Here is a 57,204-nt window from a genome sequence, read left to right as displayed (position 1 = left end):
CGTCGCGAATTCCTCTTCTGGTTTATCCCCGCCGCGCCAGCCTGCCTCATAGTCATCGCTCACCATCAAAAGGATTGAGCATGACTACGGTAAAGAAGGAGAGCCTCGCCTTTCTCGAAGCCAAGCGGAAGCGCAATGAAGAGGCAAGGCAGACGGCGGCACTTTTTCTTCTCGGAGGACTGGATCTCGAGAAGGTGCAGCAAAGCTCAGGTCCAGAGCGCAACAACATACTTCGTCGCCTGCGGCGGTTGATTGAGAGAGAGCGCCTGAAAGGGGTCAGGAACCATTGGAGTTACGACCTCAACCGACACATCGCCCTCAGTCAGGCGTTCAAGCGGTTGTCCATCACTACGCGCTCCAGTCTTTCTTGCTGCCCTATGAATAACCGCCCCCCTGCGGGTACAGGCTGACGACTGTCGAGCTCACAAAAAAAGCGGCGCACGAAGCGCCGCTTGAACACAGGAACATAGCGTTGGCGCCATGCGCCAGGCTAAACTATTTTTCCTTGCGTTTGCGTCCTAAACCCATTTGCTTTGCCAGTTTCGAACGCGCCACGGCATAGCTGGGGGCCACCATCGGGTAGTTGGCGTCCAGTCCCCACTTTTCCCGATACTGTTCCGGCGTCATGCCGTAATGCGTCATCAGGTGCCGCTTAAGCGACTTGAACTTCTTTCCGTCCTCAAGACAGATAATGTAGTCGTCATGCACGGAGCGCTTCGGGTTCACAGCCGGTTTCTGCTTTTCAGCAGGTGGTGCTTCTGGAGAGCCGCATACACGGCCGAGCGCTGCATGAACGTCTGAAATCAGGTTAGAAAGTTCGGATGCAGGAACAGGATTGTTGCTGACGTAAGCAGCGACAACGTCTGCGGTCAGTTCAATAAGAGTATCGTCGTTTTTTACAGAATCTTCGTTCATTTCGTTACCTTGCCCCAACGTCTATTCAAATCCACCACCTCATGCCGCCAGTGATGAGGTGTCTATAGGAATCCCTATTCTGCAGGCTTTTTTTTGTCGATTCCCGAGAAGGCAGCAATCATATCGTTTTTTTTGTTCGACCGGTCAACTCACAATCTCAAATTAATACTACCAGAAACCTGAGACTGATTGTTTATCACATCTCAAAAAATCGTATTTCATTCCAAAAATCAGATCTGCTTAAATTTAAACTCACCAATTAAGCAAATCGACCTTATCGATTTTCATCCTCGTGGCTTTCGCACCCACAAAAGGACGAATGCTTACGCATTTCCGCCAATGCAGCTGCTACAAGGGATTACCATCGATCCCTCGCCCTATCGAACAATACACACCGAACATTGAATTATACGAAGTATATAAGAAGAACTTATCTTTGATCTTCTTTGATACTTTCATCGTCGAGCGATACCGCTGCCTCACTCGCAGGCGATGCCATGTCATCGTGCACGGAACGCCCCCAGAGTTTATAGCCGGCAGCATAGGCCGCCTTTGCCAGAAGATGAGCAGAAATCGGAGCGGTGAGGAGAAAGAAGACCACTGCCGCCAGCGCTCTCGTTACGATCGCCTGATCCTGTGCGAATATCGCCAAGGCGACAAGCATGAGCCCGGACCCGAGCGTCCCTGCCTTCGAGGCAGCATGCATGCGCGTATAAAGATCAGGAAGTCGCAAAATACCGACCGCCGCGATCAGGGTGAACGCCGCGCCAATGATAATGAGAAGGCCCGTGAGTATGTTGAACAGGTCGTCCATCATTGCTCCTTGTCGCCGTAGATGCCGAGCGTATCGCGCCTCACAAACTCCTGCTCATAACGTCGACTGAGAACGAAGCGGGCAAACGCAACCGTTGCAAGAAAGCCGACAAGCCCCAGGGCGATGGCAATATCGAGATAAAGCGTGAAGCCTGTGCGGATGCCTATGACGGCGATGAAGCCGATCGCGATCGTGACCAACATGTCGAGAGCAAGAACCCGATCGGGCAGGCTTGGCCCCACGAGGACACGCACCACAGTAAGCAGGAAAGACAGGCTCAACAGGGCGAGCGCTATGAACTCGGCAAAGACGAGAAATTCTCCACTGGCGTTCATCGAAACGCCTCCATAATCTTTCGTTCAAAACCTTCGGCGATGTCGCGCTGCAGTTCCTCCGGATCAGAACAGTCAATGGCGTGGACATAGAGAAAGCGGCGATCTTCCGAAACGTCGACAGAGAGGGTCCCTGGCGTCAACGTGATGAGATTTGCCAAAAGCGTGATCTCGAAATCCCGGTCCACCTTGAGCGGATAGGCGAAAATCCCAGGCTTCAGGTCCATCTTCGGGGAAAGAACGAGAAGCGCGACCCGCCAGGCCGAAAGCACCAGTTCGTAGAGGAACAGAAGCGCGAGCGAAGTTACCCGCACGGCGCGGGCAAAATATCCCAAGGACCCCACCTGTTCGCGGATCAGGTAAAGTGCCGCCGCCCCAAGGAGAAAACCGAAAATGAAGTTCGGCAGTGTGAAGGAGCCGCTGACCGCGGTCCAGATCAGCGCCAGGATGATATTGATCAGGGACAGTCTCATTGCGCCGCCTCCGCAGGAAAGACCGCACCAATATAAGCTGAGGCGTCCAGAAGCCCGCTTGCAGCGGCTTCAGCCACCCGGATAAATGGCTCAGGGTAAATGCCGAGCAATATGATCGGGACACACAGCAAGGCCATTGAACCGTAGCCATATCCGGGAGCACCCGTGGCAGCATCGGAAGGAGCTTGGCCCGGCCTGTTCCGCCAGATCGCAAGTATATACATCCGCCCAAGCGCGATCGTGGTGAGAAGTCCAGTCAACAAGATGGCGAAGGAAAGCCAGGGCCAACCTGCGTCAAGCGAAGCCCGCACGAGCATAATTTTCGGCCACAATCCGGATGCCGGCGGCAGTCCCGCCACGGCAAGCATCAGAACCAGCGCAAAGGCCCCCATTGCCGGATAGGCCCGATAGAGCCCGCCCAGCTCATGCAGCGAATAGCTTCCGCCAAGCTCCTTGATCACCCCTGCCAGCAGGTAAAGCGCCGTCATCGCGAGAACGGAATGGAACGCGTAGAGGATCGTACCCGTCAACCCGGTCTCGGTACCCAGCGCAAGCCCAGCAAGCATCACCCCCACACCGGATATCACCACGAAGCCAAGGATGCGGCGAATATCGGACTGTGCGATAGCGCCCATGATCCCGAGCACCATCGTGCCAGCGGCCACCCAGGCAATGACACCTGAAAGCTCTGACCGCTCAACAGGAAACAGCATCACCAGAACGCGCAGCAGCGCATAAACGCCGACCTTGGTCAGCACACCGCCAAACAGCGCCGCCGTGACGATGCGCGGCGTGTGATATGAGGCCGGCAGCCAGAAATTGACGGGAAACGCAGCTGCTTTCATGCCGAAAGCCAGCAGATAAAGCACGGTCAGCGTCATCAACGGGCCGGTCTCGCGCATGGCGTCCGCCTTGCGCGCGATGTCGGCCATGTTCAGCGTCCCGAACGTGCCGTAAAGATAGGCGGTCGCGGTCAGAAACAACGTCGTGCCGACCAGATTCAGAATGGCGTATTTCGTTGCACCGTCGAGCTGGCGATCAGTCGACCCTAGGATCAGAAGACCGAAGGACGAAATCAGGAACACCTCGAACCAGACATACAGGTTGAAAATGTCGCCGGTCAGAAACGAGCCTCCCACGCCCGCCATCAAAAGCATCAGGAAGGGATAAAAGCCATAACGACGGCCCGTCGCACCAATGTCTTTCATCGCGTAGAGAGCACAGACACTAGCAACCAGCGTCGCCACAAAGGCAAGCGATGCTCCAAGCGCATCCGCGGTAAAGGATATGCCGAAGGGCGGCAGCCAGCGCCCCATGGTCATCACCTGCGGACCGTCTGCCAGCACCTGCAGAAGAAGCGCGGCATTGGCGCCAAGGGTCAGAAGAAGCCCCGCAATGGCAATGCCCGCGTGTAGCCGGGTTTCATGGCGCACCATCAGCAGGACCGCACCAAAAAGGATCGGCAACCCGACCGGCGCCACCAGCATCCAGTCACCCAGCGCCGTGGGCGCTGTCAGCATTGCGTTGGAAATATCAATCGTTTCAGCGGCCATCGGTGTCTCAGTATCCAAGCGGGGGCATCGGTTCGCCCTCGGGTTCGGCAACGCGCATTCCATCCGTGTCGTCGGTTCCCAATTCCTGATAGGCGCGGAACGCCAACACCAGGAGGAAAGCGAAGAGCGAGAACGAGATCACGATGGCCGTCAGTACGAGCGCCTGCGGCAGAGGATTTGCGGTCGCCACCTCCGGTGTCGGCAAGGCCTCGGGGATGATCGGCGGAACCTCGCGCATCAGTCTGCCGGCCGTGAAGATCGACAGATTCACCGCATTCCCGAAGATCGAAACCCCCAGAAGAATACGAATGATGTGCTTCGACAGCATCAGATAGATTGCGACAGCGAAGAACACGCTGACCACAAAGGAGAGAGCGACTTCCATTACCCGTGCTCCCTTTCTTCAAGGGCAAGTGCGACCGAGGTGATCGACCCGAGAACGACAAGATAGACGCCTATGTCAAAGAACAGCACGGTCGACAGGTCCACGGGAACACCGAGCACGCTGACCTTGGTCCACAGGCCCGTCATGAACGGCACGTTGAAGGCCAGGGACAGCCAGCCCGAAATCGCCGACACCAGAAGCCCGAACCCCGAAATCGCCATCGGATGAAAATAGAGGGCGCGGCGCACCGGCGAAACACCACAGGCAATGCCGTAAATCGCGAAGGCGGAAGCGGCAATCAGTCCGCCGATGAAGCCACCGCCCGGTTCGTTGTGGCCGCGCAAAAGCACAAAGATGGAAAACAGGATCATCAGGCTCGTGAGATAGGGCGCGACCGTGCGGAAGATCAATGTGCGCATATCACCCCTCCTCTTTGTTTTCTGCGAGCGGCTTGACGCTGCGGATCCGGACCAACGCCAAGATGGCCAGCCCGGCGATCATTACCACAGCAATTTCACCCAACGTATCTGTTCCGCGGAAATCGACGAGGATCACGTTCACGATGTTCCGGCCATGCGCGATCACGCGGGAATATTGGGAGAAGAATTCGCTGAGTTCCGTGTTGAACGGCACCTGTGTCACCCGCAGCAGCATGAGGCCCAGCGCGGCACCGCAGGTTCCGGCCACGGCAACGTCAAGCACCTTTTCGCCTGTCGGGCGGTGATCCGTCGGCGAGAGCCGAAGCCGCGTCATGACAAGGGCCAGGATCACCACAGACAATGTCTCGACCATGAACTGGGTGAAAGAGAGATCCGGTGCACCGAGCAGCATGAATATCAGCGCGACGGCAAATCCCTGAATACCGAGGGAAACAATCGCCGTCAGCCGGTCGCGCGCATAGATCACTGCACCAAGGCCGATCAGGCCAATGAGCAGCACGGTCCATTCATAGAAGGGCATTCGCGGAAACTGAGGGACTGTGGGCCATTCGTCATAAAGGCCCATCGGAATCAACACGGCGGCTGCGACAGCGACGAAAGTTGCTGTCATGTAGTAATCGAGGCGACCATTCTGAATGACATTGGTCACCCGGAACGAAAGCCTTGTCAGACCACGCATAACCTGGTCGAAGCCCTGATCCGGTCCCCAGCCGATGGCGGTTAGAATGCCGGCCATGGCGGTACGCCCGCGTTCCAGCATGGCGAACACCAGGATACCCAACGCGACCGTCACCACCGAGAGAACGAGCGGCATGCCGATATGCGGCACAGTCGAAATCGTCACCGTTACAGGCTTGCCAAGCACTGCACTCGACATCGGGCTGCTAACCAGTTGATGGCTGAGGCCTGAAACCAGCGCAGACACGAGCCCGAGACCGCCAAGAACGAGCGGCCCAAGCCAAAGCAGGATCGGCCCTTCATGAGCATGTTTGGGGGTTTCCACCTTCGCGCCGAGGAAGGGTTTAAGCGCGACAGCAAAACCGATCGCGAACATCAATCCGTTGCCGATAAGCGCAACCAGCGTCAAAAACGCGGTCCAGCCACCGGCAAACCCAAGACCGGCGTAGATCTCTTCTTTCGCAAGAAAACCGAAAAACAGAGGGACACCACCCATCGACGCGGCTGCCAGAACCGCCGCCACGAAGGTGATGGGCATAGCCTTGCGCAAGCCCCCCAGTCTGGTGACGTCGCGTGTGCCGGCTTCGTGATCCACCAGTCCTGCGACCATAAAGAGCGCGCCCTTGAACATGGAGTGCGCCACCAGATAGAGCACTGCTGCCTCAACAGCCTTCTCCGAGCCCACGCCCGTCAGCATAACGAGCAGTCCAAGCGAAGCCACCGTCGTGTAGGCGAGCATCAGCTTCAGATCCGTCTGACGCACAGCCAAAAGCGTACCGACAAGCAGCGTTGCACCGCCAAAGAGGGGCAGGATCGTCTCCCATGCCACCGTATCACCCAGCACGGGATTAAGCCGCATCAAAAGGTAGACACCAGCCTTCACCATCGTCGCAGAGTGCAGATAGGCCGAAACAGGAGTGGGAGCTTCCATCGCGTTCGGCAGCCAGAAATGAAAGGGAAACTGCGCCGATTTCGTAAACGCCCCGCCAAGGATCAACAGCAGTGCGGCCATGTAGAGCGGCGCATCGCGCAGCGCGCTTTCACTTGCAAGCAGCGCCGACATGGAGGTCACGCCCGTCGCGCTCCAGATTACCAGAAGGCCGGCGAGAAGCGAAAGCCCGCCAAGCCCGGTCACGACCAGCGCCTGCAGCGCCGCACGGCGCGAGGCTTCCCGTGAATGATCGAAACCGATCAGCAGGAACGATGTGATCGAGGTCAATTCCCAGAAAACAAAAAGGGTCAGGAAGGAATCAGCCACCACCAATCCCAGCATGGAGCCCATGAACATCAGGATGAAGGAGAAAAAGCGCCCTTGGTGTTCATGTCCCTTCAGATACCCGCCCGCATAGAGCACGATCAGCGTGCCGATGCCGGTAATCAAAAGCGCGAAAGTGACGGACAGGCCATCGAGAAACCAGGAAAAGTCGACCGATAGGCTCGGAATCCAGACATATCCGGCCGAAAGTGTTTCTCCTTCGGAGATGCTTCCGACGAAACCGCTGAAATGAAGAAAGATCAGGGCAGGAGCCAGAGCCAGAAGCCACGCCGCATTGTGTTTCAGCGCTTTTGTCAGCACTGGTGCTATGGCGGCGGCTGCAAACGGCAGCAACAGAGCGAGAAATGTCAGCCACTGGCCGTCTGCTGTCATGAACTCTCCCCACTTGAAATCGTGTTTCAGGCCACATTTTTAAATCTTACGGTGACATAAACACTCGCCTCAGGCACCACAAGGCGTAAACCGACCTGCAAAGCGCGATGAAACGCCGCCATTCACAGAAGATTACGCAGCTTAAACCACGGGACTGCTCAGATGCAAAATCCGCTCTTCGGTGAGCTTTGAACCCAGGAAGCGCCGGAAAAAACACTATAGGCCATTGCCATGCCCCATTCGCTCGGGACATGAAGGAAACAACTCCGGCGGCCCACCGCACTCGCCCCTAGCAGACATTCACAAGGTAGCCTCATGACATCCAAACCGTTCGCCATGGACGCAAAAGCCCCCTCGCCGCGTGCTCATCCCGTGAAGGACACGCGCCACGGCATCGAGCGCACGGATGAATATGCCTGGATGCGCGCTGAAAACTGGCAGGAAGTCCTGCGCGACCCCAGCCTTCTCGCAGACGACATCCGCGCCCATCTCGAAGCCGAGAATGCCTATCAGGCAGCACTCATGGCCGATACGGAAGAGTTGCAGAAGACACTCGTTGCCGAAATGCGTGGCCGCATCAAGGAAGATGAAACGTCTGTGCCTTCCAGAGACGGCCCCTATGCCTATGCGGCCGGCTTCCGAACCGGCGGCGAATATCCCCGCTTCTTCCGCCTGCCCAGCGGTGGCGGAGCGGAAGAGACCTTGCTGGATGGCGACCGGGAAGCCGAGGGCAAGAGCTATTTCCGCGTCGGCGGGGTCGATCATTCACCCGATCACAAGCGTCTTCTATGGGGCCACGACGACAAGGGATCTGAACTCTACACGATCAGCGTTCGCGATCTCATGACCGGCGAAGACCTGCCCGACATCGTAGCTGAAACAGGTGGCGGTGGCGTGTGGGATGCGGCAAGCGACGGTTTTTTCTACACACGCCTTGATGAGAACCATCGTCCTTCGAAAGTCTTCTTCCACCGTGTTGGCGCAGACCCCGCCTCCGATCGTCTCGTCTATGAAGAAGCCGATGCAGGGTTTTTCGTCGGCGTGTCCGGTAGCCGCACGCAGGAGTGGATTTATATTTCCGCCCACGATCACGAAACGTCGGAATGCCACATCCTGCCGGCCAACGATCCGGATGCCGCGCCACGCCTGGTCGCGCCACGCGAAACAGGCCTTCAATACGAACTCGAGGAAGGCGGCGATATCTTCTTCATTCTGACCAATGCGGATGGCGCCAAGGATTTCAAGATTGTCACCGCGCCGGCCAGCAACCCCGCGCGCGAAAACTGGCGGGATCTCGTCCCCCATGAGCCCGGCCGCCTGATTCTCGCGATCATGGCCTTTGCCGATTACCTCGTACGCCTCGAACGCAAGGATGGTCTGCCGCGCCTTGTTATTCGCGATCGCCACGACGGGTCCGAGCACACCATCGCCTTCGATGAGGAAGCCTATTCGCTCGGGCTTCAGGGCTCCTACGAATACGCCACCGACACGCTGCGGTTTTCCTATTCCTCGATGACCACCCCGGAGCAGGTGTTTGACTACGACATGCGGACCCGCACCCGTACACTTCTAAAAATGCAGGAGGTCCCCTCCGGGCACAATCCGGACGACTATGTGACCCGTCGTCTGATGGCGCCTGCGCCCGATGGCGAACTGGTGCCGGTGTCTCTCGTCTATCGCAAGGGCATCGCGCTCGACGGCTCCGCCCCCTGCCTGCTCTACGGTTACGGGGCCTACGGCATGGCCATGCCCGCGTCCTTCAATACGAACTGCCTGTCGCTGGTCGATCGCGGCTTCGTCTACGCCATCGCCCATATCCGCGGCGGCAAGGAAAAGGGTTATGCCTGGTACGAGGAGGGAAAACGCGAGAAGAAGGTCAACACCTTCACCGATTTCATCGCCGCGGCCCGTCACCTCGTGGCCGAGGGATACACCAGCCACGACCGCATCGTTGCGGAAGGCGGGTCGGCCGGTGGCTTGTTGATGGGCGCGGTTGCCAACATGGCGCCGGAAGCTTTTGGTGGCATCGTCGCCGCCGTGCCTTTCGTCGATGTGCTCAACACAATGCTCGACGACACATTGCCTCTCACCCCGCCCGAATGGCCGGAATGGGGCAATCCCATCGTCTCGCGTGAGGATTACGACACCATTGCGGCCTATTCGCCATACGACAATGTGGATGCGAAGGAGTACCCACCCATCCTGGCCCTTGCCGGCCTCACGGACCCGCGCGTTACCTATTGGGAACCCGCGAAATGGGTGGCCCGGCTGCGCGATCGGAAAAAGGGCGGCAATCCGGTTCTCCTGAAAACCAATCTCGATGCCGGTCACGCAGGAGCCTCCGGCCGTTTTTCACGGCTGGAGGAAAAGGCGCTGACCTATGCCTTCGTCCTGAAAGTCACCGGGAAGATGGATAGCCGTTAGCTCTGGCAGGCACCGACTTGAGATAGGCGGCAATCGCTTCTCGGTCTTCCTTGGAAAGGTGGGCCATGTTCTTCTGAACGGAAACCATGGCCCCTCCCACCGAATCGAACTCCGGCGTGAAGCCGCTCTCCAGATAGTAGGCGATATCGCCCGCCGACCAGGAATCGATGCCGCCTTCCCCGGAGGTGATGTTGGGTACGATCCCCTCGCCTTCGGCTGATACGGCTCCTGCAAGCCATTGATCGTAGAGCTGCCCTCCGGCAAAATTCCGCGGCGTGTGGCATTCGCCGCAATGGCCAGGCCCTTCAACGAGATACCGCCCTCGCTTCTCCGCCTCAGAGGCAGCTGGAGCCAACGGGATGACGGGCTCGTCACGCATGAAGGCCAGCTTCCAGAGACCGACACCACGGCGCATCGTGAACGGGAATGAAAGCTGGTGTTCTCCCGCCTGGCCCTCCACTTCCGGCAGCGTTTTCAGGAAGGCAAAAAGATCGCTTACATCCTGTGCCGTCATCCGCGCATAGGAAGGGTACGGAAACGCGGGATAATAGTGCTCCCCTTGCGGAGAAACGCCGTACAGCATCGCATTGGCGAAATCTGTCTCGCTCCAGTCGCCAATACCGTCCTTGGGATGAGGGGAAATGTTGGGGGCGACGAAGGTGCCGAAATCGGATTTCAGCTCGACGCCTCCCGCAAGCTCCAGCCGCGCATCGCCGTCAGCCCCGGGGCGCGCGTGGCAAGAAGCACAGCCCCCAGCCCAAAACACATGTTCGCCACGTTCTGCACTTGGCTCTTCCAGAGCACCCAGGGCCCCGGCCTCGAGCGAAGTCGGAGCACTGAGCAACCAGAACGCCGCTCCACCGCCCGCAATGATCACGAAGGCCGAAGCAAGCAACGTCTTTTTCATGAGAGTCCCGAAGATCCCGGGTTAATTGTTCTGCACACGGAAGTTTTCATGGCAGCTTTTGCAGTTTCCGAAAACAGGGCCGATCGCCGCCTGGAATGCCGCAAGATCGGCAGGACCATCCTTGCCGGAAGCCTCGACGGCAGCTGCCGTATCAGACATATATTTGTCGAGAGCGGCCTGAAAGCCCTCGGCGTCATCCCAGATTGCGGGAGCTGCCGTCGTATCACCATCTCCCGAACCTTCAGGGAAGAATTCACCGAATGATTTCGCACTCGCGCTCAAGGTCAGGATAGCGGCCTTGGCGATCGCGGGATTGTACTCCAACTCCCCCTTCATCATCGCGCCCGCGAGCCCCGCGGAGGCGGCATTCGCCTGCATGATCGCCTTGCGCACGGCAATGGGATCGTCAGCAGCGGCAACGCCGGAGATGGATAAACAAAGTGCTGTCACGGCAAGCGCAATTTTTTTCATGAGAACCCTCCGTTGATTTGTCCAAACAATACCCCGATCAACGCCCGGGACCCGCATTTATTCCGGAAAGTGCGCTCACGGTTTCGTGATGGCCCAACAGAATCAAAAAAGGCCCGGCGTTTTGACCGGGCCTTTGATACAGTCCGAAACTGTATTGATTGTGAAATCGCCAAACGCTGTTACGAGGCCTGCTCGTAAAGCTCCAGCACGTAATCCCAGTTGATCAGGCTATCGACGAACGCTTCGAGATATTTCGGGCGCGCATTGCGATAGTCGATGTAGTAGGAGTGCTCCCAAACATCCACACCCAGGATTGGCTTGGCGTCATGGATGAGCGGGTTTTCACCGTTCGGGGTCTTCATGATCTCAAGCTTGCCGTTCTTGACGGCGAGCCATGCCCAGCCGGAACCAAACTGCGTCGTGCCGGCGTTGATGAAATCAGCGCGAAACTTGTCATAGCCGCCAAGATCGCTGTCGATCGCCTTGGAAAGCGCGCCTGGCAGGTTCGTGCCGCCGCCGCCCTTTTTCATCCATTTCCAGAAATGGACATGGTTGTAGTGCTGGGCTGCATTGTTGAAGAGCCCGGCATTCTTGCCGTGAGACTGCTTGACGACCTCTTCGAGGGAAAGGCCGTCCATGCCTGCTTCTGCCGCAAGCTTGTTACCATTGTCGACATAGGCCTTGTGGTGCTTGTCGTGGTGGTATTCCAGCGTCTCCTTCGACATGAAGGGCTGCAGCGCCTCGTAATCATAAGGCAGATCCGGCAGTTCAAAAGCCATGGTGGTAAACTCCCTCGTACAGGTGGTTGAATTCTGCAGGACGCAGATGGGGTTGCGCCTCTGATGACACAATACCCATCGCTCCCGATTGTTCCCGGTGTATCAGACGGGCAACCCGGAATGGGCCCATTCCCAATAGAGCTCACGCGCCTTTTTGGCCACAGGGCCAGCCTGATAATTCTGGTCTTCGACCTTGCTGACCGGCACGATCTTTGAATGATTGCCCGACGAAAACACCTCGTCCGCGTCCAGAAAATCCTTCACCGACAATGTTTTCTCGACCACCTCGACGCCAGCTTCCCGCAGAAGCGTGATGACACGACTACGAGTGATACCTGAAAGGAAAGTGCCGTTCGGTGCCGGTGTGAAAACCACCCCGTCCTTCACCATGAAGATGTTGGAGCTCCCGGTTTCGGCCACATTGCCGAGCATGTCGAGAACCAGGGCATTGTCATAACCGCGGCTGCGCGCCTCCATGATTGCCCGGCCATTGTTGGGATAGAGGCATCCGGCCTTTGCATTTGTCGGCGCGGTTTCGAAGGTCGGACGGCGGAACGGTGAGACGGTCACCGAGAATCCGGTCGGCTCCAGCATCGGAGCTTCATAAAGACAGAGGCAGAAGCGGCTCGAATCCGGGTCAGCGGGAACGCCCATATAGCCCCCGTGTTCGCCCCAATACATGGGCCGGATATAAACGGCCGTTTTGCCGTCGAACTTTTTCAGACCATCCTTTGCCAATCCGATGATCTCATCGGCCGAAACCTTGGGTGTGAGACCAAGATTGGCCGCCGACGCGTTGACACGCTTGGCGTGAAGATCAAGATCGGGGGCGACATTCTCGAACCAGCGGGCGCCATCGAACACGGTGGAGCCCAGCCACATGGCATGACTGCGCGGGCCGATGAGCGGTACGTTTCCCTCATGCCAATCGCCGTCAACATAGGTCCAGGTCGTCGATTGGACTTCGCTCACCACGGTCATGCTGTGTTTCCCTTCCTGTGATTTCTTGCGTATCTCGGCAGAGATGCAATTCTTCAATTCTTTATGCCACGCATCGAAATGGCTTTGTCGGATTTCGTCAATCGTTCCTGCATCGCTATCGATAAGGCCAGAGGGCGTTTCTTGACCGCCGTCTGCTGGTGCGGTCAAGTGGACGATACAAACAAGGAGTTTTCATGCGGCACGCAGCTTTCGTCTTCGATGCATATGGTACGCTGTTCGATGTGCATGCGGCTGTGCGCCGTCACGCCGGCGAGATCGGGCCCGAAGGACAGCGTTTTTCGGAATTATGGCGGGCAAAGCAGCTTGAGTATTCCTGGGTATTCACACTTATGGACCAGTATCAGGATTTCTGGACCATGACAGAGCGGGCGCTCGATTATGCGTTCGCAAAGATTCCCTCGGTCGATCGGCGACTGCGGCAGGACCTGCTCGACGCCTACTGGCAACTGGATTGCTACGAGGAAGTGCCAGCCGTGCTTAAGGCGCTCAAGGCAGGTGGGGCACGGCTCGCCATTCTGTCAAACGGTTCCCCGGCGATGCTCGAATCGGCCATCCGTTCGTCAGCCCTCGATTCCGTTCTGGATGAAGTCTTCTCGGTGGAGTCCGTTCGCCGTTTCAAGACCGATCAAAGCGTTTATGAGATGGTGACCAACGCCTGGCGGCTTTACCCGGAAACCGTATCCTTTCAATCCTCGAACCGTTGGGATATCGCCGGAGCGCGGCAATTCGGGTTTCGCACCGTTTGGCTCAACCGTACCGACCAGCCCGACGAATATGAAGACTTCCCGCCCGATCTCATTCTACCCTCACTTGAGGGGCTGATCGCATAGCGGCTGGGCGCGCCTGACACCTGACGATTATGATGCATCTATAACACACATTCACGATAACTTGTGTGGGTGCGGCATTTTTCGCCTTCAAGTCGAGTGTACTCGGTCTATCAAGCACACTCCGATATTTTTTCGGAACCCAGGGAGGGAAGCTTGGGGTTACCCCCCAAAAGGGAGGCAAGCATCCATCACGGATGTTCGCACTCACCGGTCCTGACGAAACGCGAGTATACGAAGAAACCATGTCCAATTCTCCCATTGCCGCACGATCTCTCAACCGGCGCCGCTTTTTGTCCATCAGCGCCGCTGGTGCCGCGTCGCTAGGTCTGTCCGCATGTGTCAGCAGCTCCGGCGATACGCCCACCATAGCGCCTCGCCCCGAGCCTGAACCCGGTCCGATGCAGTACAGCTCCATTTACGGGGCGGTCACGGACGCCGGATACGACATTCCCGCTGTGCCGATCGAAAAGATCAATCCGCGCTACTATCGTCAGGAAGTCGCCGACCCGACGGGTGAGCGTCCCGGCACCATCGTGGTCGATACGGCCAATCATTTTCTCTATCTCGTGCGTGAGCGCGGTCGCGCCATGCGCTATGGCGTTGGTCTTGGCCGCGCCGGCTTCGAATGGGCAGGCCGCGCGGAAATCAAGTACAAACAGCAATGGCCACGCTGGTTCCCGCCGGCGGAAATGATCGATCGTCGTCCCGAGCTCGAAAAATATCGCTCGGAATACGACAAGGCCAACGACAAATGGGTCGGCGGCATGCAGCCGGGCGTTGCCAATCCGTTAGGCGCGCGCGCACTCTATATTTTCGAGAATGGCAAGGACACGCTCTATCGTGTCCACGGTTCGCCGGAATGGTGGACGATCGGCAAATCTGTTTCTTCGGGTTGCGTTCGCATGATCAATCAGGACGTGATTGATCTCTATAATCGCGTTCCGGACGGTTCGCCGATCCTCGTGACCTCCGGTCTGCGCAGCGTCTAGACCTGCGTTTCCGTCAGGATCAAAAGTGAAAAAGGGGCGCTTTCAGCGCCCCTTTTTCAAACTCCCCAGAATGCCGCGCACCAAGGCCCGGCCGAGCGATGTCCCTACAGACCGTACCACGGATTTCAGCGCAGCTTCGCTGACCGATTGCCGGTTGGATGTGCGCCGCCTTGTGGTGGTTTTGCGTTTCGTGGTGGTGGTGGCTCCACCGCTGCCGAAATCGGGAAGCGACCAGCGAGAGCGCTCTTCCGCCGCCCCTGCCTCTTCCGCCTCCTGCGCCTCGGCTTCGGCCTTGGCCTCTGCCTTTTTTTGCAGGATTTCGAAGGCTGATTCGCGATCGACGCTCTCATCATACTGCCCGAACACCGGGCTGGCTTTCAGCAGCTGGTCGCGTTCAGCATCGGTAATTGGGCCCAGTCTGGATGCCGGTGGACGAATCAGCGTCCGCTGCACCATCGCCGGAACACCTTTTGCCTCCAGCGTGGACACCAGCGCCTCGCCTACCCCGAGCTTGGTAATTGCTTCAAAGCAGTCGAATTCGGGATTGGGCCTGAACGTGTCAGCGGCTGTCTTCACCGCCTTCTGTTCGCGCGGCGTATAGGCGCGCAGCGCGTGCTGGATACGATTGCCAAGCTGGCTCAACACGGTTTCAGGCACATCCAGAGGGTTCTGCGTGACGAAGTACACGCCGACACCCTTTGATCGAATGAGCCGCACCACCTGCTCCACGCGGTCGACCAGGATTTTCGGCGCTTCGTCGAAAAGCAGATGCGCCTCATCGAAGAAGAACACGAGCCGTGGGCGGTCCGGATCGCCCACTTCCGGCAATTCTTCAAAAAGCTCTGACAGCAGCCACAGCAGGAAGGTGGCATAAAGGCGCGGGTTCATCATCAGCTTGTCGGCAGCCAGCACATTGATGGCACCGCGACCATCCGGGGTGGTGCGCATGATGTCACTGATCTTCAAGGCCGGCTCGCCGAAGAAGAAGTTTGCGCCCTGCTGTTCCAGCACCAGCAATGTCCGCTGGATTGCCCCCACCGACTGTTTTGACACATTGCCGTAACGCGCGCCGATCTCGTCGGCGCGGTCGGCGACATGAACGAGAAGCGCCTGCAGATCCTTCATGTCCAGAAGCAGAAGACCTTCCTCGTCTGCAATCCGGAAAGCGATGTTCAAGACGCCTTCCTGCGCATCGGTCAAATTCATCAACCGTGACAGAAGCAGAGGCCCCATCTCCGAAATCGTGGTGCGGATCGGGTGTCCCTTCTCCCCGAAAAGGTCCCAGAAGATGACCGGGAACTCCTGAAACTCATAGGGATCGAGCTTGATCGTATCGGCGCGCTTGGTGAGGAAATCCTTTTCCTCACCCATCATCGCAATGCCGGAGAGATCCCCCTTCACATCCGCGCAGAAGACCGGAACGCCCGCATTGGAGAAGCCTTCCGTTAAAATCTGGAGGGTGACCGTCTTGCCGGTGCCGGTCGCGCCGGTAACGAGGCCATGCCGGTTGGCATATTTCAGCAGCAGGCTTTCGGCCTTCTGATAGCTGTCGTCGGGATGCCGGCTGGCCCCCAGAAAAATGCTGTCTTCCGCCATTTGCAGTCTGCCTCGCTCGCCGGTCCCGCTGAATTTTGTGGTTCTCCGGTATAGTCAGCCTAGCAAAAAGTCTCAACGCCGTTGTGTGCGTGAAGTAAAGCGCGGCTTTCCTGCAACGCTAGCCGGCTATTCGGCCTATTGTGCATTGCGGCGTCTCGTATGGCGTCCTAAACTTCCCTGGCAATGACAGGTTGGTTGCCCTTGAGGTCTGTTGCCGGCTGTGCGGACAGATTTCCGGGCCAACGGCGAAGCGGGAGGCATGATGGATCGCGCGATCCTGAAAAAGGTGAAATTTCCTCAGATCGACCAGGAGCGCTGGCGCGATCTCGTGATCGAGTCCCTGAAAGGTGAAGCCGGTCCCGAGGCGCTTTCCTGGCAGACGGATGACAACATTTCCATGCGCGCACTTTATGAGCGCATGCAAGATGCCAAGCCACTCGCCCGGGGGCGCGATAAGTCCGGTTGGGCAGCGGTCCAGCGCATGGACGATCCCGATCCGGTGCGTGCAAACCGTCAGGCAAAGGAAGACATTGCTCAGGGTGCCACAGGCCTCGCTCTCGTTTTCGAAGGCGCACCCAACGCATTCGGCTATGGCCTTCCAGCTACGCCCGAGGCGGTCGCCAAAGCGCTCGAAGGCATCGACCTGCAGGGGCTCTACCTGCGCATGGATGCCAATCCCAGCAGCCGCGCCGTCGTCGATTGGCTGACCCAGATCTTCACCGAGCGCCGCATCAACCCGGCCGCCATGACACTGTCCTTCGGCATTTCGCCGGCCGCCACCTTCGCCGGCACCGGCAAGCTGCGCATGTCGATCGAGGCGCTCGAAGCGTCCATGCCGCAGTCCTTTGCAGGCTTCTTCGCCATGGACCTGCCCGGCATCCTGCTTGAGGGCGATGGCCGTGTGTTCCACAATGCGGGCGCATCGGAGGCGCAGGAGCTTGGCATCATGCTGGCTTCCGCCGTCTCGCATCTGCGCATGTTCGAACAGGCCCGCCAGCCGCTGGTCTATGCCGCGCCGCATATCGGCTTCTCGCTCTGCGTCGATCAGGACCAGTTCCTGTCGATTGCCAAGATCAGGGCCTTGCGCCGGCTGTGGGCGCGGGTTCAGGAGACCTGCTCCATCGAGCCGTCTCTGGCCACGATCCACGCCGAAACCTCCTATCGGATGATGACGGCAAAGGACCCCGAAACCAACACGCTGCGCACAACCATCGCAGCCTTCGCTGCCGCCGTCGGCGGAGCCGATTCGCTGTCCGTCCTGCCGCACACCATCGTTCACGGTCTGCCGGATGAAGATGCAAGGCGGCTTGCCCGCAACACGCAGCTCATCCTGTCGGGCGAGAGCCATCTCGACCTGATCATAGATCCAGCCGCCGGCGCCGGCGGCATGGAAACGCTCACTGCGGCCCTTTGCGAGAAGGCGTGGGACGAGTTCCGCCGCATCGAGAGCGAAGGCGGCGTGCTGCGCAGCCTGATGAACGGCCACATTCAGGAACGTGTTTTGGAAATGCGCGAGCGCCGCGAACAACGCATTAACGATGGCAAGAAACCCATTGTCGGCACCACGATCTATCCAGCGGCCGAAGAGCGCCCGGTGAAGACACTGGATGCGCAATCGCCCGACTTCTCGGGAGAAACGGCAGCCGTGCGCTGCCAGCCGCTTTTGGCCCAGCGGCACGATGAGACCGGAGGAGGCATCGCATGATTCCGGATTTTGCCAGCATTGACTGGTCGGATCCGGAAACGTCGCCTCTCCCGCCTCAGGCTCCCCCCACGGCCACGCCTGAGGGCATCGAGATAAAGTCCTTCTATTCGCAGGACGATCTGAAGGGGCTGCGCTTTCTCGACACCTATCCGGGCGCCGCGCCCTTCATTCGTGGCCCCTACCCCACCATGTATGCGCGCCGCCCCTGGACGATCCGCCAATATGCGGGCTTCTCAACGGCGGAGGAATCCAACGCCTTCTACCGGCGCAATCTGGCAGCCGGGCAGAAAGGCCTCTCGGTCGCCTTCGACCTTGCCACCCATCGCGGTTATGACAGCGACCACCCGCGCGTGGCCGGCGATGTGGGCATGGCCGGTGTGGCCATCGATTCCATCCTCGACATGCGCCAGCTCTTCGACGGCATCCCGCTCGATAAAATGAGCGTGTCGATGACCATGAATGGCGCTGTTCTGCCCATCATGGCGCTCTATATCGTCGCGGCGGAAGAACAGGGTGTCGCTCAGAAAGACCTTTCGGGCACCATTCAGAACGACATTCTGAAGGAGTTCATGGTCCGCAACACCTATATCTACCCGCCCAAACCATCCATGCGGATCATTTCGGACATTTTCTCCTATACGGCGGAGAACATGCCGAAATTCAACTCCATCTCGATTTCCGGCTACCACATGCAGGAAGCCGGTGCGACGGCGGATCTGGAGCTTGCCTACACAATCGCCGACGGCATCGAATATGCCCGTGCCGGCATCGCCGCCGGGCTCGACATCGACCGTTTCGCGCCGCGCCTGTCCTTCTTCTGGGCCATCGGCATGAACTTCTTCATGGAAGTGGCCAAGATGCGCGCCGCGCGCCTTCTCTGGGCGACACTTCTTCAGGAGAACTTTGCGCCGAAAAAGGAGCGTTCGCTCTCCCTGCGCACCCATTGCCAGACCTCCGGCTGGTCGCTGACGGCACAGGACCCCTACAACAACATCGTGCGGACCATGGTCGAGGCCATGGCCGCCACCCAGGGCCACACCCAGTCGCTCCACACCAACGCCTTTGATGAGGCGCTGGCGCTGCCGACAGACCATTCCGCGCGCATTGCCCGCAACACGCAGCTCATCCTGCAGCTTGAATCAGGCACGACCCGCATGATCGACCCATGGGGCGGCTCCCATTTCGTCGAACACCTCACCCACGACCTCGCCCATCGTGCGCTCAAGCACATCGAGGAGGTGGAAAGCCTCGGCGGGATGGCGGCAGCCATCGAAAACGGCGTGCCGAAAATGCGCATAGAGGAAGCCGCAGCCCGCACCCAGGCACGTATCGATTCCGGCGAACAGACAGTGGTGGGCGTCAACCGCTTCCAGCCTGAGCGCGACACCAAGGTGGACGTGCTCAAGGTGGACAACGCCGAAGTGCGTGCCCGCCAGCTCGCCAAGCTGCAGCAGCTCAAGGGCACACGCGACGTGGCCGAAACCGAAAGCGCGCTGGAAGCTCTGACCAATGCGGCCGCCGGGAACGGAAACCTTCTCGAATTCGCCGTTCGCGCCGCCCGCGCCAACGCGACGGTGGGTGAAATCTCCTCCGCCCTCGAAAAGGCCTTTGGCCGTCATGTCGCGGAAATCCGCACCATTTCCGGCGTCTACCGCAAGGAGGTGGGCGACCTCACCGCTTTTGAACAGGCGCAGCAGAAGGTGGAAAAATTCCGCAAGAAGACCGGATCCGCCCCGCGCATCTTAATTGCCAAGATCGGTCAGGACGGGCACGATCGCGGCCAGAAGGTCATCGCCACCGCCTTTGGCGATCTCGGTTTCGAGGTCACGGTCGGTGCCATGTTCCAGACACCGGAGGAAGTGGCCGAGCTTGCCATTGCCAACGACGTGCAGATCGTCGGCGCCTCCTCGCTTGCCGCCGGTCACCTGACCCTTATTCCTGAACTTAAGGAAGCGCTTGAAAAACGCGGCCATGGCGACATTCTCCTGGTGGCCGGCGGCGTCATCCCGCCCGACGATTTCGAAGCCGTGCGCGAGGCCGGTGCTGCCGAAATTTTCCCGCCCGGAACGGTCATTCCCGAAGCCGCCGAAAAACTGCTCGACCGCCTGCTGAAAGCAGGCTGACGCCCTGATCTTGAAATGGACGGCGCCATGTTATACCTTAAGTTATAACAGACGGAGCCAAAGCCATGAACGTGACCATTCGCAAGATCGGCAATTCGGAAGGTGTCATCCTGCCGAAGGAGGTGCTTGAGCGGAAAGGCTTGAAGTCGGGAGACCAACTGGTGCTCACCGAGACTGACAATGGCGTCTCTCTCGCCGCGACCGACGATCAGTTCGAACGTCAGATGGAAGCGGCGCGGAAGTTCATGGATCAATATAAGGTCGCGTTGCAAAAGCTCGCCGAATGAGTTGGACATTCCTCTCCCGGCTTGCCGTAGAAGCAGTGCATGAAGAGCAATTGCGCAGGCACGGCGGCGCGCGCGGCGTCCGCGATGAAAACGCCCTTGAATCCGCTCTCGCAAGAGCAGAGAACAAGGCCCTGTATGAAACGCCGGACGTCCACGCGCTCGCCGCCGCCTACGCATTCGGTCTTGCACGAAACCACGCCTTTGTGGATGGCAACAAACGCACGGCAATCGTTGCAGCGGGTACGTTTCTCCTGCTTCACGGCTACCGCATGACCGCCAATGACGGATTGCTTTACACTTTCGTGATGGACCTCGCCGCCGGTGAGATCGACGAAGAAGGCGCGGCCCGTTTCTTCCGCGACCATACCGTCCCGCTAGACACCTGACGCTGCGGCACAAAACCTGCATTTAACAGCCGGCAACAGCAGACCAAGTCGGAGTTGTACCAATATGAACCGCCGCCGCCTGTTGAAAGCCACCGCAGGATTTGCCGTCCTCGGCCTTGCCATGCCGCGTGCGGCCTTCGCTGACGCCGCACTGCGACGCGCTGCAACGGGTGCCGCAAACGCAGCCGAATTCGGGCTCACACCCAACGCAGCCCAAAACCAGACCTCTGCCCTCCAGGCCCTGCTTGAACGCGCAAGCGCGGAAGCCATTCCCGTATTCCTGCCGCCGGGTCGTTATCGTCTTTCAAGTCTCGTTCTGCCCCGCCAAGCTCGCCTTGTCGGTGTTCCCGGCGCCACCCTTCTGGAACAGGATGATCTGGGGTCGCTGCTGACTGGGCGGGAGGGCAATCATCTTACGCTTTCCGGCCTCGCATTCGACGGCAGGCTCATGCCGCCTTCCGGTTCAGGCGGCGGCCTGCTCGACATTGACGGTACACTGCACCTTTCCATCGAAGCCTGCACCTTCGCCAACAGCGGCGGCAATGGCCTCTCGCTCCGCCGCACACAGGGAAAAATCCGCGATTGCGCCATCACCGACATTGCGGACTACGCACTCTACGCACTCGATTCGAGCGGCCTTGATGTCATCGAAAACACCGTCTCCGATTGCGGAAATGGCGGCATTCTCATTCACCGCAGCGCTCCAGGCGCGGACGGCAGCCGTGTTTCTGGAAACCGCATCAGCCGCATCCGCGCCGACAGGGGCGGCACCGGCCAGTATGGCAATGGCATAAACGCCTATCGCGCCGAAAATATCCGTGTGTCAGAAAATGAAATTGCGGACTGCGCCTTCTCAGCCATACGCGGCAACAGCGCCGGCAATCTCCAGATATCCGGCAACACCTGCCTGCGCTCGGGTGAAACCGCGCTATACGCAGAGTTCGCCTTTCAGGGCGCGGTCATCTCGGGCAATCTCGTGGATGGTGCCGCCCACGGCATCTCCATGGCCAATTTCGACAAGGGCGGGCGGCTCTGCGCCTGCACGGGCAACATCATCCGCAATCTTTCGGCAGATGGCCCCTACCCCTCGCCCATGGCCGGTTTTGGCATCGGCATCAACGTGGAGGCCGACAGCACGGTCACCGGCAACATCATCGAAAACGCGCCGCTTGCGGGCATCCGCATGGGCTGGGGCCCCTTCCTGCGCAACGTCACCGCTTCGGGCAACGTCATCCGGAAGGCGAAAACAGGCATCATCGTTTCCGTCGTCGAAGGTTCGGGAAAAGCCGTCATTTCCGGCAATGTTTTCGAGGATACACCCAATGGCGCGGTCGTCGGCCATCGCTGGGCAGAGCCCGCCACCGGCGATCTGCTGAAATCCGGCATCGAAGCCATCTCGCATCTGACGCTTGCAGGCAATCGGGCTGATTAGGACATTGCGGAAGTTTGCCGCGATCCTCTTCGCCGCGCAGGGCACGCAATGATTGCGTGGCCAAGGGCGGTGCGTGGTTCGACAAGCTCACCATGAGGGAGGGCTTTGTTCAACATGAAGGAAGTGGTCGCTGCCACAAAGGCTAGCGGAACGGCGGCGCAACGGTGTGAAACCGCTTCCTTCCCTCATGGTGAGCCTGTCGAACCACGCACCAAGTCAACGCAGACCGATGCCGTTCACCGTGGGTCCTGTTTTCACCGGGTACGCTCTAAACGCCCTATCCGACCAGCGCTTCCGAGGGCCGAAGCCCTCCCACCTCGAACCCGCGTCGATTGGTCAGAACCGGCCGCGCCATCTCACGCAGCGTCTCGGCCAATGCATCACCATCCAGAAGCTGCGCCAGCACTTCGGCGACCATCACTTCTGCGGCACGCGTGGCCCCATCATCGCATTTGAGCGCGATGCCGATACCCTTTTCCGGAATTGCGGCACAAAACACGCCTTCGGCACCCGTCTTGGTGAAGATGCGCCCCTTGCCCGCTTCCATCATCAGCGTATCGGCGCGCCCGCTGCCTGCCACATAAAACGGTTCAGCCATACAGGCGGCAAATATGCGCTTTGCGGCTTTCGCACGTTCGGCCGCGAACCCGGTCCCCGTCGCCATGCGCGCAAACCCGTGCGCCAGCGCCTTCAGCGGCACGGCATAGGTGGGAATGGAGCAGCCGTCCGTGCCGCAGAGATCGGTCTCGTGCGCTGCACCCGTCACCGCCTCCATTGCAGCCTTCACGGAGTCCTGCACCGGGTGTCCAAGCGCCACATAGCCCTGCGGATCATGGCCGAGATGCGCGCAGGTGCACAGGAAACCCGCGTGTTTTCCCGAGCAATTGTTGTGCGCCGCCGTCGGCTCCACGAGATCGCGCGCCTGCGCGATCAGTACATGCTGCTCTGATGACCAATGCGCCCCGCATTCGAACGCATCGCTTCCAAGCCCTGCCCGCTCAAGCATGGAGATCGCCAGCGCCGCATGCTCCGGCTCGCCTGAATGCGATGCGCAGGCAAGCGCAATTTCCCGATTGCCGAAGCCGAACGCATCCGCCGTCCCGCTTTCCACGAAAGGCAGCGCCTGAATGGCTTTCACGGCAGAACGTGGAAACACGGGCCGATCGACGTCGCCAAGGCTCATCACCTTTCCGCCATCCGCATCAAACACGGCTATGGCGCCACGGTGCCTGCTCTCGACAACGTTACCGCGCAGCACTTCGACCAGAACCGGATTGCCCATGTTTTCACCGTATTTTGCGGGATTCACTTTCAAATCAAGCCGACCGCAATAGACTGGCCCTCATGCGATTTTTCAAGCGGACTTTGCTGTTTATCACCCTTGTCTTCATTCTGCCGGCCTTCGCCTCGCTGGCATGGTGGGCCATACAGGACAGGCCGGGCTCGTGGCGCAGCGCCGACTGGTCGGCGAGCGGCGTTCTTCCACACGCAACCGATGACCCAAGGGCAGCGATCTATGTCATGGCGGCGCGCACCGGCGGCATGAAGGGCGCCCTGTCCGTCCATAGCTGGCTCGTGCTCAAACGTGCAAATGCATCGAGCTATGACCGCTATGACAAGGTCGGCTGGGGAAGCCCCGTGCGCCGCAACGCCTATCCGGCAGATGGGCGCTGGTATTCCAACACGCCCTATGTCGTGGCCGCGATCACAGGAGAGGAAGCCGAACGCCTCATGCCGCAAGTGGAAGCGGCCATAGCCAGCTATCCCTTCTCGCAGCGTGGCGACTACGGGATCTGGCCTGGACCAAACTCCAACTCCTTCACCGCGCATGTGCTGCGCAGTGTGCCGGATCTCGACATCGCCCTGCCACCGACCGCTGTCGGGCGCGATTATCGTCCCGGCCTTTTCGCGTTTGATCACACGCCAGACTGGAGCGATGTGCATATTTCGCTCGGCGGGCTTGCAGGCATCGCCGCCGGCCTGCGCTCCGGTTTCGAGCTGCATTTTCTGGGGCTGGTCGCAGGCCTCGATCTGCGCCGCCCGGCACTCAAGGTGCCGGGCTTTGGCCGCGTCGAACTGTGGCCGTCAGCGACCGCCGGCGAGAAAGAACAGCCCGCTATTTGATCCGCTCGAGGATCGACACATAGTTGGCGACCGCCGCGCCACCCATGTTGAAGATACCGCCCAGCTTTGCGTCGGGGATCTGGATGCCGCCGGCCTCGCCGGTCAGCTGCATCGCCGTCAGCGCATGCATGGAAACGCCGGTCGCGCCGATCGGGTGCCCCTTGGCCTTCAGCCCGCCTGAGGGGTTCACAGGCAGCCGCCCGTTCTTCTCGGTCTGGCCTTCGAGCGCGATCTTTCCGCCCTCGCCCGGCTTTGCCAGCCCCATCGCCTCATATTCGATCAGTTCGGCAATGGTAAAGCAGTCATGGGTCTCCACGAAAGAGAGGTCGTCCAGCGTCACGCCCGCGCTTTTCAACGCGCGCTTCCAGGCTTCTTCACACCCCTCGAATTTCAGAATGTCGCGTTTCGACATGGGCAGAAAGTCCTGCACATGCTCGTTTGCCCTGAGCGCCACTGCGCGGCGCATCGAAAGTGCGGTTTGCGTGTCCGCCAGGACAATCGCCGCCGCACCATCCGAAACGAGCGAACAATCGGTGCGTTTCAGCGGACCGGCCACATAGGGGTTGCGCTCGCTCTCCTGCCGGCAGAAGTCGAAACCCAGATCCTTACGCATTTGCGCAAACGGGTTCTCGACACCGTTTTTGTGGTTCTTGGCCGCGAGTGTCGCCAGCGCATCCGACTGGTCGCCATATTTCTGAAAGTATGCATCGGCGATTTTTCCGAAAACGCCGGCAAAACCGCCCGGAATCTCGCCATCTTCCGGTAAATAGGACGCTTTCAGCAGGTTTTCTGCAATTTGCGGACCGGGTGTTTTCGTCATCTGCTCCGCGCCCACCACAAGCACGATGCGGGCGTCGCGCGCAGCGATGGAGCGGGCGCCCTGCCGCACAGCGGCCGAGCCGGTCGCGCAGGCGTTTTCCACCCGTGTCGCCGGCTTGAAACGCAGCCGGTCGTCGGCCTGCAGGACAAGGCTGGCGGTAAAATCCTGCGGTGAGAAACCGGCGTTGAAATGGCCGAGCACGATCTCGTCCACATCCTCAGGCCCGATGCCGGCATGGTCCAGCGCCTCGCGCGCCACCTGAACGATCAGCCCTTCAAGCGTGTCATCGGTCAGCTTGCCGAACTTTGAATGGGCCCAGCCCACAATGCATGCGGTCATCTCGTCTCTCCCGGAGCGCGGCATTCTGTGCCGCAGATTAGAGCAAACATGTGAGCGGCACCATAAATCCGCCGTCGACTTTGTTCAAGCATGAACTATTTTCTGCAAAGCCCCTGTTCTCTGCCTGACGTTCCATCCAAGTCCGCTCCCTGGAGCGTGGTCTTCTCCCCATGAAGCCCGACAAATTTCCTTGATTGATTGGTCAATCAATAATAAATGCACCCCATGCCCAAGATCGGAATGGAACCCATACGCCGACGCGCGCTCATCGATGCGGCAATCAGCGCCATTGGCGAGCGCGGCGCGCTCAACGTCACCATGTCGGACATTGCCGGCCGGGCCGGCGTCTCGACAGCCCTTGCCCACCACTATTTCGGCGGCAAGGATGATCTTCTGTTCGCAACGATGCGCCACATCCTTTCACAGCTGGGCAATGAGGTCCGCGCGGCCATCGCGCCCCTTTCCGGCACCGCACGGGTCCGCGCTATCATCGCGGTGAACCTGTCGACCGATCAGTTTCGCCCCGAGATCATCGCCGCATGGCTCGCCTTCTATGTGGAGGCGCGGCGCGATGTTGCACTCGGCCGCCTTTTCCGCATCTATGTTCACCGCCTTCACAGCGACCTGATGAGCGGGCTTACCCACCTTCCGCGCGCAAGCGCCATCCGTACCGCACGCGCCATCGCCGCCCTCATCGACGGTCTTTATCTCCGCCGCGCGCTCGGCGAGGGCGTCGAGGATTCCGCCGCAGCCATCGCCCTTGTCGAAGATTATCTCGACATGGCCCTTGCCCCGCACCCCTCCCGCCGGAGCCAGCCCCATGCATGAGGCCGATTTCGTCATCATCGGGTCCGGCTCCGCGGGTGCCGCGCTCGCCTACCGCCTTTCCGAAGACGGCAAAAACTCCGTCATCGTCATTGAATATGGTGGCAGCGATTTCGGCCCCTTCATCCAGATGCCCGCAGCCCTCTCCTTCCCCATGAACATGGCGCGCTATGACTGGGGCTTTCAGAGCGAACCGGAGCCGCATCTAGGCGGCCGCGTGCTCGCCACACCGCGCGGCAAGGTGATCGGCGGCTCCTCCTCCATCAACGGCATGGTCTTTGTGCGCGGCCACGCGCGCGACTTCGACCACTGGGCAGATGAGGGTGCGACCGGCTGGGCTTCTGCGGACGTCCTCCCCTATTTCAAGCGCATGGAAACGATGGCCGATGGCGAGCCCGGCTGGCGCGGCACGGAAGGCCCGCTCCATGTCCGCAAGGGACCGCGCGACAACCCGCTTTTTTCAGCCTTCATCGAGGCCGGGCGCCAGGCGGGCTTCGAAACCACGGAAGATTACAACGGCTCCAAGCAGGAAGGGTTCGGAGCACTCCAGCAGACCATCCACAAGGGGCGGCGCTGGTCCACCGCCAATGCCTATCTGAAGCCCGCGCTCAAGCGAAAGAATGTGAGTCTCGTCAATGGCTTCGCCCGGCGTATTGTCATGGAGAATCAACGCGCCATCGGCGTCGAGATCGAAGCTCACAAAAAGATTCAGGTCGTTAAAGCGCGACATGAGGTCATCGTCGCAGCCTCCTCGATCAATTCGCCAAAACTCCTGATGCTTTCGGGCATCGGGCCGGCGAAGCACCTGCGCGAGAATGGTATCGATGTGGTGGCGGATCGCCCCGGTGTCGGCTCCAATCTGCAAGACCATCTGGAACTCTATATCCAGCAGGAATCACTTCAGCCGATCACGCTCTACTCAAAGCTCAATCTCCTTTCCAAAGGGTTGATAGGCGCGCAGTGGCTGTTCCTGAAATCAGGCCTCGGCACCTCAAACCATTTCGAGGCCGGCGCCTTCGTACGCTCCGCCGCCGGGGTCGATTATCCCGACATCCAGTTCCATTTCCTGCCTGTCGCCATCCGTTATGACGGCAAGGCGGCGGCAAAGTGCCATGGCTTTCAGGCCCATGTCGGGCCGATGCGTTCAAAATCGCGCGGCACAATCCGTCTTCGGTCGGGCGACGCCTGGGAGAAGCCGGAGATCCGCTTCAACTACATGTCCCATCCGGACGACTGGCGCGACTTCCGCCACTGCATTCGCCTCACCCGCGAGATATTTTTGCAGGATGCCTTCACCCCCTATCGTGGCCGCGAGATAGCGCCGGGCGAGACTGTTCAAAGCGACGAGGAACTGGACGCCTTCATCCGCGAACACGCTGAAAGCGCTTATCACCCCTGCGGCACCTGCCGGATGGGATCGGCAGATGACGCCATGAGCGTGGTGGATTCCGAATGCCGGGTGATTGGCGTGGAAGGTCTGCGCGTCGCGGATTCGTCGATCTTCCCCCGTATCACCAACGGCAATCTCAACGGCCCGTCCATCATGGTCGGCGAGAAGGCGGCTGACCATATTCTCGGTCGCACGCCACTCAGCCCGTCCAATCAGGACCCCTGGATCAACCCGCGCTGGCGGGAAGCCGACCGCTAAAACATTCTTGCGGAAAAATTGAATGGATCGGGAACGCTGTTCCATGAAACGATGTTCCGTTCCAAAGACTGGAGAGTTCATGCGCGCGCAACCCAAAGCATCGCACTACATCAATGGCCGCCATGTCGAAGACGAACAGGGCGAGGTGATCGAGGTCGTCTATCCCGCCACCGGCGAGATTATCGCCCGCGTCCATTCGGCAACGCCCAACATTGTCGAACTCGCCGTGGAGGCAGCCCGCGCCGCCCAGCCCACATGGGCCAGGCTGAAGCCGGTGGAGCGCGGCCGTATCCTGCGCCGGGCGGCAGACCTCCTGCTCGAGCACAATGAGGAACTGGCGAAGCTCGAAACACTGAACACCGGCAAGGCGCTGCAGGAAACGCTTGTCGCCGACGCCCCCTCCGCTGCCGAGGCGCTCGAATTCTTCGGCGGCGCTGTCGCCGCCTTCAATGGCGAGCAGGTCGAGCTTGGCGGTTCCTTCGGCTATACGCGCCGTGAACCGCTGGGCGTGTGCGTCGGCATCGGCGCGTGGAACTATCCGATCCAGATTGCCGGCTGGAAATCCGGTCCCGCCCTCGCCATGGGCAATGCGATGGTGTTCAAACCGTCCGAGGTGACCCCGCTTTCCGCACTCCGGCTCGCCGAAATCTTCACCGAGGCCGGCCTGCCCGACGGCCTCTTCAATGTGGTACAGGGGCTGGGCGATGTCGGTGCCTCTCTTGTCGCCCATCCCGAGGTCGCCAAGGTCTCGCTCACCGGCTCGGTCGAAACCGGCAAAAAGGTGCAGGCGCTTGCCGGCGGCGAGATGAAGCCGGCCACGATGGAGCTCGGCGGCAAATCACCTCTCATCGTGTTCGACGATGCCGATCTGGAAAACGCCATTGGCGGCGCTATGCTCGGCAATTTCTATTCGACGGGCCAGATCTGCTCCAACGGTACGCGCGTTTTCGTTCAGAGCAGCATCTACGAGCGGTTCCTGTCGCGCCTCACAGAGCGCACCAGCGCCATTCGCCTGGGCGATCCGCTTGACCCCGAGACCCATCTCGGCCCGCTCATCAGCAAGGCGCAATATGACAAGGTGCTGCGCTATATCGAGATCGGCCGCGAGGACGGCGCAACCCTGCACCATGGCGGTGGCGCGCCACGGCTTCAGGGCCTTGAAGACGGTTTTTATGTCGAACCGACCATCTTTACCGACGTCACAGACCGGATGCGCATTGCCCGCGAGGAGATCTTCGGTCCGGTCATGAGCATCCTGACGTTCGACGACGAGGACGAGGTGATCGAGCGCGCCAATGACACGCCTTTTGGCCTTGCAGCCGGCGTCTTCACGAGGGATCTCGCCCGCGCCCACCGCGTGATCGGGGCGCTGAAGGCCGGCACCTGCTGGATCAACACCTACAATCTCACGCCGGTAGAGCTGCCCTTCGGCGGCGTGAAGCAATCCGGCTTCGGGCGCGAAAACGCCATGGCGGCACTTGCCCATTATTCACAGGTCAAATCCGTCTATGTGGAAATGGGAGACGTAGAAAGCCCATATTGATGACGGTTTGATCTTGCGCAGTCGAAAGACGGCAGCTATAAGCCCGCCGTCTGGTCACGGAGTGTAGCGCAGCCTGGTAGCGCACCTCGTTCGGGACGAGGGGGTCGCAGGTTCAAATCCTGCCACTCCGACCAGTTTTTCCGAGCCTATCTCAGTGACTTTCAGGTCACACGGCGCGGCTAGTTTTCTCAGTTCAGTATTACAGTTGGAACTGTCGCTCGCCCCTGGCGGCGTGGGCGGAACGCGTGGGTCGCAAGCCACCACTTCAACAAGGTGACATATTTGTCACGCTCAGCAGCCCTCCCGGCAAAAACGCCCCCGTAAACTTGATAATTATTATCATATATGTCTTTTCACCTCTGAAGGAAGCCAGAGCAATACGTCAAGCCACCTTGAATACCGTTGAAATTTGAGGGCTTGGCATGCATCGTAACTTTGTTGTCTTGCTGGCGGCGTCCGCCAGTCTCTTCTCCCTGAGCGCAAACGCACAGGACGACGACACCACCCAGTTAAACCGGATTGTCATTCACACAACCGAAGATTCCAGCAACACGGTTGATGTGACCGATGCAGATATCGAGCGCCTGAATCCCGCAGACCTGCAGGACCTCTTCGCCTCCGAACCGTCCATCTCGGTCGGCAGCTCGTTGCCGGTCTCACAGAAACTCTATGTACAGGGTGTCGAAGAGACCAATCTGTCGGTCTCCATCGACGGCAGCCGCCAGAACAACAAGATCTTCCATCACAACGCGACGACCCTTATCGACCCTGCCCTTCTGAAGGCGGTGAGCATCGATCCGGGCGTCGCCCCTGCGGATGCCGGTCCGGGCGCACTGGCTGGCGCGGTTTCGTATGAAACCATGGATGTGCAGGATCTGCTCCTGCCCGGGCGCCAGTTCGGCGGATTTCTCAAGGGGGAATATGACAGCAATGGCGACATTTTCACCGGCAGCGCCGCAGCCTATGGTCAATCTCAGGGTTTTGAGGCTCTGGGCTTCCTGAAATACGCCGATGGCGGATTGCGCACGGATGGCGATGGCAATCTGATCGTCGGCTCGGAGACCGGACTTTTGAGCGGTCTGGGCAAGCTTGCCTATGAAGCGCCGACGGGGCACCGTTTCGAACTCTCCTATGAGCATGTGAAGGACGACAATGTGCGCCCCTACCGCGCGAATGTTGGCGTCATATCAGGTCGCCGGCCCGTGCCTGCAAGCCGGGTATACGACCTGACCCGCCAGAACATCGTTTTCACCTACACCAATGAGATGCCCGAAGGCTGGTGGGACCCGACAGTTCAACTCGCCTACAGCGTCACCGATCTGGATATCCCCGAGACCGGCACCCGTTCGCGCGGCACGACTGACAGTTTCAATGGCAAGATTGAAAATCGCTTTGCCTTCGACAGGGGCTCTGTGGTTGCGGGTCTCGATTTCTACAGAGATACAGGCAGTCTCGATTACCGGGATTTCTCCGACCCGTCGGAGAACATTGTCGGAAGCGAGACAGCCACGAATTTCGGCGTCTATTCGCAGGCCCGCCTCGACCTGACCGAACGCATGCGGCTGTCCTTCGGCGGTCGTGCCGATTTCCAGCGTTTTGAAGGCGTGAATGGCTACAAGGATGACAATGCTGGCCTTTCGGGCAACATCTCCGGTGAGTTCGATGTCACCTCCTTCCTGACGGCGAGCGCAGGTGTGTCACATGTCTGGGCAGGCATTCCGCTCGCTGAAAACTTTATCCTGAACCCCGCCTGGGATTATTCCCAAGGCATAGATCCCGTGACGGCCAACAATGTCTTTGCCGGATTGCGGGCCGAGCATGAGGGGTTCTGGGTGGAAGGCAAGATCTTCCGCACGGACATCGACAATGCGCGCGCACCAAGCTACGGTGCCGGTCCTCATCTGCAACATGACCTGCGTGCGCAGGGCTATGAGCTCGGCGCCGGATACCGCTGGGAAGACGGCTTCCTGCGCATCGGATATGCCGATATCGATGCCGAGATCGACGGCAACCCCGCAGATACCGACACGGGACGTTACCTCACCACGCCAATCGGGCAGAACATCACGCTGGAGGCCGCACACACATTTGCAGACTGGGGTTTGACGGTCGGAGCAAATGCGAGATTCGTGCTTGAGGAGACGGACACCTACAATCCCGACACCGGCGGTCGTGGCGCGCCCTTCCCTTCTTATGAAGTCGTCAATGCCTTCGTGGAATATGTTCCCGATGCCATGCCGCATCTGACGCTGCGTGGCGAGGTGAACAACCTGTTTGACGCAGCCTATGTCAGCCGCGCCACCTATGGGCAGGAATTCGCGAATGTTGCGCCACTCCAGGAACCGGGGCGCTCGTTCAAGCTCTCCCTGACCGGCCGCTTTTGAGCCTCGCTGCTCCATCCATCAGGTGAGCGGCTGCTGAAGGTGCATGTCAGGAATCATCGTTAGCGCCATTGCCGCCGTGCGGCGTGGCGCTAATTCTGACATCATGGACAAAGTGGAAATTACAGCAAAGACCATGTTTGATGCCCTGCAGGGCGGAACCTGGAAGCTGCAACCTCCCTCCGTGCGTGCAGAATGGCTGGCCAAGGCACGAGCGCTTCACGCCGCGATCGATGCTGGTAAATGGCCTGGAAATCCAGGTGCTGGCATATAGCTCTCAAGGCATGTCGTCCAATTTCGGCACGGCCAGGCGGAGGTGGTATGCGGCTTCCATGGACCCTTCCCCTTGACATCTCCCGTCTGGGTCAATTCTGATATCGAAAAGGGAGGCAACCATGCGCAGCCTGCTGATTTCGTCATTCACTGCTTTGACAATGTTTGCCGTCACCGCCACCCCGGTGCTTGCCGAAGGCACAATCCTCACCGTCACGGGTCAGGTTGAGAAGACAAACCGCGAAGCATTCGATCCCTTCTTTGACGGTTTTCTCAAGTTTCACGACAAGACCTTTGAGAAAGCCTATACGTTCGACTGGGACACGCTGGCAGCTCTGCCGCAGCACACCGTTACTGTGAACGCGGATACTGAAGATTGGCCGGGTCCCCTTGCGATGGAAGGCCCCCTCCTGAAAGATGTACTGGCCACGGCCGGTGCATCGGGTGCAACCACCACACTCTACGCTCTTGATGGTTTTGGCCTGGAGATGAGCGCGGAAAAAATGGATTCGCGCGACTGGGTTCTTGCCATGAAGGTAGAGGGAGAGCCGCTGGGGATCGGTGGATTTGGCCCCTTATGGCTCGTTTATGACACGGGTGGCCGAAAAGCGCCGGAAGAGGAGGAACGAAGCTGGGTCTGGTCGGTGTTTCACATCGAGGTCAAGTGACCTTAAGGCGGGATGCAGCCAAGGCTACGCTACAATGTCACGTGGTGCATGGTGCATGAAGCGGTCACGTCCGCCCTGCTTTGCCTTGTAGAGCATCGTGTCAGCTTCCCTGATGACCTCGTCGAGAGACTGCAGGGGCCCATGAACCGCAACGCCGATGCTGACGGTCGTCGAGATTCCCTCGACGCTGGCACCGCAACCGACCAGGCGGCAGGTGATGGCGATGCGTTCGCAGATCGTGCGTGCAAGCGGCAGATCCGCACCCGGCATGAAGACTGCAAACTCTTCTCCGCCGATGCGGGCACAGACATCGTTTGTGCGCACGCTTTGCCTGATGGCCTCCGCGATCAGCACGAGAACGCGGTCCCCTTCTGCATGGCCGAAACGGTCATTGATGCGCTTGAAATGATCCACATCGATGATCAGGACAACGCCGGCAGATGATGCTGTCGAGTTGATCGTCTCACCGGCAATCCGCATGAAATCCCGCCGGTTGCGCAAACCTGTCAGGAAATCCGTGGTCGCGGCCAAGTCGAGCTCCGCAGCCAGTTCGGCAACCATCGCTGTCTTGCGCAGGAAGACATAGGAGATGGGATAGGCGATCACGACAGTGATGAGCGCAGTCAGCATCAGATCAAGCAAAAGCCGCTCTGAAAAGAAGATAGAGTAGAAAACAAAGGTCAGCGCTTCAGCCGCCACAACGGAAAACAGCGTGACAAAGCAGGCCTGCTGCCAGATCCGCAGTTTATAAAACCCGTCGAATACCGCCTGAAACCAACTCATCCCACCGCCCCATTTTGCCGGCATAGGATTAATCCGATCTCGTAAAGAGGATGTTACCTTACGGAAGGCCCTTCTTTCCGCCGAGCCCCTTTTCTGAAAACGAACCCGCATGTCGGGATTTTATTGTCATTCTTCCGCCTTATCAGTCATACTGTCGAGCAGTGGAAGAAATGGCGCGTTTTGCTGCCTTTGGAATCCTGTCGGTTTCTGTTGGAAACCTAAAAACACTGTCGTTGACCAACGATATGAAAGTAAGTGTTTTCAATACCTTGGACTGGCTTGCCATGTTCCGGCAATAAATAAGGCATCTACGGAGATAGACCTTATGGATATGCTTTCTCTGGCATCCGAGTTCCTTCAAGGTCTGGGGGTCGCCGTTATCGCAGCGCTTCTTTACGAGCGCGCGGCCAGGCTGCCCCTCACATCGCTGCAGCGTCATCTTCTTGTGTCTGTTTTGTTTTCGGTGGGTGCAGTCGGCCCAGCCTTTTTCTCAGCTGCGTCTTCGTCGGGCCTTTCCTTCGACATTGGCAATGTCTTTGTCGTTCTTGCAATGACCTATGGCGGTTGGATCACGTTAACTGCCACCACTGCGGTTGCAGTCCTCGGCCGTCTGTGGCTCGGCGGGGCCGCGGTGACAAGCAGTGTGCTTGCGGTGTTGATCTGCAGTGTTGTCAGTGTCGCCTTCGCCCAGATGGTGAAGGGACGGCGGGTGTCGATACCGGCGCTGGCCGGTGTGGGGCTTCTGACGTCGGTCGCTTTGATCTCCGTTTTCCTCTTGCCGAGGGAAATCGCCATGAAGGTCTTGGGGGAAGTCGCTCCTGTTGCTATTGTCGCCAATGTCGTCGCCGCGGTGGTCGTTGGCCGCATTCTCGAATTGCAGCGCTCGCATGTCGGTCCGCAGCGCTTGAAGGAGGCACCATTGGGAACCACGGATACCGCCACCGGACTATTGAACAGACGCGTCTTCGACAAGCTGGGGCCGGAACTTGCAGCCGCCATGAACTGGGCGGGGCAGCCCTATTCCATGGCCTTGATCGATATCGATGCCTTTGACCAGGTGGTGGAAGCGCATGGTCATGCGGCCGGCGAGCAGACATTACGCCATGTGGCCTCAGTCGTTCAGTCCGCTGTCCGGCAGACGGACATGGTGGCGAGTTTCGGAGGTCAGGCCATTGCGCTGGTTCTGCCGGCTTACGATGCTGAACGCGCCCTCGGGCTAGCAGAGCGTATTCAGAAAGCGGTTGCTGAAACACCATTTCATCTGAACGGTATCGAAATTGAGCTAACCGTCAGTGTGGGGCTGCACACGCCGCTGCCGCGCAAGGAAAGTTTCTGGATCGCCCTCGGGCAGGCGGATACGGCGCTCAACCGTGCCAAATCCACCGGACGCAACCGTTTGGAAGTGGCTGTCTGAAACTGAAAGCTTTTCCAATACGGAAAGGACGTCCTGCCTCTATTCTGGGCAGCGTGCCCGCCTGTGCGTCAACACAACGTTCGAAACACTTTTCAGACAACCAGCCGCATCTCGCCAACCCCATGAAAAACCGCGAAAAAACGGCATGGTGCGAGTTTGGCACGCTTGATGCTTCTCTTTCTGAGAGTCCGGAGGGGACTCTCCAGGAAAACGCCATAAGAGCGCTGGAGTAAGCCGTCAGACAGTTCGTGCCTGCCGTGGGGCCGAGCGTCTGGCGGCTTTTTATTTCTCCACACACTTCCCTTTGGGGGGGCAGAGAACGATTGATTTGTTCTCTTTTTGTTCTTATTGTGTGGGGATGCAATACACCCTGCCTCTTGTGCCTTTCGACCGGCTCGAAAGTCTCCATCAGCGCTTGCTGGCTGTCTTCGGACCGCCCGAGGCTTTTGTGCGTCTCGATCCGGTCAGTCAAATGCTTCTGGCGATGCTCAGCGGCAGAACACGCAATGAAACAGCATTGGCAGTGTTTGTCAGGCTCGTCGAACATTTCGAAGTGGCAAGACTCAAGGGCTCCTGGGTTCGGTTGGCCGAGGCTTCCTTTCATGAAGTGGACCTCCTGCTCGAAGGCATTACCCACGCCGATCGCAAAGCCGTAGCTCTGCCTCGCGCGCTGCAGGAAATCGCCAGCTTGAGCGGAGGCCTCAGTCTCGATTTCCTCCATAACTGGCCGGTCGATGATGCGCTCGCCTGGCTCGAGCGTCTTTATGGCGTCGGCCCCAAGACCAGCACGGCCACCCTAAACATGAGCACATTGCGCAAGCGCATCCTCGTCGTCGACACCGCCCACTGGCGAGCCGCCCGCTGCCTTGGCCTTGTCCCCGAACACGCATCGCCGGAGCGGTCGGTTCGCCTTCTCAACCGGCAGCTTCCTGACCGGTGGGGAGCGGGAGAGACCGAACAGCATCACATTCTGATGCAGGAGCTTGGACGAAACTTTTGCGCCAGAAAAAACAGGATGGCGTGCCCTTTCGCCAGGCTTTGCGCTCATGGCGTCCGCAACCCGGCGCACCAGCCTGAGCGTCTGCTGGAAGATTTTCTTCGCATGCCGACGCCCCTCCCTGACAAGAGAGAAAAGGTGAATCCAATCAGTATTCTGAAGGCGGATGCTGAGAACTTGAATCCGGAAAAATCGACGATGCGGCCAATGGCGCAGAACTCCGTGGGGCCTGGCACGCCTTTCGGGCTACGCCAGGAGGCTGCGCCATGAAACAGGCCGTTGAAGTGAAGCCAGTTCAGGAAACTCTTCCTCCTGGTTCCAGCCCTGTTCCGCAGATCAGCAGAGAAAGAGCAGCCACGACACCACCCGAAAAAATGGGCAGCGTTCTTGAGGCCCTGCGCGGCCGCATTGCCCCCCAGGAAAGGTTTGCTTCAGCGCCCCGCCCCTCTCTTCCGCTCGGGCTGGAAGTGCTTGACAGCGCCCTGCCCGGTCACGGTCTCAAGACCGGCGCGTTGCACGAGGTCCTGCCGGCCGGCCATGGCGATTTCACTGCCGGAATCGGCTTCGGTATCTGTCTTCTGGCACGGCTTCTGCGCGAACGGCCGGGAAAGATATTATGGGTGGTGCCGAACCATATGGCCAATCGTGAGGCCGCGCTCTACCCACCCGGACTTGCAGCGCTCGGGCTCGACCCGAACCGAATGATTCAGGTGGAGGCGCGCAAGCCGATCGATGTGCTTTGGGCGCTTGAGGAAGGGCTTTCCCACGCCCCTCTTGCCGCAGTCGCCGGCCTCTTGCCGGACAAGGCCCGCGCTTATGACTTTGCCGCCAGCCGCCGGCTTGGCCTGCGGGCGGCACGTCATGGCGTCACGGCCCTCCTCATGCGCGATCGCCATGCCTGCGCGGAAAACACAGCTGCTGAAACCCGCTGGTCTGTCAGCACTCTGCCCAGCCATACGCTCTACCCCGGTCAGGCAGGGCCTGGCGCACCGCACTGGCGGCTTCAGCTTCTCAAATGCAGGCAAGGCCTCTCCCGCCGTTTATCGCAACACTGGGATGTGGAGTGGGATCATGAAACGCTTTCTTTCCGTCTTCCTGCCCCGCTGGCCGATCGAGCGGCGGATCACGCGCACTGGCAGCGCGACGCCTCCCGGAGATGGGCAGAAGCCTCGTGACAATGAGCCGCTGGTCCTCGTCTCCACCACGGACAATGGACAGCGTATCACTGCTCTCAACCGGGCAGCCGGAGCGCTCGGCTTTTCGCCGGGCATGGCTCTGGCGGATGCGCGCGCCATTTACCCTGCCCTCAGGGTCGCTCATGCCGATCTTCAGGGCGACGAGCGTGCGCTCATCCGCCTGGCGCTCTGGTGCCAGTGTTTTTCACCCTTCACGCGGCCTGATTTCCCCGACGGGGTAAGCCTCGACATCACCGGCTGCGCCCATCTCTTCGGCGGTGAGGCCGCACTGGTGGACACGCTGGCCACAAAACTCGACGGCTTCGGCCTCACCGCGCGGCTGGCGCTGGCGCCCACCATTGGCGGCGCATGGGCGCTGGCCCGCCACGCGCCGGCCGAAAAACTCATCGTATCGCGCGACGCACTCCACATGCACATGGCGCCCCTGCCCGTGTGTGCCCTGCGGCTGGAACACAACACTGTCGAGGCCATGGAGAAGCTGGGTCTCAAACATGTGCGGGACCTGATCGGCAGGCCGCGCGCACCGCTTGCCGCCCGTTTCGGACCGTTTGCCCTGCGTCGGCTGGACGAAGCGCTTGGTCATGAGGAAGAAAGCTTTCGCCCGCTCAATCCGCCTCTTCTTCATGCCGCGCATTGCCGTTTTGCCGAGCCCATTGTCACGCAGGAGGCAATCGAAATCGCCATTCAGCGCCTTGCATGCGACCTGTGTGTGAAGCTGGAAAAGGCTGGAAAAGGCGCGCGTCGCGTGGAGCTGCGCCTGTTCCGTGTCGATGGCTGGTTCGAGGCCCTGCCGCTTGCCACCAGCACAGCCACGCGCGATGCTGGACACCTCGCCCAACTGCTTGGCGAGCGTCTCGAGCGCATCACCGATCGCGCTGGTTTCGGTTTCGAGGCGGCCAGCCTCACCGCCCTTACCATGGAAAACCTCGCCATGCGGCAGGACGATCTGAGCGACCGCCCTCAGAGTGGACGCACTGGCGATATTGCCCCCCTGCTTGACCGCCTCGTCAATCGGTTCGGCGCGCAGAATGTCACCCGCGCCGCCCCTCATGCGAGTTTCCTGCCAGAGCGGGCAAGCCAGTCCGTTCCGGTTCTCAGAAAGGTCAGCGACCATGACTGGCAGGCGCATCTTCGGCACATTCAGGATGGCGCAGCTTTTGCCCGGCCACTCTTTCTCTTTCCTGTACCCGAACCTGTCACCACGCTTGCCGGAGTGCCCGACGGGCCACCCAGCCGGTTCGAGTGGCGGCGTGTGGCGCATCGCGTTGTCCGCGCCGAGGGTCCGGAGCGCATTGCGCCAGAATGGTGGCGCGCGCCATTCGGCGCCAGCCGCAAGACACGTGACTATTTTCGTATTGAGGATGACGCAGGCCGGCGCTTCTGGCTTTTCCGCGACGGGCTCTACGAGCGCGATGAGGAAGCCCCCCGCTGGTTCCTTCACGGAGTCTTCGCATGAGTGAGAAAATCACCGAGCCAGTCATTGCCTTTGAAGACCCCAAGGGAGCAGAGAGCGGCATTTCTGCCCCAACACCCATCCCGAAATCACGCCCTGCTCCGCCATCTCCTGCCTTTGCCGAGCTTGGCGTCACCAGCAATTACAGTTTTCTGCACGGAGCCTCCCATCCACGCGAACTGGTGGCCGAGGCCGCCCGGCTTGGCCATGCAGCCATCGGCATCGCCGACCGCAACACGCTGGCCGGCGCCGTGCGCGCCCATGTGGAGGCAAAGTCACAGAAAATCCGTCTCGTGGTCGGTGTGCGCCTGGTGCTCATGGATGGTTTTGAAACATTGTGTTTCCCAACCGACAGGGATGCCTATGGCCGGCTCACCCGGCTCTTGACCGATGGCAACCGCCGTGCGCCGAAGGGCGAGTGTCATCTGCATATGGACAATCTTGCAGCGCTCGACCATGGCCAGCGCCTCATTGCCATGCCCCCCTATGATTTCAGGGCCGATTTCGAGGAAAACTTGCGCCGCCTCGCCACTCTCTTTCCCGGCGATGTCTTTCTGGCGCTCACGCCCTATCGACGGGCCAATGACGGCGCCCGCCAGCAACGTCTTGCCGCGCTCGCGGGTTCCTGCGGCACGCCGCTCATCGCCACCAATGACGTGCTTTATCACACGCCGGCGCGCCGTCCCTTGCAGGATCTTCTCACCTGCATTCGCAGCCATTGCACCATCGATGAGGCGGGTTTTCGCCTTGAGCGCAATGCCGAGCGGCATCTCAAGTCGCCAGAAGAGATGGCGCGCCTCCTGCGCGGCCATGAGGAGGCCATTGCCCGCTCCGTGGCGCTGATGGATGATTGCCGTTTTTCGCTCGATGCGTTGTCCTTCGACTACCCGAAGGAATCGAACGGTGAAAGCGCCACCCCGCAGGAAGAGCTGGAACGTCTGACCTGGCTCGGTGCAAAAGAGCGTTTCCCGGAAGGTATTCCCTCAAAAGTTAGAGCTCTTATCGACCATGAATTGAAGCTGATCGGCCAGCTTGAATATGCCGCCTACTTTCTCACCGTGCACGATATCGTGCGCTTTGCCCGCACGCAGGAGCCGCCAATCCTGTGCCAGGGACGCGGTTCGGCGGCCAATTCGGTTGTCTGCTATTGCCTTGGTGTCACTTCGGTCAACCCCACCGAGATCGATCTTCTGTTCGAGCGCTTCATTTCCGCCGAGCGCGGCGAGCCGCCGGACATCGACGTCGATTTCGAGCATGAGCGGCGCGAGGAGGTGATGCAGTATATCTATGACAAATACGGTCGCCACCGCGCCGGGCTTGCCGCCACTGTCATTTCCTACCGCACGCGCAGCGCCGTGCGCGAGGCAGGCAAGGCGATGGGACTTTCACCCGACGTGGTGGCCGCCATGACCGGTCTTGTCTGGGGCCATTCGGAAAAAACGCCCGCCGCAGACCAAATACGCGAAGCCGGTCTCGACCCCACCGATCCAAGGCTGCGCCAGACTTTGCTGCTTGTCAGGCAGTTGATTGGCTTTCCGCGTCATCTCTCCCAGCATGTGGGCGGTTTCGTGCTCACGCACTCGCCCTTGAGCGAGATCGTGCCCATCGCCAATGCCGCCATGAAAGACCGCACCATGGTGGAATGGGACAAGGACGATCTCGATGCCCTCAACATGCTCAAGGTGGACGTGCTTTCGCTCGGCATGCTCACCTGCCTGCGCAAGAGTTTCGACCTTTTGCGGGAGCACTATGGAATAACCCACACGCTTGCCTCCGTGCCCCGTGATGATGGGCCCACCTATGCGATGATCCAGCGGGCCGACACGATTGGTGTCTTTCAGATCGAAAGCCGGGCCCAGATGTCGATGCTGCCGCGTCTGAAACCGGAAAACTTCTACGATCTCGTGATCGAAATCGCCATCGTCCGCCCCGGCCCCATCCAGGGAGATATGGTCCATCCTTATCTGCGCCGGCGCAATGGCGAGGAAGATGTAGATTACCCCTCCGAAGAATTGCGTGCCGTGCTCCAGAAGACACTCGGCGTACCGCTCTTTCAGGAACAGGCAATGAAGATCGCCATCGTGGCTGCCGGCTTCTCGCCGGAAAAGGCCGACCGTCTGCGCCGGGCCATGGCAAGTTTCCGCCGTACAGGCACGATCGACCAGTTCCGCGAGGATTTCATCAAAGGCATGTTGGCCAACAATTACACGCCCGATTTCGCCGAGCGCTGTTTCAACCAGATGAAAGGTTTTAGCGATTACGGCTTTCCCGAAAGCCATTCGGCCAGTTTCGCGCTGCTCGCCTACGCCTCCTCCTGGCTCAAATGCCACTACCCCGATGTCTTTGCCTGCTCGCTTTTGAATTCGCAGCCCATGGGTTTTTATTCTGCCTCCTCCATCGTGCGTGATTTTCGCGACCATGGTGGCGAGACGCGACCTGTCGATATCAACCACAGCGCCTGGGACCACTCGCTGGAGCCGGCAGCAAAGCCTGGTGCGATCAGCCATGCATTGCGGCTCGGCTTGCGCCAGGTGGATGGCATGCGCGAGGCCGTGGGCCTGAAGATCATGGCCGCTCGTGAAGCAGGCCCTTTCGCCAATGTGCGCGATCTTTATTTCCGGTCCGGCATCGACATGTTTTCGCTGCGCCGGCTGGCCGAGGCCGATGCCTTCCGCTCGCTGGGCCTCGACCGGCGCGCAGCCCTTTGGGAAGTGCGTGGTCTGAGCGGCCATCAGGGCGTGCGCACGGCAGCGGAGGAACTGCCCCTCTTTTCCAGCGCCAAAAGCGCAGCCGCAACGCCCCTTCAGGAAGAGGAAAGCGTCGCGCTGCCGGCCCTTCTTCCCGGCGAACAGGTGGTGGAGGATTACGGCACGCTCGGTCTTTCGCTCAAGGCGCATCCCGTCTCCTTCCTGCGACGAAAGCTGGAAAAGCGCCGCGTCGTGCAAACCTGCGCCCTTGCCGAAACCCCGGCCGGCCGCTTCGTGCGTGTGTCGGGCCTTGTTCTGGTACGCCAGCGTCCCGGCACCGCCAGCGGCGTCATCTTCATGACGCTGGAAGACGAGACCGGCATCGCCAACATCATCGTCTGGCCGCGCGTCTTTCAGCGTTTTCGTCGTATCGTCTTCGGTGCGCGCATGGTGACGGTTGAGGGCATTGTGCAGAAGGAAAGCAATGTCATCCACGTGGTCGCGCGGCGTCTCATCGACACGACACCGGACCTGATGGCCGCAATGTCCGATCAGGGTGTGGAGACACGGGAGGAGAAGCCTGACACCACGCACAACCTCTGGCGACATCCGCGTGATGTTCGCGTGCTGCCCAAGGGCCGCAATTTCCATTGAAAGGAGAGGCCTTTCCGCGTAACCAGACGGCTCCTTCTCGTCGGGGCAATCTCGAAAAAAGGAACACAAGGGAGGCTTTTCATGATCCTTTGCTGCGGCGAAGCGCTGATCGACATGCTGCCGCGCCAGACAGGCCAGGGCGAGGCCGCTTTCGCGCCCTATACGGGAGGCGCCGTTTTCAACAGCGCCATTGCCATTGCGCGCCTTGGCGTGGCGTGCGGATTCTTCACCGGGCTTTCAGACGATCTTTTCGGGCGGATGCTGCAGGAGAAGCTTGCGGAAAGCCATGTGGACCTTTCCCTCACCCAGGTTTCAAGCCGCCCAACCACGCTCGCCTTCGTGACCCTCGCCGACGGGCAAGCCGAGTATAACTTCTATGACGAAGGTACGGCCGGACGCATGATCGAGCCGACCGACCTGCCTGCTCTCCCAGGCGACGTTTCGGCCATGCTGTTCGGTGGCATTAGCCTGGTTTCCGAGCCCTGTGGTTCGGCCTATGAAGCATTCATGGCGCGCGAGGCCCAAAACCGCGTCATCATGCTCGATCCCAATATTCGCCCCGCATTCATCGCCGATGCGAACAGCCACCGCGCGCGCATCGCCCGCATGGTCGAAAAGGCCGATATCATCAAGATCTCGGCGGATGACCTCGAATGGTTCGCGGAGACCGGCAGCATCGATGAGATCATAGCTCGCTGGCTGGAACGTGGGCCCAGTCTCATTATCCTCACCGATGGCGGGAAAGGCGCGACCGCCTACACCAAATCGCAAAAGCAATTCGTTCCGGCAACGCCCGTCGAGGTGGTCGATACGGTCGGCGCCGGCGACACTTTCAATGGCGCGCTTCTCGCGTCTCTTGAAGGGGATGGGCTCCTGACAAAGGAGAAAATCGCCGCGCTCGATGAGGCGCAGATTGCAAAAGCGATTGCCTTTGCATCGCGCGCCGCCGCTGTCACCGTTTCGCGCGCGGGTGCCAATCCGCCATGGAGAAGCGAACTTCCGCCGGCCTGATCAGGCCGGCGCAGTTTCGGCAATGAAGAAGGGGCTCGCAAAAGCCTCCAGCCCTTCTCCGCCTTTCGGGCCGTAAGTGAGCGGAGCACCGTCCAGAGTGCGCGCCATGCCACCTGCCGCCCTTAAGATCGCATCACCCGCTGCGGTGTCCCACTGCATGGTGCGGCCAAAGCGCGGGTAAAGGTCCGCGTCCCCCCGAGCGATCATGCAGAATTTCAATGACGATCCGATCGATGTCGTTTCGGCACCGGGATGGCGGTCGATAAAGGCACGGGTTTCGTCGGTGCAATGCGACCGGCTGGCGACGATAACGGGCGGGTTTTGTCGCGGCCGGGCGCGGATCGTGCGGCGCTCGTCAGGCTGACCATCAACCACCATGACCTCAAACGCGGCGCCGGGGCGCGCGGAATACAGCAGATCACGCGCCGGCGCGAAGATCACGCCAGCAACAGGCGCGCCATTCCGGATCAGGCCGATATTGACTGTGAAGTCCGGCCGCCGTGCGATGAACTCCCGCGTGCCGTCCAGCGGATCCACCAGAATGAAATCGCCATCCCCGCATACGGGGATCACACCGCCGGAAGCCGCTTCTTCCGAAACGCATGTCGTTGCGAGCCCGGCATCCCTGAACCCGTCGAGGATAACCTTCTCGGCAGCTCGGTCCGCAGCCGTAACGGGTGTATCGTCCGCTTTCTGATGGACTTCGCAACCGGCATCATAATGCCGCATGATCGCGGCACCCGCGGCGAGCGCCAATTGCTCGAACAGCGCCAGCAGCGCCGCGTCATCCTTCAACATGCCCATAAAACAGTCTGTCTTTCGCGTTCAAGAGCTCAGCAATAGCCGCGCTCCCGCAGCCAAGCTTCGATTTCGTCGACCAGTTCTTCCGGCGCGCGGGCCGTCGTCTCCACGTGGATATCAGCCTTTTCCGGGGCCTCATAGGGGGAGTCCACACCAGTGAAATTCTTGATTTCCCCCTTGAGCGCCTTGGCATACAGACCTTTCGGGTCGCGTCTGGCGCATTCCTCGAATGGCGTGTCCACGAACACCTCCACGAACTCTCCGTCGTTCATCAGCTCGCGTGCCATGCGCCGCTCCGCCCTGAAAGGTGAGATGAACGATACGAGCACGATCAGTCCGGCATCCGCCATCAATTTCGCCGTCTCGGCCACACGACGGATATTCTCCACCCGGTCGGCATCCGTAAAGCCAAGGTCTCGGTTCAATCCATGGCGGACATTGTCGCCGTCAAGCACATAGGTGTGCCGGCCGGATGCGTGCAGCTTCTTTTCAAGCAGGCTGGCGATGGTCGACTTGCCCGAACCGGACAGCCCGGTGAACCAGAGAACGGCCGGCTTCTGATGCTTCAGCGCCGCGCGGGACTGCCGCGTGACATCGAGTGCCTGCCAATGAATATTGGCGGCACGGCGCAGCGGCCATTCGATCATGCCTGCACCGACCGTCGCGTTTGTCAGCCGGTCGATCAGAATGAATGCACCCGTGACGCGATTGTCGCGGAAGGCATCGAAGGCTATCGGTGCCTGTGTCGAGAAATTGCACAGCCCCACCTCGTTCAGGTTCAGGCAGGTGGCCGCTTCCTCGGCAAAATTGTTGATGTTGCGGCGGTGCTTGAGGTGACTCACCGTGGCCGAAACCTCATCAGTCTCGGTGCGCAGAATGTAGGAGCGCCCCGGAAGAAGCGGGTTTTCATCGAACCACACCAGCGTTGCGGCAAACTGATCGGCCACATGCGGCCGCGCTTCCGGTGTCACCAGCATATTGCCGCGCGAAAGCTCTACCTCATCCTCGAGCACAAGCGTCACGGCCTGCCCCTCGGATGCAACGTCCAGATCGCCGTCCTGGGTAACGATGCGCCGAATGCGCGTCTGTTTCCCTGACTTGGCAACGGTTACCGGATCGCCGACACCGATATGGCCGGAGGCAACAGTGCCTGCAAAACCGCGGAAATCCAGATTGGGCCGGGAGACATACTGTACGGGAAAACGGAACGGCCGGCCTTCTGCTTCAACCTCGATATCAACAGTTTCCAGATGCTCGAGAAGCGTCGGCCCCGAATACCAGGGCGTTTGCTCCGACGAACGGGTGACATTGTCGCCGTAGCGCGCAGACATGGGGATTGGCTGGATCGAGTTGAAACCGAGCTCCTCCGCAAAGGCGCGATACTCGGCGGAAATCCGCTCGAACACAGTCTCGTCGAATCCGACGAGGTCGATCTTGTTCACCGCCACCACGATATGGCGGATCCCCAGAAGCGAGGCGATGATCGAATGCCGCCGTGTTTGCGGCAGGATGCCCTGCCGCGCGTCCACCAGAACGATGGCGAGATCGGCTGTGGAGGCACCCGTCGCCATGTTGCGGGTGTATTGCTCGTGGCCCGGTGTGTCGGCCACAATGAATTTGCGGCGCGGTGTCGAAAAGAAGCGATAGGCAACATCAATCGTGATGCCCTGCTCGCGTTCAGCTTCAAGACCATCGACAAGCAGCGCAAAATCGATCTCATCACCGGCGGTGCCGTGCTTGCGGGAATCGTTTTCGAGAGCCGCCAGCTGATCCTCGAAGATCAGCTTGGTGTCGAACAGCAAACGGCCGATCAGCGTCGACTTGCCGTCGTCCACCGATCCGCAGGTCAAAAAGCGCAAGAGCCCCTTGTTCTCCTGTCCGGCCACGTAGTCGCGAATATCGACCGGAGCCGCGTCTTCTTCACCCACGGGCACTTTGTTGCCGGTCAACATGATCAGAAATACCCTTCACGCTTCTTCTTTTCCATGGAGCCCGCCTCATCGCGGTCGATCAGGCGCCCTTGCCGCTCAGATGTGCGCGCTGTCAGCATCTCGCCGACAATCTCCTCAAGGGTGGTCGCATTCGAAGGGATCGCGCCCGTCAACGGATAGCAACCAAGTGTGCGGAAACGAACCATACGCTCCTCCACCTTCTCGCCCGGCAGAAGGCGCATCCGGTCATCGTCCACCATAATAGTCATGCCATCGCGGTCCACCACCGGCCGTTTGGCGGCGAAATAAAGCGGAACAATGGGAATATTCTCCTGCAGGATGTATTGCCAGATGTCCTGCTCGGTCCAGTTGGAAAGCGGGAAGACCCGGATGGATTCACCCGGCGCCACGCGCGTGTTGTAGATCTTCCACATTTCCGGCCGCTGGTTCTTGGGATCCCAGGCATGCCCTGCGGAGCGAAATGAAAAAATGCGTTCCTTGGCGCGGCTCTTTTCCTCGTCGCGCCGCGCGCCACCAAAGGCCGCGTCAAATCCATATTTGTCGAGCGCCTGGCGCAGCGCCACCGTCTTCATCACATGGGTGTGGGTGTTGGAGCCATGATCGAACGGGTTGATACCGTCGCGCACGCCCTCTTCATTGATATGCACAAGGAGGTCGAAGCCTTTTTCCTTCGCCATTCGGTCCCGGAACGCGATCATCTCCCGGAACTTCCAGGTGGTGTCCACATGCAGGAATGGAAATGGCGGCTTGGCAGGATAGAACGCCTTCATCGCCAGATGCATCAGCACGGAGGAATCCTTGCCGACGGAATAGAGCATCACGGGCTTTGAAAACGTCGCCGCCACTTCGCGGAAAATGTGGATCGCCTCGGCTTCCAGCCTGCCGAGATGAGTGAGGGCTGCCGGCATTTTTTCGCCTTCTTGTCTGTGTCGATGCGGCCGGGGCCGTGGCTGCGTCTGGATTGTGCCTTTAGGTATCACGCGGTATTTGGCCTATCAAGGAGCGCACTCTCCCACCGACCCCCGGTTTGCGAGGCGCATTTTGCGTTGTTCCAAAGGCTAGGGAAAAGGCATTTCAGAAATGGTGAGGGCCCACCGTCAGAGCGCGGCTAAAGGCCCAAACCTGTTTCCCGTCTATTCAGAGACGGCCTTGCGAATGGTCTCGATCACACGATCCTGATCGCCCTCTTCCAGATAGGGATGCATCGGCAGGCACAGGATGCGGTGCGGGAGACTTTCCGAGACGGAAAGCCCACCGGGCGCCTTCGCATACATGTCATAGGCTTTCTGCAAATGAAGCGGCTTTTCATAATAAACGACCGAGGGGATGCCCGCTTCGCGCAGGCGACTGCGCACCAGATCGCGCTTCTCGGTTTCGATGGCATATTGCGCCCAGGCCGAGCGATGGCCCTTCGGCGTCACCGCGACCTTTACCACGTCACCGAGCCCTTCGGCATAGCGTGCGGCAACCTTCTGACGCGCATCCATCTCGTCTTCAAGGATCGCCAGCTTCTCGATCAGGATCGCCGCCTGGATCGTGTCGAGGCGCGAGTTCAGGCCTACGCGCACATTGTCGTACTGGCTCTCACCCTTGCCGTGAAAGGCGATGGAGCGCAGGACATCGGCGAGCTCATCATCGTCGGTGAACATCGCGCCACCATCGCCATAGCAGCCAAGCGGCTTGGCCGGGTAAAAGCTGGTGGACGCCACATGGCCGAATGCGCCGCAGCGCTTGTTGTTGAGCGTGCCGCCGATGGATTGCGCAGCGTCCTCGATGATGCGCAGACCTTCGCGCGCGGCGATGCCCTCGATGGCGCCGTAGTCGGCAGCCAATCCGAAGAGATCGACCGGAATCACCGCTTTCGGGGTCAGCCGGCCTTCTGCCTTGATGAGATCAATGGCAGCCGTCAGGCTCTTCGGGTCCATGTTGTAGGTATCGGCATTAATCTCCACGAAGACCGGCTCTGCACCGGCCAGCGCCACGACTTCGGCCGTCGCTGCAAAGGTGAAGCTTGGACAGAACACCGCGTCGCCCGGTCCGATGCCATACGCCATCAAAGGCATCAAAAGGGCATCCGTGCCATTGGCACAGGCAATTGCGTGTTTCGTTCCTACATAGGCCGCAAGCTGCTCCTCAAAAGCGGCGACCTGCGGTCCTAAAATATAGCGCCCTTCTGCCACGACCGTGTCGATTGCAGCTGCGAGCTTGTCCTTGATGCGCTCACGCTGAGCGCCGAGATCGATAAATTGCATTTGTTGCCCAATCAGTTGCGGGATGATTCCGCATCAGCCCCGCTCGTTGAATAGGGATGCGGCACGCATAGCGCAACCAAGGGTGCCCTTCAATCTGCCACCTCAGCTGTTACAAGAGGTGAACAGGATAGCCTGCAACCCTTTCAGCCCCTTGTGTATTTGAAGGGCGTGCGCACTTGCCGCCGCGAATCCAATGATGAGCTCTTTCTCGCAAACCTAACAAAACTTCAATCAATCATTGCAATGCTCCACGGCAACAGCGCATTGTTCGTCTTCAAGAAACATCCAGGAAGGAAAGTATGGGCGCCCCTTTCAAAGCGTACGACGTTCGTGGTCGAATCCCCGAGGAAATCAATATCCCTTTCGCCTATCGCTTTTCACAGGCGCTCAAGCAGAGCCTCAACCCCGGCACGGTCGTTGTCGGTCATGACATGCGCATGGACAGCCCGGCTCTCGCCGAAGCGCTGACCCAGGGCCTACTCGATAGCGGCGTCAGCGTGCGGCCGGTTGGCCGTTGCGGAACGGAAGAGGTTTATTTCCATACCGCTGCCAGCGGCGCGGATGCCGGCCTCATGGTCACCGCCAGCCACAATCCGCCCGACTACAACGGCATCAAGATGGTGCTGAAGGGCGCATCCGCTGCGACGCCGGACAACGCCTTCAACGGGATCGAAGAGATCATGCGTTCCGATGCGGTGCTGCGGCCGGTTGCCGATTATGCCGCGCGCGGCACGCTGCACGATCTTTGCGACCGAGATGCCTATATCGAACGCCTTCTCAATGAGGTGGCTGGTCGGAACCTCAAACCGATGAAGATCGTCTGCCACGCGGGCAATGGCTGCGCAGGTCCGATCATTGACCTTCTGGAAAAGCACCTCCCCTTCACCTTCATCAAGATCGACCACGAGCCCGACCCGCGCCTGCCAAATGGCGTGCCAAATCCGCTGTTGCCGGAAAAACGCGAAAAGGCCAGCAAGGCGGTGATCGAGCATGGTGCCGATCTGGCGATCGCCTGGGACGGCGATTTCGATCGCTGCTTCCTTTATGATCACAAGGGCCAGTTTGTCGAAGGCTACTACCTGGTTGGCATGATCGCCCAGACCTTGCTTGGCAAACATCCCGGCAGCACCGTCCTCTATGATCCCCGCCTCACCTGGAACACGATCGACATGGTCGAAAGCGCCGGTGGCGTGGCAAAGCCCTGCCGCACGGGGCACGCCTATTTCAAACAGATGATGCGTGAGGAAAATGCCATCTATGGCGGCGAGATGAGTGCGCACCATTATTTCCGTGATTTCGCCTATTGTGATTCGGGCATGCTCGCCTGGCTCGATGTGGTGGCAGACCTTTCGGCCAGTGGCACCACGCTTGCCGAACGCCTCGAAGAGCGCATCGCCGCCTATCCATGCTCTGGCGAAATCAACTTCACCGTGTCGGACGCAGCCGAAGTCCAGAAGCGCATTTCCGACCACTATCTGCCGCAGAACCCGGAAGTTGAGAGCCAGGACGGCCTCGGCATGGTGTTCGATGACTGGCGCTTCAACCTCCGCGCCTCCAACACCGAACCCCTGCTCCGTCTCAACGTGGAAACCCGCGGCGACAAGGCACTTCTGAAAGCGAAGGTGGACGAATTGCGCGGGATGATCGAGCAGGCTGGTTAGCGCGCGCTACGCCGATCACAATTTCTGAAGCCCGTTGCTCGTTGCGGCGGGCTTTCAACTTTATGATGCTCGGTGGCTTTTATGGTGCTCGGTGGCTTGCCCAGCCGTAGCTTTAGCGGAGGCTGGCTGGGGCGGCAGGATTCGAACCTGCGAATGACGGTACCAAAAACCGTTGCCTTACCACTTGGCGACGCCCCAAGACCGAGCGAAGCGGTGGATAGCAGAAGCACGGCCCCACGACAAGCAGTCGTCTTCAGCCTTTCTGTGGAGCACGTGCTTTCTTCTCGCTCGTTCGTCAAGCCACCCATTCACCCCAGAACTGGGTGAGCGAGGCCGGCGCATAACCGTCGAGCCCGCCGAAGAACTGTGCCAGCTCAACCGTGTCCCCCGCCGTCAGCCCTGCCATCACGTGAAGGTGCAACGCTGCCTCAGATCCATCGACCGCGAGACTGGCCACGTCACTCGCCACCAGAGGCGCGCACAGGTCGCTTGCCCCGTTCAAAACCAGTTTCGCCTTCAGTGCGGAAGGCACATTGGTGCCGTTCTGTTTCCAGCCAATCACCGCTCCGAACCGATAAAGCCCATCGGCGGGTGCGGTAAAGCGGTTGGCCCCCGTGTCGAACGCCAGTTGGTCATTTGCCACCGTATTGTTGATCGCCACGGTCTGCCATGTGTCGGCGGCGATATACTGGTCGTAGTTGATGAAGCCGAGGAATTTCGGATTGGAGGGCAGTGTAACGCGGCCGGAACTCTCGTCGGTCACAATCGCATCGTTGAACGCCGCACCGTCATCGGAAACTGCAAGCCGCCAGCCATCCGAGCCGAAAAGCCCCATTATCGCACGCGTGAGAAAGTCGCTCTGCAGCAGCAAACCCACATCGCCGGAAGGCGCTTCCTTGTTCATTGTGTAGAGCAGACTACCCGTCCCCCCTTCGGCTGCGTAGCGGGCGGTCCAGAGCGTCTTGTCGAGCTTTGCGGAAAACGGGTTTACTGCGTCGGCACTCGTGCCAAGCCCGAACAGGGCTGCATTCTGGATTTCAGCACCGCTTTCGGGCACACCGTCGATCGGCTGCCAACCGGTGCCGTCGAAGACCACGAGACGCATTTCATCGACGACCCAGGCGCGCCAGCCGGTGACAGGCGCGAGCCTTTCCCATGCACCGTCAACAAAATACGCGATTTCGCCTTCCCATCCATTCCAGGCTCCCGAGGCAGCGCCCCCCACGATGTAGCATGCACCGTCGTCCGGGGTGTCAGGTGGTGCGGAGAGATCGCGATCGCGCACGGCGAGGTGCACCAAACCGTCAAGCAGGCGGATCGCTTCATTGTGTGTCACATGCTTCTGCGCCTGTGAGGGCATGATGTAGGGGAGGTTGAGATTTGCGGTCTGTTCCATGGCGGCCCGTTCCTTGTGAGAGCACAAGTCTAGTGGCGCTTGGGCGCACGGGGATAAACTGGCCGCGGAGCGTTGCTGCCTTCCCCGGCAAAGGAGGGAAAACGCTTTCCCTTTTGGTCGCTTTCACGCCTTGCCATGAGGAAAAAAAGCTTGTCGGGGTAGCGCCCTCTCCCCATGGATGCAGCAAATCCACCGATGGCCCTATTGCCTACACCCGGCGTCAACGTTTCCAATCTATTGTCGGGGCAATCTACGTGGATACGTGCTGAAATGGCGAAGACGTTTCACCGGTTCACGGTCATGGAAACACGTTTGATACGATGATGGCGGGGTGGATTGATGTTTGTACCGGTGATCATGGCGGGCGGAATGGGAACGCGGCTGTGGCCGGTTTCGCGCGAACACTATCCCAAGCAGTTCTGCACGCTGGTCGGTGATACCACCATGTTGCAGCAGACCATGGCGCGGCTTGTTGGCCTCGATTGTGCTGCACCGCTCACGGTCTGCAATGAGGAGCACCGTTTTCTCGCGGCAGAGCAGCTCAGGCAGGCCGGCATCGAAAAGGCTTCTATTCTGCTTGAACCGGTGGGCCGCAACACGGCACCGGCCATCACCCTGGCCGCCTTACAGGCGACGGCGACGGGGGAAGACCCGCTGCTTCTTGTCATGCCCGCCGATCATCTTATTCAGAACCTGTCCGCATTCCGTGAAGGCGTCGCCAAGGCCGAAACTTTGGCCCGAGAGGGCCGGCTGGTGACATTCGGCATCGTGCCGACCAGTCCCGAAACCGGTTTCGGCTATATCCGTCGCGGCGAAAAGATCGGCGAGACCGGATTTGTCGTTTCTGGTTTCGAGGAAAAGCCCGATCGCGTCACCGCGCAAGCCTATCTGAAAGATGGGGGCTACGACTGGAACAGCGGCATGTTCATGTTCCGGGCCAGCACATATCTGGAGGAGATGCGCGCCCATGCTCCGGCCATTCTTGATGCCTGCAAGGCAGCCATGGCGGGCGTGGAGAGCGATGACTATTTCCTCCGGCCAGCACGCGAGGCGTTCGAGGCCTGTCCGGCCGATTCCATTGACTATGCGGTGATGGAAAAGACCGACAGAGCGGCTGTGGTCCCGCTTGATGCCGGCTGGAACGACATCGGCTCATGGTCTGCCATATGGGAGGCGCAGGACAAAGACGCCAACGGAAATGCCTTGACCGGCGACGTGTTGCAGGTTGCCTCCAAAAACTCGATCGTCTCCGCCCAGAAACGCCTCGTTGCGCTCGTCGGCGTGGAAGATCTGGTTGTGGTCGAGACGGCGGACGCCGTTCTCGTCGCCAGGCGCGATGCGGTGCAGAACGTCAAGGAGATCGTCGGACAGCTGAAGGCGGCAAACCGCACCGAGCATGTGGATCACCGTCGGGTCTACCGGCCCTGGGGCGACTATGATTCCATCGATTTCGGCAACCGCTATCAGGTCAAGCGGATCACCGTGAAGCCAGGGGCGAAACTTTCGGTCCAAAAGCACCACCATCGGGCCGAACACTGGGTCGTGGTGCGGGGAACGGCAAGGGTTCTGAAGGGCGACGAGACCATCATGCTGACCGAGAACCAGTCGACCTATATTCCGCTGGGTGAAATCCATGCGCTGGAAAACCCGGGCAAGATCCCGCTGGAACTGATCGAGGTGCAGTCGGGCTCCTATCTTGGCGAGGACGACATCATTCGCCTGGAAGATCGATACGGCCGCACCTGAAGGAGCGGCGTGGTCCGAAGGACGGAAGGGAAGAACTGCCGCTTATGATCAGAGGCGGTTCTCCGGCCCGGCAAACGCCCTGTTCTCCCGCTCCTGCTGTTCGTCTGCAAGACGCGAGGTTCCGTTCGCCAGAAAGAGCCCGATAATCAGGAACATCATGAAAACCGTATCGAGAATGTCGTGGCCGAAAATGAGGTTCACGCTTCCTCCACCGGCATAGACGACCACCAGCATCAAAAGCAGGGTTGCGCCCAGCCGTGCCGATCTGTCCCGCCCGTGGGTCAAACAACGGACAGCCAAAACGGCAATCAACGCAAACATGGCGAGGATCGCGCAGCCAGCGACGATGCCCGACTCGACCACAATGGTGAGAAATCCATTGTGAAAATGCGTGAAGCCTACCTTCAGTCCGAAGTTGTCAGCGAGCCGCTGATGAATGAGCGCCGTCACATTCTGCATCCCATGCCCAAAAACCGGGCTTTCCGCGAAAAGCTGGGCTCCCGTTTTCCAAAGCGCGACGCGCAGACCAACAGAGGTGTTGTAATATCCCCCCTCTGTCAGCCTCTCCACATTGTGCCAGAGCGTTTCGAACCGGTCCAGGATGAGACCGGAAGCCAGTACAGCGATCACAATGACGAGCCCTGCAAGCGCGAGAATCCGTCCCTTTAGCAGGCTCGCCACAAAACGCCGGAAAATAAAGAGCTGAACCAGCGTGAGGACGATCATCAACACCCATACCGAGCGTGAACCGGACAAGGTCACGGCGGCGAAAGCTGCAATAAAAGCAACGCTGAGCAAGAGAGGACGCCGATTTTCGAAAGCAAGCGCTCCCGCCAGGCAAGAAAGCCCGGCCAGACAGGCCACATCGGCGAACACGAGCGCATTGCCAGCGCCCCCCTCGGCTCGCATGTCCAGAAAGATGTATTGGACAAGCGCCAGCAGCAGCGCGCCGAAACTCGCCAGCGCACAGCCGGCAAGAAGCGCATGAGCAACCTCCTCCCTGTCCGAAATGGTCCAGACCGAGTAGGAGAAGGGAAACAGAAGAAAAGTGGCGAGAGGCAAAAGCTTGTATGCCATGCCCGGCGTCGGCTCATTGGCAAGAAACGCAATGAGATTGGCGGCAACATATACCAGCATCAACAGCGCGATCCACCGCATCGCGGTGTCCGGGCTCAAACGGCGCCGGCCGGAAAGAACTTCAAAGGCGCACCAGAGTGCGCCGCCGTGCCAAACGACGCTGGCAACCGACCCCACGACCGGCGGCATGGCAAACACGGCCAGGGTGAAGAGTCGATTGATCCCGCGATACGTCATTCCCGGTTCCGTTTGGCGAGTTTTGCTTCCCAGTTGAGCGCATGCTCCACGATTGTGTTCAGATCATCGAAGCGTGGCTTCCAGTCCAGCTCTCGCCTGCATCGCTCGGCTTCAGCGACAATCGCCACTGCGTCGCCCGGCCGGCGCCCTGAAACACGCACCTCAAAATCCTTCTGGGCCACATCCTTTACCGCATTGATGACTTCGAGCACCGAATAACCGTTTCCGTAACCGCAATTGGCGACGAGGCTACCTTTCCCCTCACGCATGCGCTTGAGCGCAAGATAGTGTGCGTTCACGAGATCAGAAACATGAATGTAATCGCGAACGCAGGTCCCATCCGGCGTATCATAGTCCGTGCCAAACACTTCCATGTGGTCGCGCTTGCCCGTGGCCGTCTCGCACGCAACCTTGATCAGGTGGGTCGCGCCCTTGGTGGATTGACCCGTGCGCTGGTCGGGATCCGCTCCTGACACGTTGAAATAACGCAGCACCGTGTAGTCGAAATCATAAGCAGCCGCACAATCGCGCAACATCAGTTCGGTCATCATTTTCGACGTGCCGTAGGGAGATTCCGGCCGCAGTTCCGTGTCTTCGCCTACAGGAAAATGTTTCGGGCTGCCGTAGACGGCTGCGGTGGAAGAAAAGATGAAGTGCCGCACACCGCATCGTACTGCACTCTCGATCAAGCTGCGGGACTTTACCGTATTGTTGAGGTAGTAGCCCAGAGGATCCGACACGGATTCCGGTACGATGATAGATCCGGCGAAATGGATGATCGAATCGACATCATGCTCGCGAATAATGTTCTCCACCAGCGCCTGGTCAGCAATGTCCCCGACCACGAGGGTCGCAGCCCCTGCTACGGCCCAATCGAAGCCCGTGCTGAGGCGATCAAGAACCACAACCTCTTCGCCATGATCCAACAGTTCCCAGACCATGTGGCTGCCGATGTAACCGGCACCGCCGGTGACCAATACACTCATTCCCATCCCCTCAAGAAATCGGGCCAGACATCACCATCCGGCCCGACACAAACAGATTTCTTTGTCAGCGAAGTCTCAAGGGCTTAGCGGTCAGGACTCCCCAGACCACGCAGCAACGCCCATGCTGCTGGCAGGAAGCAGGCGGCCAGGGCAACCTTGATCAGGTCAGGCAGGATGAACGGCGCGACGCCGAACTGCCAGGCCTTGTCTGCACCGATCAAGCCGGCAAGCCAGACAAAACCGAGAGTCATCATAACGACTTCCGCCACCAGCATTGCACCGCCAAGCTTCAACGGATTGCGGTCCCAGCCGCGGTCGGCGGCCCATCCGGCGATTGCCGCCATTGCCACGAATCCGAGCAGATAACCGCCGGTCGGCCCCATCATGTAGGCAAAGCCGATCCCCTTTTCGGGCGTCCCCTGGAATACCGGGAGCCCCATGGCACCTTCAGCCATGTAGAGGAGAAGCGTCGCCACGCCGAGGCGCATGCCGAACGTCGCGCCAATGACGAGCACAGCCAATGTCTGAAGAGAAAGATCGACGGGCCCAAGAACGACACGGGTCTTTGCCGAGAGTGCGAGAATCACCGTTGCGCCAATCGCGAGGAAAAGCTGCGTGATCAGACGCTGCGTGGCATTGTGCGGAAGGCTCCGCGAAACGAGGGATTTTGAGGCGATAGCGAGCGACATGGCTCCTCCGTTCAGGCTCTTTGCGAAATAATGCGCGTTCCTTCTCCTATAGAAGCTTCCATGATATGCGGCAACCTGAATGCGGCTTCGCACCGTGCAGTCATCACCGTTTCCGGACAATCTGCCAATGGCTCTCGAATTTGAAACGCGCTTCGATCCCGCCTATGGCGAGGCAATCCAGGTGGCCCCGGATGTTTTGCGCGTCACGGTCAACAATCCCAGTGCTTTTACCTTCCATGGTACAAACAGCTATATCGTGGGGAAATCCACCCTCGCCGTTATCGATCCGGGCCCCGAGGACGACGCTCATTTGAGGGCACTTCTCAAGGCCATCGATGGAAGGCCGGTAAGCCATATCTTCGTCAGCCATACGCACCGGGACCACTCGCCGCTCGCCGCCAGTCTTGCGCGCGAAACCGGCGCGCTTGTCTGTGCAGAAGGCCCACACCGGGCCGCCAGGCCATTGAGAATCGGTGAGACCAATCCACTTGACGCAAGTGCAGATACGGATTTTGTACCGGATCACGCGCTCGCCGACGATGAACTTGTCGAAGGCGAAAATTGGGGTATTCGCGCCATTCATACCCCCGGCCATGCAGCCAATCACGCCGCGTTTGCGCTGGAAAACACCGGCATTCTCTTCTCCGCCGATCACGTCATGGCTTGGGCGACCTCCATCGTCGCGCCCCCCGATGGCGCAATGTCGGATTACATGGCCTCGCTTGACCGCCTGCTAGCGCGTGACGACACGGTGTTTTTTCCTGGCCATGGCGGCCGAGTGAAAAATCCGCAACGTTTCATGCGTGGCCTGAAGGCTCACCGCAAAATGCGCGAGCGCGCCATTCTGGATCGCATCATGCGCGGTGACAGAACGATACCGGAAATGGTCGCTGCCATTTACCGCGACACGGACCCCAGGCTGCATGGAGCCGCGGCACTTTCGGTGCTTGCCCATCTGGAAGACCTTGTCGCGCGTGGCGCTGTGACGACGGAAACAGCGCCGTCTATCGACGCCGTCTATTTGCCCGGCTAGTGACGTTTCTGGCTAAACCGCGGCCAGCAAGGCCATTCTTTCATCCAGCTCCCTGAGAAACCGCTGAATGCGCGCAGCGTTGTCCCCCAGGTCGTGACGTGCGTAGCGCGATGCGGAGCGCATATCGACGAATGTGGCCGTTTGATCGTCGTCTATGCGGATCGCGACATCTGCCGGAAACCCCAGAATGAAAGAGTAAGCCACCCCCTCAAGGGTGATGCTGCCGCCGGCCAACTCCTGGCCCTCCGCTCCGCGGGGCTGCCAGCCTTTCTCCTCCATCATGGAACGAACCACCTCGAGCACCTTGTCAGCCGTATGTTCATACCGGCGCCCGGTGACTTCAGGATATCCTTCTTCCTGAAGCGCACGAGCCTCCAAATTGAATTTCG

Annotated in this window: 50 protein-coding genes and 2 tRNA genes (1 of these 52 only partly in view); 26 read left to right on the top strand and 26 right to left on the bottom strand. The window is 59.6% G+C overall.

The genetic code is table 11. From position 1 onward, the window contains the following. Window positions 1-74: 74 nt before the first annotated feature. A complete protein-coding gene (locus tag AC2CHD_RS13225; RefSeq protein WP_484554049.1) occupies window positions 75-410 on the top strand; it encodes a cytoplasmic protein in 336 nt (111 codons plus the stop codon). 85 nt (window positions 411-495) lie between these two features. Here AC2CHD_RS13225 and AC2CHD_RS13220 read toward each other — a convergent pair whose 3' ends face one another. The 8 genes from AC2CHD_RS13220 to AC2CHD_RS13185 all read right to left on the bottom strand — a co-directional run bounded on the left by AC2CHD_RS13220 (window position 496) and on the right by AC2CHD_RS13185 (window position 7,238). Beyond that, window positions 496-915, bottom strand: a complete 420-nt coding sequence (locus tag AC2CHD_RS13220) for a Ros/MucR family transcriptional regulator (protein ID WP_229447491.1) — start codon at window positions 913-915, stop codon at window positions 496-498. Window positions 916-1,345: 430 nt separating this feature from the next. Further along, window positions 1,346-1,732: a monovalent cation/H(+) antiporter subunit G gene (gene mnhG / locus AC2CHD_RS13215; protein ID WP_484554048.1), complete on the bottom strand. Its 387-nt coding sequence runs from the start codon at window positions 1,730-1,732 to the stop codon at window positions 1,346-1,348. Then, on the bottom strand, window positions 1,729-2,064 hold the full coding sequence (locus AC2CHD_RS13210) for a cation:proton antiporter (protein WP_229447493.1): 336 nt from the start codon (window positions 2,062-2,064) through the stop codon (window positions 1,729-1,731). The genes mnhG and AC2CHD_RS13210 overlap by 4 nt, the downstream gene beginning before the upstream one ends. Beyond that, window positions 2,061-2,534, bottom strand: a complete 474-nt coding sequence (locus tag AC2CHD_RS13205) for a Na+/H+ antiporter subunit E (protein ID WP_229447494.1) — start codon at window positions 2,532-2,534, stop codon at window positions 2,061-2,063. Before AC2CHD_RS13205 ends, AC2CHD_RS13210 begins: the two co-directional genes overlap by 4 nt. Next, window positions 2,531-4,087: a Na+/H+ antiporter subunit D gene (locus AC2CHD_RS13200; RefSeq protein ID WP_484554047.1), complete on the bottom strand. Its 1,557-nt coding sequence runs from the start codon at window positions 4,085-4,087 to the stop codon at window positions 2,531-2,533. Before AC2CHD_RS13200 ends, AC2CHD_RS13205 begins: the two co-directional genes overlap by 4 nt. A 7-nt stretch (window positions 4,088-4,094) precedes the next feature. Then, a complete protein-coding gene (locus AC2CHD_RS13195; RefSeq protein ID WP_484554046.1) occupies window positions 4,095-4,472 on the bottom strand; it encodes a Na+/H+ antiporter subunit C in 378 nt (125 codons plus the stop codon). Next, entirely contained in the window at window positions 4,472-4,891 is a 420-nt protein-coding gene (locus AC2CHD_RS13190) for a Na+/H+ antiporter subunit B (RefSeq protein WP_229447497.1), read from the bottom strand. Before AC2CHD_RS13190 ends, AC2CHD_RS13195 begins: the two co-directional genes overlap by 1 nt. Window position 4,892: 1 nt before the next feature. Then, window positions 4,893-7,238, bottom strand: a complete 2,346-nt coding sequence (locus AC2CHD_RS13185; RefSeq protein ID WP_484554045.1) for a putative monovalent cation/H+ antiporter subunit A — start codon at window positions 7,236-7,238, stop codon at window positions 4,893-4,895. 315 nt (window positions 7,239-7,553) lie between these two features. On the opposite strand from AC2CHD_RS13185, the gene AC2CHD_RS13180 reads away from it, so the two are divergent. Then, complete coding sequence (locus AC2CHD_RS13180; RefSeq protein WP_484554044.1) at window positions 7,554-9,662, top strand: S9 family peptidase; 2,109 nt, start codon at window positions 7,554-7,556, stop codon at window positions 9,660-9,662. Here the strand turns inward: AC2CHD_RS13180 and AC2CHD_RS13175 are convergent. From AC2CHD_RS13175 to AC2CHD_RS13160, 4 genes are all read right to left on the bottom strand, one after another. Further along, window positions 9,637-10,569 (bottom strand): cytochrome c, encoded by a 933-nt coding sequence (locus AC2CHD_RS13175; protein ID WP_484554043.1) that lies wholly within the window; start codon window positions 10,567-10,569, stop codon window positions 9,637-9,639. The two genes, AC2CHD_RS13180 and AC2CHD_RS13175, sit on opposite strands and share 26 nt — an antisense overlap. Window positions 10,570-10,590: 21 nt before the next feature. Continuing rightward, on the bottom strand, window positions 10,591-11,040 hold the full coding sequence (locus AC2CHD_RS13170; protein ID WP_484554042.1) for a c-type cytochrome: 450 nt from the start codon (window positions 11,038-11,040) through the stop codon (window positions 10,591-10,593). Window positions 11,041-11,219: 179 nt separating this feature from the next. Continuing rightward, window positions 11,220-11,819, bottom strand: a complete 600-nt coding sequence (locus AC2CHD_RS13165) for a superoxide dismutase (RefSeq protein WP_229447502.1) — start codon at window positions 11,817-11,819, stop codon at window positions 11,220-11,222. A gap of 102 nt (window positions 11,820-11,921) precedes the next feature. Next, a complete protein-coding gene (locus AC2CHD_RS13160; protein WP_229447503.1) occupies window positions 11,922-12,800 on the bottom strand; it encodes a branched-chain amino acid aminotransferase in 879 nt (292 codons plus the stop codon). A gap of 194 nt (window positions 12,801-12,994) precedes the next feature. On the opposite strand from AC2CHD_RS13160, the gene AC2CHD_RS13155 reads away from it, so the two are divergent. Next, window positions 12,995-13,651: a haloacid dehalogenase type II gene (locus AC2CHD_RS13155; protein ID WP_484554041.1), complete on the top strand. Its 657-nt coding sequence runs from the start codon at window positions 12,995-12,997 to the stop codon at window positions 13,649-13,651. A gap of 242 nt (window positions 13,652-13,893) precedes the next feature. Further along, the gene (locus AC2CHD_RS13150) at window positions 13,894-14,640 is read left to right on the top strand and encodes a L,D-transpeptidase (RefSeq protein ID WP_484554040.1); all 747 of its coding nucleotides are present in this window, start codon (window positions 13,894-13,896) and stop codon (window positions 14,638-14,640) included. Between the two features lie 42 nt (window positions 14,641-14,682). Here the strand turns inward: AC2CHD_RS13150 and AC2CHD_RS13145 are convergent, their stop codons facing one another. Continuing rightward, complete coding sequence (locus AC2CHD_RS13145; protein WP_484554039.1) at window positions 14,683-16,236, bottom strand: helicase HerA-like C-terminal domain-containing protein; 1,554 nt, start codon at window positions 16,234-16,236, stop codon at window positions 14,683-14,685. Window positions 16,237-16,495: 259 nt separating this feature from the next. Here AC2CHD_RS13145 and AC2CHD_RS13140 point away from each other — a divergent pair, with 259 nt between their 5' ends. The 5 genes from AC2CHD_RS13140 to AC2CHD_RS13120 all read left to right on the top strand — a co-directional run bounded on the left by AC2CHD_RS13140 (window position 16,496) and on the right by AC2CHD_RS13120 (window position 22,169). Beyond that, window positions 16,496-17,941 carry a methylmalonyl-CoA mutase family protein gene (locus tag AC2CHD_RS13140; protein WP_484554038.1) on the top strand — a complete coding sequence of 482 codons (1,446 nt, stop codon included), beginning with the start codon at window positions 16,496-16,498 and terminating at the stop codon, window positions 17,939-17,941. Then, the gene (scpA, locus tag AC2CHD_RS13135) at window positions 17,938-20,064 is read left to right on the top strand and encodes a methylmalonyl-CoA mutase (RefSeq protein WP_484554037.1); all 2,127 of its coding nucleotides are present in this window, start codon (window positions 17,938-17,940) and stop codon (window positions 20,062-20,064) included. Before AC2CHD_RS13140 ends, scpA begins: the two co-directional genes overlap by 4 nt. Window positions 20,065-20,129: 65 nt before the next feature. Continuing rightward, on the top strand, window positions 20,130-20,351 hold the full coding sequence (locus tag AC2CHD_RS13130) for an AbrB/MazE/SpoVT family DNA-binding domain-containing protein (protein ID WP_484554036.1): 222 nt from the start codon (window positions 20,130-20,132) through the stop codon (window positions 20,349-20,351). Beyond that, window positions 20,348-20,737 carry a type II toxin-antitoxin system death-on-curing family toxin gene (locus AC2CHD_RS13125; RefSeq protein ID WP_484554035.1) on the top strand — a complete coding sequence of 130 codons (390 nt, stop codon included), beginning with the start codon at window positions 20,348-20,350 and terminating at the stop codon, window positions 20,735-20,737. The genes AC2CHD_RS13130 and AC2CHD_RS13125 overlap by 4 nt, the downstream gene beginning before the upstream one ends. 64 nt (window positions 20,738-20,801) lie before the next feature. Further along, window positions 20,802-22,169 (top strand): TIGR03808 family TAT-translocated repetitive protein, encoded by a 1,368-nt coding sequence (locus AC2CHD_RS13120; protein ID WP_484554034.1) that lies wholly within the window; start codon window positions 20,802-20,804, stop codon window positions 22,167-22,169. Between the two features lie 277 nt (window positions 22,170-22,446). On the opposite strand, the gene AC2CHD_RS13115 is transcribed toward AC2CHD_RS13120, so the two are convergent. Beyond that, window positions 22,447-23,451: an asparaginase gene (locus AC2CHD_RS13115; protein WP_484554033.1), complete on the bottom strand. Its 1,005-nt coding sequence runs from the start codon at window positions 23,449-23,451 to the stop codon at window positions 22,447-22,449. 62 nt (window positions 23,452-23,513) lie between these two features. Here AC2CHD_RS13115 and AC2CHD_RS13110 point away from each other — a divergent pair, with 62 nt between their 5' ends. Beyond that, window positions 23,514-24,293 carry a DUF3750 domain-containing protein gene (locus AC2CHD_RS13110; protein ID WP_484554032.1) on the top strand — a complete coding sequence of 260 codons (780 nt, stop codon included), beginning with the start codon at window positions 23,514-23,516 and terminating at the stop codon, window positions 24,291-24,293. On the opposite strand, the gene AC2CHD_RS13105 is transcribed toward AC2CHD_RS13110, so the two are convergent. After that, on the bottom strand, window positions 24,286-25,452 hold the full coding sequence (locus AC2CHD_RS13105) for an acetyl-CoA acetyltransferase (protein WP_292899922.1): 1,167 nt from the start codon (window positions 25,450-25,452) through the stop codon (window positions 24,286-24,288). The genes AC2CHD_RS13110 and AC2CHD_RS13105 overlap by 8 nt on opposite strands. Before the next feature lie 225 nt (window positions 25,453-25,677). Here AC2CHD_RS13105 and betI point away from each other — a divergent pair, with 225 nt between their 5' ends. From betI to AC2CHD_RS13070, 7 genes are all read left to right on the top strand, one after another. After that, a complete protein-coding gene (betI, locus tag AC2CHD_RS13100) occupies window positions 25,678-26,280 on the top strand; it encodes a transcriptional regulator BetI (protein ID WP_484554031.1) in 603 nt (200 codons plus the stop codon). Then, the gene (gene betA / locus AC2CHD_RS13095) at window positions 26,273-27,925 is read left to right on the top strand and encodes a choline dehydrogenase (protein ID WP_484554030.1); all 1,653 of its coding nucleotides are present in this window, start codon (window positions 26,273-26,275) and stop codon (window positions 27,923-27,925) included. Before betI ends, betA begins: the two co-directional genes overlap by 8 nt. Before the next feature lie 79 nt (window positions 27,926-28,004). Continuing rightward, window positions 28,005-29,468 (top strand): betaine-aldehyde dehydrogenase, encoded by a 1,464-nt coding sequence (gene betB / locus AC2CHD_RS13090; protein WP_484554029.1) that lies wholly within the window; start codon window positions 28,005-28,007, stop codon window positions 29,466-29,468. 57 nt (window positions 29,469-29,525) lie between these two features. Next, window positions 29,526-29,602: transfer RNA gene (locus tag AC2CHD_RS13085), tRNA-Pro, on the top strand. Between the two features lie 288 nt (window positions 29,603-29,890). Continuing rightward, window positions 29,891-31,852, top strand: coding sequence for a TonB-dependent receptor domain-containing protein (locus tag AC2CHD_RS13080; RefSeq protein ID WP_484554028.1), 1,962 nt, complete (start codon window positions 29,891-29,893; stop codon window positions 31,850-31,852). Between the two features lie 43 nt (window positions 31,853-31,895). Beyond that, window positions 31,896-32,123 (top strand): hypothetical protein, encoded by a 228-nt coding sequence (locus AC2CHD_RS13075; protein ID WP_484554027.1) that lies wholly within the window; start codon window positions 31,896-31,898, stop codon window positions 32,121-32,123. 121 nt (window positions 32,124-32,244) lie between these two features. Further along, window positions 32,245-32,790 (top strand): putative pterin-binding protein, encoded by a 546-nt coding sequence (locus AC2CHD_RS13070; RefSeq protein WP_484554026.1) that lies wholly within the window; start codon window positions 32,245-32,247, stop codon window positions 32,788-32,790. A 24-nt stretch (window positions 32,791-32,814) separates the two neighbouring features. On the opposite strand, the gene AC2CHD_RS13065 is transcribed toward AC2CHD_RS13070, so the two are convergent. Beyond that, on the bottom strand, window positions 32,815-33,573 hold the full coding sequence (locus AC2CHD_RS13065) for a GGDEF domain-containing protein (RefSeq protein ID WP_229447521.1): 759 nt from the start codon (window positions 33,571-33,573) through the stop codon (window positions 32,815-32,817). A gap of 325 nt (window positions 33,574-33,898) precedes the next feature. Between AC2CHD_RS13065 and AC2CHD_RS13060 the strand changes: the two genes are divergently transcribed. The 6 genes from AC2CHD_RS13060 to AC2CHD_RS13035 all read left to right on the top strand — a co-directional run bounded on the left by AC2CHD_RS13060 (window position 33,899) and on the right by AC2CHD_RS13035 (window position 42,985). Further along, window positions 33,899-34,987 (top strand): GGDEF domain-containing protein, encoded by a 1,089-nt coding sequence (locus AC2CHD_RS13060; RefSeq protein ID WP_229447522.1) that lies wholly within the window; start codon window positions 33,899-33,901, stop codon window positions 34,985-34,987. A gap of 358 nt (window positions 34,988-35,345) precedes the next feature. Beyond that, window positions 35,346-36,254, top strand: coding sequence for an endonuclease III domain-containing protein (locus tag AC2CHD_RS13055; RefSeq protein ID WP_484554025.1), 909 nt, complete (start codon window positions 35,346-35,348; stop codon window positions 36,252-36,254). Beyond that, entirely contained in the window at window positions 36,251-37,159 is a 909-nt protein-coding gene (locus tag AC2CHD_RS13050; RefSeq protein ID WP_484554024.1) for an ImuA family protein, read from the top strand. Before AC2CHD_RS13055 ends, AC2CHD_RS13050 begins: the two co-directional genes overlap by 4 nt. Continuing rightward, entirely contained in the window at window positions 37,056-38,636 is a 1,581-nt protein-coding gene (locus tag AC2CHD_RS13045; protein WP_484554023.1) for a Y-family DNA polymerase, read from the top strand. Before AC2CHD_RS13050 ends, AC2CHD_RS13045 begins: the two co-directional genes overlap by 104 nt. Continuing rightward, window positions 38,633-41,974 carry an error-prone DNA polymerase gene (locus tag AC2CHD_RS13040; RefSeq protein ID WP_484554022.1) on the top strand — a complete coding sequence of 1,114 codons (3,342 nt, stop codon included), beginning with the start codon at window positions 38,633-38,635 and terminating at the stop codon, window positions 41,972-41,974. Before AC2CHD_RS13045 ends, AC2CHD_RS13040 begins: the two co-directional genes overlap by 4 nt. An 81-nt stretch (window positions 41,975-42,055) precedes the next feature. Continuing rightward, window positions 42,056-42,985 (top strand): carbohydrate kinase family protein, encoded by a 930-nt coding sequence (locus tag AC2CHD_RS13035; RefSeq protein ID WP_484554021.1) that lies wholly within the window; start codon window positions 42,056-42,058, stop codon window positions 42,983-42,985. On the opposite strand, the gene cysQ is transcribed toward AC2CHD_RS13035, so the two are convergent. The 4 genes from cysQ to AC2CHD_RS13015 form a co-directional block, all read right to left on the bottom strand. Next, window positions 42,986-43,789 carry a 3'(2'),5'-bisphosphate nucleotidase CysQ gene (cysQ, locus tag AC2CHD_RS13030; protein WP_484554020.1) on the bottom strand — a complete coding sequence of 268 codons (804 nt, stop codon included), beginning with the start codon at window positions 43,787-43,789 and terminating at the stop codon, window positions 42,986-42,988. Between the two features lie 29 nt (window positions 43,790-43,818). Then, window positions 43,819-45,738, bottom strand: coding sequence for a sulfate adenylyltransferase subunit CysN (gene cysN / locus AC2CHD_RS13025; RefSeq protein ID WP_484554019.1), 1,920 nt, complete (start codon window positions 45,736-45,738; stop codon window positions 43,819-43,821). A gap of 2 nt (window positions 45,739-45,740) precedes the next feature. Next, window positions 45,741-46,646 carry a sulfate adenylyltransferase subunit CysD gene (gene cysD / locus AC2CHD_RS13020; protein ID WP_484554018.1) on the bottom strand — a complete coding sequence of 302 codons (906 nt, stop codon included), beginning with the start codon at window positions 46,644-46,646 and terminating at the stop codon, window positions 45,741-45,743. 225 nt (window positions 46,647-46,871) lie between these two features. Further along, complete coding sequence (locus AC2CHD_RS13015) at window positions 46,872-47,990, bottom strand: DegT/DnrJ/EryC1/StrS family aminotransferase (RefSeq protein ID WP_484554017.1); 1,119 nt, start codon at window positions 47,988-47,990, stop codon at window positions 46,872-46,874. A 299-nt stretch (window positions 47,991-48,289) separates the two neighbouring features. Here AC2CHD_RS13015 and AC2CHD_RS13010 point away from each other — a divergent pair, with 299 nt between their 5' ends. Continuing rightward, the gene (locus AC2CHD_RS13010; protein WP_484554016.1) at window positions 48,290-49,651 is read left to right on the top strand and encodes a phosphohexomutase domain-containing protein; all 1,362 of its coding nucleotides are present in this window, start codon (window positions 48,290-48,292) and stop codon (window positions 49,649-49,651) included. Between the two features lie 123 nt (window positions 49,652-49,774). Here AC2CHD_RS13010 and AC2CHD_RS13005 read toward each other — a convergent pair. Continuing rightward, a tRNA-Gln gene (locus AC2CHD_RS13005) sits at window positions 49,775-49,849 on the bottom strand. 97 nt (window positions 49,850-49,946) lie between these two features. Beyond that, a complete protein-coding gene (locus AC2CHD_RS13000; protein WP_484554015.1) occupies window positions 49,947-51,047 on the bottom strand; it encodes a DUF2793 domain-containing protein in 1,101 nt (366 codons plus the stop codon). A gap of 339 nt (window positions 51,048-51,386) precedes the next feature. On the opposite strand from AC2CHD_RS13000, the gene AC2CHD_RS12995 reads away from it, so the two are divergent. Beyond that, window positions 51,387-52,793, top strand: a complete 1,407-nt coding sequence (locus tag AC2CHD_RS12995; protein ID WP_484554014.1) for a mannose-1-phosphate guanylyltransferase/mannose-6-phosphate isomerase — start codon at window positions 51,387-51,389, stop codon at window positions 52,791-52,793. 48 nt (window positions 52,794-52,841) lie between these two features. Here the strand turns inward: AC2CHD_RS12995 and AC2CHD_RS12990 are convergent, their stop codons facing one another. The 3 genes from AC2CHD_RS12990 to AC2CHD_RS12980 form a co-directional block, all read right to left on the bottom strand. Next, window positions 52,842-54,107, bottom strand: coding sequence for an O-antigen ligase family protein (locus tag AC2CHD_RS12990; RefSeq protein ID WP_484554013.1), 1,266 nt, complete (start codon window positions 54,105-54,107; stop codon window positions 52,842-52,844). Next, window positions 54,104-55,093 carry a UDP-glucose 4-epimerase GalE gene (gene galE, locus AC2CHD_RS12985; RefSeq protein WP_484554012.1) on the bottom strand — a complete coding sequence of 330 codons (990 nt, stop codon included), beginning with the start codon at window positions 55,091-55,093 and terminating at the stop codon, window positions 54,104-54,106. Before galE ends, AC2CHD_RS12990 begins: the two co-directional genes overlap by 4 nt. Window positions 55,094-55,176: 83 nt before the next feature. Further along, window positions 55,177-55,782 (bottom strand): biotin transporter BioY, encoded by a 606-nt coding sequence (locus AC2CHD_RS12980; protein ID WP_229447537.1) that lies wholly within the window; start codon window positions 55,780-55,782, stop codon window positions 55,177-55,179. Between the two features lie 127 nt (window positions 55,783-55,909). Here AC2CHD_RS12980 and AC2CHD_RS12975 point away from each other — a divergent pair, with 127 nt between their 5' ends. Further along, window positions 55,910-56,815 (top strand): MBL fold metallo-hydrolase, encoded by a 906-nt coding sequence (locus AC2CHD_RS12975; protein WP_484554011.1) that lies wholly within the window; start codon window positions 55,910-55,912, stop codon window positions 56,813-56,815. A gap of 12 nt (window positions 56,816-56,827) precedes the next feature. Here the strand turns inward: AC2CHD_RS12975 and AC2CHD_RS12970 are convergent, their stop codons facing one another. Further along, window positions 56,828-57,204 carry the 3' end of a DUF1499 domain-containing protein gene (locus tag AC2CHD_RS12970; RefSeq protein ID WP_484554010.1) on the bottom strand. 403 nt of this gene lie beyond the right edge of the window, so the window shows 377 of its 780 coding nt (coding positions 404-780); its start codon lies beyond the right edge, outside the window — the gene reads right to left on this strand; its stop codon occupies window positions 56,828-56,830.

This window comes from Nitratireductor sp. ATLC21 (assembly GCF_057196525.1).
This window is presented reverse-complemented; position numbering and strand designations above follow the sequence as displayed.

Coding starts and splice junctions, on each gene's coding strand:
- AC2CHD_RS13220 (WP_229447491.1), bottom strand. CDS start 915: ATGAACGAAGATTCTGTAAAAAACGACGATACTCTTATTGAACTGACC.
- mnhG (WP_484554048.1), bottom strand. CDS start 1,732: ATGATGGACGACCTGTTCAACATACTCACGGGCCTTCTCATTATCATT.
- AC2CHD_RS13210 (WP_229447493.1), bottom strand. CDS start 2,064: ATGAACGCCAGTGGAGAATTTCTCGTCTTTGCCGAGTTCATAGCGCTC.
- AC2CHD_RS13205 (WP_229447494.1), bottom strand. CDS start 2,534: ATGAGACTGTCCCTGATCAATATCATCCTGGCGCTGATCTGGACCGCG.
- AC2CHD_RS13200 (WP_484554047.1), bottom strand. CDS start 4,087: ATGGCCGCTGAAACGATTGATATTTCCAACGCAATGCTGACAGCGCCC.
- AC2CHD_RS13195 (WP_484554046.1), bottom strand. CDS start 4,472: ATGGAAGTCGCTCTCTCCTTTGTGGTCAGCGTGTTCTTCGCTGTCGCA.
- AC2CHD_RS13190 (WP_229447497.1), bottom strand. CDS start 4,891: ATGCGCACATTGATCTTCCGCACGGTCGCGCCCTATCTCACGAGCCTG.
- AC2CHD_RS13185 (WP_484554045.1), bottom strand. CDS start 7,238: ATGACAGCAGACGGCCAGTGGCTGACATTTCTCGCTCTGTTGCTGCCG.
- AC2CHD_RS13180 (WP_484554044.1), top strand. CDS start 7,554: ATGACATCCAAACCGTTCGCCATGGACGCAAAAGCCCCCTCGCCGCGT.
- AC2CHD_RS13175 (WP_484554043.1), bottom strand. CDS start 10,569: ATGAAAAAGACGTTGCTTGCTTCGGCCTTCGTGATCATTGCGGGCGGT.
- AC2CHD_RS13170 (WP_484554042.1), bottom strand. CDS start 11,040: ATGAAAAAAATTGCGCTTGCCGTGACAGCACTTTGTTTATCCATCTCC.
- AC2CHD_RS13165 (WP_229447502.1), bottom strand. CDS start 11,819: ATGGCTTTTGAACTGCCGGATCTGCCTTATGATTACGAGGCGCTGCAG.
- AC2CHD_RS13160 (WP_229447503.1), bottom strand. CDS start 12,800: ATGACCGTGGTGAGCGAAGTCCAATCGACGACCTGGACCTATGTTGAC.
- AC2CHD_RS13155 (WP_484554041.1), top strand. CDS start 12,995: ATGCGGCACGCAGCTTTCGTCTTCGATGCATATGGTACGCTGTTCGAT.
- AC2CHD_RS13150 (WP_484554040.1), top strand. CDS start 13,894: ATGTCCAATTCTCCCATTGCCGCACGATCTCTCAACCGGCGCCGCTTT.
- AC2CHD_RS13145 (WP_484554039.1), bottom strand. CDS start 16,236: ATGGCGGAAGACAGCATTTTTCTGGGGGCCAGCCGGCATCCCGACGAC.
- AC2CHD_RS13140 (WP_484554038.1), top strand. CDS start 16,496: ATGATGGATCGCGCGATCCTGAAAAAGGTGAAATTTCCTCAGATCGAC.
- scpA (WP_484554037.1), top strand. CDS start 17,938: ATGATTCCGGATTTTGCCAGCATTGACTGGTCGGATCCGGAAACGTCG.
- AC2CHD_RS13130 (WP_484554036.1), top strand. CDS start 20,130: ATGAACGTGACCATTCGCAAGATCGGCAATTCGGAAGGTGTCATCCTG.
- AC2CHD_RS13125 (WP_484554035.1), top strand. CDS start 20,348: ATGAGTTGGACATTCCTCTCCCGGCTTGCCGTAGAAGCAGTGCATGAA.
- AC2CHD_RS13120 (WP_484554034.1), top strand. CDS start 20,802: ATGAACCGCCGCCGCCTGTTGAAAGCCACCGCAGGATTTGCCGTCCTC.
- AC2CHD_RS13115 (WP_484554033.1), bottom strand. CDS start 23,451: ATGGGCAATCCGGTTCTGGTCGAAGTGCTGCGCGGTAACGTTGTCGAG.
- AC2CHD_RS13110 (WP_484554032.1), top strand. CDS start 23,514: ATGCGATTTTTCAAGCGGACTTTGCTGTTTATCACCCTTGTCTTCATT.
- AC2CHD_RS13105 (WP_292899922.1), bottom strand. CDS start 25,452: ATGACCGCATGCATTGTGGGCTGGGCCCATTCAAAGTTCGGCAAGCTG.
- betI (WP_484554031.1), top strand. CDS start 25,678: ATGCCCAAGATCGGAATGGAACCCATACGCCGACGCGCGCTCATCGAT.
- betA (WP_484554030.1), top strand. CDS start 26,273: ATGCATGAGGCCGATTTCGTCATCATCGGGTCCGGCTCCGCGGGTGCC.
- betB (WP_484554029.1), top strand. CDS start 28,005: ATGCGCGCGCAACCCAAAGCATCGCACTACATCAATGGCCGCCATGTC.
- AC2CHD_RS13080 (WP_484554028.1), top strand. CDS start 29,891: ATGCATCGTAACTTTGTTGTCTTGCTGGCGGCGTCCGCCAGTCTCTTC.
- AC2CHD_RS13075 (WP_484554027.1), top strand. CDS start 31,896: ATGTCAGGAATCATCGTTAGCGCCATTGCCGCCGTGCGGCGTGGCGCT.
- AC2CHD_RS13070 (WP_484554026.1), top strand. CDS start 32,245: ATGCGCAGCCTGCTGATTTCGTCATTCACTGCTTTGACAATGTTTGCC.
- AC2CHD_RS13065 (WP_229447521.1), bottom strand. CDS start 33,573: ATGAGTTGGTTTCAGGCGGTATTCGACGGGTTTTATAAACTGCGGATC.
- AC2CHD_RS13060 (WP_229447522.1), top strand. CDS start 33,899: ATGGATATGCTTTCTCTGGCATCCGAGTTCCTTCAAGGTCTGGGGGTC.
- AC2CHD_RS13055 (WP_484554025.1), top strand. CDS start 35,346: ATGCAATACACCCTGCCTCTTGTGCCTTTCGACCGGCTCGAAAGTCTC.
- AC2CHD_RS13050 (WP_484554024.1), top strand. CDS start 36,251: ATGAAACAGGCCGTTGAAGTGAAGCCAGTTCAGGAAACTCTTCCTCCT.
- AC2CHD_RS13045 (WP_484554023.1), top strand. CDS start 37,056: ATGAAACGCTTTCTTTCCGTCTTCCTGCCCCGCTGGCCGATCGAGCGG.
- AC2CHD_RS13040 (WP_484554022.1), top strand. CDS start 38,633: ATGAGTGAGAAAATCACCGAGCCAGTCATTGCCTTTGAAGACCCCAAG.
- AC2CHD_RS13035 (WP_484554021.1), top strand. CDS start 42,056: ATGATCCTTTGCTGCGGCGAAGCGCTGATCGACATGCTGCCGCGCCAG.
- cysQ (WP_484554020.1), bottom strand. CDS start 43,789: ATGGGCATGTTGAAGGATGACGCGGCGCTGCTGGCGCTGTTCGAGCAA.
- cysN (WP_484554019.1), bottom strand. CDS start 45,738: ATGTTGACCGGCAACAAAGTGCCCGTGGGTGAAGAAGACGCGGCTCCG.
- cysD (WP_484554018.1), bottom strand. CDS start 46,646: ATGCCGGCAGCCCTCACTCATCTCGGCAGGCTGGAAGCCGAGGCGATC.
- AC2CHD_RS13015 (WP_484554017.1), bottom strand. CDS start 47,990: ATGCAATTTATCGATCTCGGCGCTCAGCGTGAGCGCATCAAGGACAAG.
- AC2CHD_RS13010 (WP_484554016.1), top strand. CDS start 48,290: ATGGGCGCCCCTTTCAAAGCGTACGACGTTCGTGGTCGAATCCCCGAG.
- AC2CHD_RS13000 (WP_484554015.1), bottom strand. CDS start 51,047: ATGGAACAGACCGCAAATCTCAACCTCCCCTACATCATGCCCTCACAG.
- AC2CHD_RS12995 (WP_484554014.1), top strand. CDS start 51,387: ATGTTTGTACCGGTGATCATGGCGGGCGGAATGGGAACGCGGCTGTGG.
- AC2CHD_RS12990 (WP_484554013.1), bottom strand. CDS start 54,107: ATGACGTATCGCGGGATCAATCGACTCTTCACCCTGGCCGTGTTTGCC.
- galE (WP_484554012.1), bottom strand. CDS start 55,093: ATGAGTGTATTGGTCACCGGCGGTGCCGGTTACATCGGCAGCCACATG.
- AC2CHD_RS12980 (WP_229447537.1), bottom strand. CDS start 55,782: ATGTCGCTCGCTATCGCCTCAAAATCCCTCGTTTCGCGGAGCCTTCCG.
- AC2CHD_RS12975 (WP_484554011.1), top strand. CDS start 55,910: ATGGCTCTCGAATTTGAAACGCGCTTCGATCCCGCCTATGGCGAGGCA.